The sequence below is a fragment of the Ruegeria sp. YTSA105 genome (assembly GCF_059610225.1).
Window position 1 is genome coordinate 57,672 of the sequence record NZ_JBXWNE010000006.1, and the last position, 55,670, is coordinate 113,341.

Genomic DNA, 55,670 nt, shown 5'->3' on the forward strand with positions numbered 1-55,670 from the left:
GTTGCCCGCCACCGCGCAGTGCACAAGGCGCTTGGAGATATCGTGCCGCGGATCCATGCTCTGGCATTGGATATCGGTGTTTAGGAAGGCTTTTGTAGCGCCGCCCGGAACGGTCGCACCCCTGCAGCGAAGACAATTTGCGTGTTTTGCCGTGATCGTTCAGAGATTGGTACAGGGTCGCGGGTTGGATAGGTGAAAGCCGGCCGGTAATTTTTCGGTGTTTTGGTGATTTCGACCGGTTTCTTGCACTGATTGCAACAAATCAGGAAATTCAGCCTGAATGTGAAAACATTCCATGCATAACAGTTGCTCGAACGCGGGCCCTAATCTACCCTCCTTTGACGGGATGTTTTTCAGGTATTTGGTTTTGAGAGTTCTTTTTGTGCAGGCTGGATTTGGGCCTGGGGGGGCAGAGAAAGTAATCGCGATGCTTTCAGGGCATTTTGCCCGGCGCGGTTGTGCTGTCCACGTCACCGGTTTTCAGATGCCGACCGATGGTCCCTATTTCCCGATGCATCTCGATGTTGAACTCAGCGTTGCAGAAAAGGCGACGGGACAGGCGTCACGTATTACGCATATCCGCTCTGTCATAAAGAAATTCCGACCGGACGTTGTAATCTCATTCCTGACCAAGGTGAATGTTCAGACTCTTCTGGCAAGCGTTGGAACCGGGATTCCCGTTATCATTTCTGAACGCAACAATCCGCTGCGACAGGACGCACATCCCCTTTGGGCACCGCTTCAGGGGATTGCGGGGATAAAGGCAGCAAAGGTTGTCGGGCTGACACATCGCGGATTGGCGGATCTTCCCTTCACTTTGCGCAAGAAGGGGATGGTTATTCCGAACCCGATCCTCCCCTTTGAGCGAGTTGAATCCTCTGGCACGAGGCGGGGTGTGCAACTGGTCGCGGTTGGCCGCCTCGTTCGGCAAAAGGGGTTCGACATGTTGCTGCAGGCGATGCAGCGTATTCATTCCCAAGCTCCAGATACCAGGCTGATTATCTATGGTGAGGGCAGCGAGCGGGAAAATCTGCAGAAACTGCGCGATGATCTGGGGCTACAGTCGGTTGCTCGGCTGCCGGGCAATACGATCGAGGTCGGGGAATGGGCGCAGCGCGCGGACATTCTGGTAGCGACCTCGCGGTTCGAAGGGTTTCACAATGTCGTCGCTGAGGCGGCGGTCAGCGGGATACCAGTCGTGTCTTTCGATTGCGATTACGGTCCGTCAGAGTTCATTCAAAACGGACGGAACGGATATCTGGTTCCCGTCAACGATGTCAGTGGTTTGGAACAGGCAGTGCTGAAGCTGATCCATGAACCCGACCTCAGGGCGCAGATGTCCAAGGTGTCACCTACGCTAAAGGCCGATCTGTCCCCAGATCAGGTCTTTGCCCAATGGGACACGCTAATTCGCGACGTCACGAGCTGAGATTCAAAACGCTACTCCTGACAGCCGTTTTTTTTTACAGACCCGGTTAGGGCAATCAGGTTTTTTGACCTTCAGTCTCTGCAGTTTCGTCTTCCGATTTTTCTGTTTCAGCACCTTTCAGCGACAAAGGCGGCTCTTTGGCCTGTTCCGCAATGGGGGCCGGGGCCTGAACGGTATCGGGACCAGGAACAGGTTGAGCAAGAGCAACGCCATCCTTCGTTTCGGTCGGGCCAGGTGTCGGGGCAACAGGCACATCAATTTCACGGCGAAATATCAGCACATTGCGCCAGTTCACGGTGCTGCCAGTCAGGCCGGAGCGTTCCTCGCTGGGCAACAACTCGGCGCGTTGATATTCCCAGCCATCCTGCCCCATCTGGTTTAGCACTTGTTCAATAGAAGCAGCGAAACGTCCCTCGGCTGACTTTTCACCCTTGGTCTTGGCAGACTTTTGGGGGGAAGGGACAACTTTGTATTCGTAGCGGGGCATCGGAATTCCTACCTGTAAGTTCTGGGTAATCTAGCAGGTTGATCACAATGGGAAAGTCATCATAGCGCGGCGGGCGAATTCCGGCACATCTGCTGGTGCGGGCCTGGTGCCACAAATGACAAGCGGCGGGACTTTGCGCAAAGGCTAAAGTCCCGCCGCCGAAATCAGTAAAACCGAAAGATCTACGATCCCAGTTTCTTGGCAATCAGCTCGTTGACGGCCTTGGGATTTGCCTTGCCACCAGTCGCCTTCATCACCTGACCAACGAACCAGCCGGCCAGTTTCGGGTTTACCTTGGCCTTCTCGACCTGTGCCGGATTGGCGGCTATGATCTCGTCCAAAGCGGCCTCGATCGCGCCGGTGTCCGTCACCTGCTTCATGCCGCGGTCTTCGACGATCTGCGCCGGATCTCCGCCTTCGGTATAGACGATTTCGAACAGGTCCTTGGCGATCTTGCCCGAGATTGCGTCCGAGGAAATCAGGTCGATGATGCCGCCAAGCTGTGCAGGTGAAACCGGCGAGTCGGTGATCTCGTGATCTTCCTTTTTCAGGCGGCCAAACAGTTCGTTAATGACCCAGTTTGCAGCCAGTTTGCCATTGCGACCCTGCGCGACCTCTTCGAAATAGGCAGCCGATTCAACATCAGCAGTCAGCACCGATGCGTCATAGTCCGTCAGTCCGAACGTGCTGATAAAACGCGCTTTTTTATCGTCAGGCAGCTCGGGAAGGTTGGCGGCGATGTCGTCAACCCAGGCTTGCTCGATCTCTAGCGGCAGCAGGTCAGGGTCAGGGAAGTAGCGATAGTCATGCGCTTCTTCCTTGGACCGCATCGAACGCGTCTCGCCCTTGTCCGGGTCATACAGGCGGGTTTCCTGATCGACCTTGCCACCACCTTCGACGATCGCGATCTGGCGGCGGGCCTCGACCTCAATGGCTTGCTGGATGAAGCGCATCGAGTTCATGTTCTTGATCTCACAACGGGTGCCCAGATGCGAGAAATCCTGTGTTTCCTGATACTTTTCATAGGCCCCCGGCAAACAGATCGAGACGTTCACGTCTGCCCGCAAATTGCCGTTCTGCATGTTGCCATCACAGGTGCCCAGATAGCGCAGGATCTGACGCAACTTGGCGATATAGGCGGCGGCCTCTTCCGGGCCGCGAATGTCGGGGCGGCTGACGATCTCCATCAGGCAAACACCGGTTCGGTTCAGGTCGACGAAGGACATATGCGGGTCCATGTCGTGGATCGACTTTCCCGCGTCCTGTTCCATGTGGATGCGTTCGATCCGCACCATGCGCGCTGTGCCGTCGCCCATCTCGACCAAAACTTCACCTTCGCCGACAATAGGCTGATAAAGCTGGGAAATCTGATAACCCTGCGGAAGGTCGGGGTAGAAATAATTCTTGCGGTCAAAAGCCGATTTCAGGTTGATATCGGCTTTCAGGCCCAACCCAGTGCGCACGGCCTGTTCGACGCAATATTCGTTGATCACCGGCAGCATCCCCGGCATTGCCGCGTCCACAAAGGCCACGTTCGAGTTCGGCTCGGCCCCGAATTGGGTCGATGCGCCCGAGAACAGCTTGGCATTGGATGAGACCTGCGCATGCACCTCCATCCCGATTACCAGTTCCCAATCGTGCTTGGCCCCGGCAATGGTTTTGGGCTTAGGCATTTCATATGTCAGGTCGAGCATGGCGCGCCTCATTTCCGCAGAAGTCTAAGCCTGCGTATTAGGCCCGGCGCGCCAAAGGGGCAAGGGGGAATCAGTGTCCGGACAGGTGCAACCCTGTCGGAGTAAAGGTCACATCCATGCCGCTGCGCAGTTCCTCGCGAAACAGGTCGCCGATTGCCCGCAACGCATCGCGGTGCCCGCGGGCTGCAAACCGTTCGGGCGAGTTGATGCGGACCGAGTTATTGAACCCTTGTGCCGCATGGGCCCAGATCAGCGGATGCAGTTCGGTCAGGTGATCACGGATCAGCCAGTTGGCCGCGTCGTGGATCTGAGCGCGCACCGCGTCGGCCTTTTCATTCCCTCCAAGGCCGTTCTGGATGGTTATCGCACAATAGGCAGCCAGCATATTGACCATCTGCTGGTCGGGGCGGTTGCGCAGAATATCGTGCAAACCCTGAAGGAAATACTCGATATCCAGCCGTGCGCAGGCTTCGTCGTCCAGGGCGATGGCATCAAACTGGACCCACGTGTAGCCACCGGCGCCCCAAAGGTCATGGGTACGGGCTGCATTGCGCAGGGCCTGAACCTCAAGCTCTTCATAGCTGCCGAACCAGCGTGGCAGCAGATGAGTGCCCATTGCACGCATATGGCGTTGGTTATGCGGGTCCAACGTAATCAACTGTTCATACTGATCAGCCACGCGCAGATTGGACTTGCGCTGACCTGCCAGCAGAGCACAGCCAACAGCCGCAACCAGCGCATTGTTGGGCGCGGCTTCGCGGCATTTTGGCAGGATATCGGCCGCGCGGTCGAAATGGGCGGTGCAGCGAGACCGGTGCAAGGGGGGAAGAACTGCGTTTGTCGCAGTGCCGCGCCACGCCCAGGCCAGGTCAATATGCGCCATAGCCACAACAAGGGCGATCATCGGATCATCCTCATGCGCCCGCATTTCATCCTCTAGCTCAGAAATTCCGCCAAGAAGATCATAGTCTGACAATGCCCGATAATCGGACAGAGCGTGTTCGACCGCCAGCACCACATCGGACCGAGCGCCGAATGCTAGCAAATCCGCGATTGGCATCCCATCGGGCGCAGTTTCGCGTGCGTCATCGGCAGCACGCATCTTTGCAGAAAGGTCTGCCCACCGATCCTGACGGGCCAGATCGCGGCCAAGTTCGATGACGTCCTGACCGATCAGTTCATCGGCCGAGACATTTGCGACGGGGATATTTACCGAACCCTGATCTGGCAGAGCAGCGGCCAGCACTGCATCGGCCGCGTCGAAATCTGACGCAATTTTCAAGGATGGATGTGGAACGCGGGCCTTTTGGGCCATCAGAAACCGGAACATGCTTACACTCGAAACAAAAAAAATCGTAACCTAGCTTTAGAGACTGGCCTCTATTTGGCTCAAATTCAAGCTACAACCGTCTTATTGTCGCTTTGTTCCGGTCAATGCGCCCTGAGGCTCGGGATCGTTTCAAAATGGGCCGAAATGATGCCGTTCAACCTTTAGACCAGCCTCTTTCAGGCGGGACTCGAGTTCCTTATGCGGAGGGGTCGACTCATCGGGCAGGCGAATCCGCTTTTCCGAGGTCAGCACCAGCGACATGCGCACCGAGAAATCCCAGCGTGTATCCAGACGCACATGGTCGATTTCGCTCAATCTTACGCCAGCCTCGCGCCGCCCCGAGAACCACCGCAGCCCATCCTGATCCAGCCGGAGCCCCGAACGGGTGTTTTGTGCAAAGTCCCATAATGCGGGCAGGGTGAACAGGGCCAGCAGGCCAATCAGCCACCAGACGGCATCAAAGGCGATGACCAACACAGCCAGCGCGGCATAGACCGACAGTAGAATTGCGATGACCTGCGGTGACCTGTTATGCCGTGTATAGGAATAGGGGGTCATGCGTTCAGGATGCGCGTCACCATTTCGGTCGTGTCCCGTGAAAGGTCTGGCGTTTCGGCGATGCGGGTCAGCTGGTTGCGGATAAGGGCCTGGCGATCTGCGTCATACCGCTTCCACGTCTGGAATGCCGAACACATCCGCGCCGTGGTCTGCGGATTGACCGGATCCAGTTTGATCAGCCAGTCCGCCAGCAGAGAATAACCAGCTCCATCAGCACGGTGGAAACCGGCGTGATTCGTCGCCAATGCCCCTAGAACAGCCCGGAAACGGTTCGGGTTCTTCCAGTTGAAATCCGGATGCCCGGTCAGGTGGCTTACGATATCTGCAGTCTCTGCCGGGGCTGACATCGCCACCTGCAGGCCGAACCATTTGTCCATCACCAGCCGGTCATCTTGCCACCGGTCATAAAACGCGTTCAGTTCCTGTTCCCCTTTGCCCGCACGCAACAGGCAGGACAAAGCCGAAAGCTGAAGGGTCATGTTATCGGCGCGCTGATAATCCTCGGCCGCTTTTGCACCCCCGTCCAGCCGTGAGGTCAACGCCAGTGCGGCCCCACCCAGAGCCCGCTGGCCAGCTTGTTCTGCGTCCGGGCTAAAGGGGGCTTCGATGCTGGTTTCGCTGTGCAGGCGGGGCAGCAAATCCTGAACGTGCTGGGCCGTTACCTGCCGCAGCGTTTCAACAGCGGTCCAAATGGCCATCGGGTCGGGCGTGACACCCTGTTCATGCATCATCGCAGCAAGTTCAGATTGGGACGGCAACCCCAGCATCAAGGCACGATAAGACGGGTCAAGATCGCTGTCGCGCAATACGGCGAGGATGCCATCGAGGTAATCCGTTTCCGGTGCCGCATCCGTCAAGATCATCTTGATCAGCGTGTCTTCGGCTAAAGATCGCCCTGCTTGCCAGCGGTTGAACGGGTCGCTGTCATGAGCCAGCAAAAAAGCTCGCTCAGCGCTGCTCTGGTCATGTTCCAGAATCACGGGGGCCGAGAAATCGCGCAGGATTGAGGCCGTGGGTTTGGGCGGATTGGCACCGGACACGCGTTCCGGTCCTTCGCAACCCTGCAAGCGCCAGCCTTCTACTGTGTATTCGAAAGCAAAGCTTTGGATTTCCTGCGTGAACTCCAGAATGGTTGTGGGCATGGTTTCATCCCCGTTCGCGCCGATCAGCCCGACCGCAACGGGGATAACCTGCGGCAGTTTATCTGACTGTCCGGGGGTCGGGTCGGTGCGCTGTTTCAGCGTCAAGGTGTAGATGCCATCAGTCCAATCTTCGGTCACCGATACGCGCGGGGTGCCAGACTGGCTGTACCAGCGTTTGAACTGGGTCAGGTCGCGATCTGTGGTGTCTTCAAACACCTTGATCCAGTCCTCGATGGTGCAGGCCTGACCATCGTGCCGATCAAAATACAGCTCCAGCGCCTGCGCATAGGCCTCGTCACCTACCAGACGTTTCAGCATGCCGATCACCTCGGCGCCTTTTTCGTAGACCGTCGCGGTGTAGAAGTTGTTGATCTCCTGAAAGCTCTCTGGCCTCACCGGATGTGAAAGCGGGCCGTTATCCTCGGCGAACTGGCGCGCCCGCAGGTCGATGGCATCGTGGATACGTTTGACCGGGGCCGAGCGCATGTCCGAGGTGAACTGCGCATCGCGGTACACCGTCAGACCCTCTTTCAAGCACAGCTGAAACCAGTCGCGGCAGGTGATGCGGTTGCCAGTCCAGTTGTGGAAATACTCATGCGCGATGATCGCCTCGATCCGTTCGAAATTCATATCGGTGGATGTCTCAGGGCTGGCCAGCACGGCGGACGAGTTGAAAATGTTCAGACCCTTGTTTTCCATCGCCCCCATGTTGAAATCATCGACGGCGACGATGTTAAAGACATCCAGGTCGTATTCGCGGCCATAGACGTCCTCGTCCCATTTCATCGACTTCTTCAGCGCCTCCATACCGAAGGCGCACTTTCCCTCATCGCCCGGGCGCACCCACAGGTTCAGTTCTACCTCGCGGCCCGATTTGGTTGTGAACTGACCGGGATGTGTAATCAGGTCGCCTGCGACAAGGGCGAACAGATAGGCGGGTTTGGGCCAGGGGTCATTCCATTCGGCCCAGCCATCCCCCTTGCCGGTCGGGTTGCCGTTCGACAGCAGAACCGGCAACGCGCCATTAATGCGTACGGTGAAGATCGACATCACGTCGGGCCGGTCGGGATAGAAGGTGATCTTGCGAAACCCCTCGGCCTCGCATTGGGTACAATACATGCCGTTCGACATGTAGAGCCCCTCAAGCGCAGTGTTGTTGCCTGGGTCGATTTCGACCTCGGCTTCCCAGACAAATGCCGCGTCGGGGACAACCGCTGTCAGGCCGGTCTCTGTAACGTCTGGAGTGATCTCAACCCCGTCAACAGTAACACGGATCAGTTTCAGTTGCTCACCGTGCAGGAAAAATTGACGGTCTAAGGCATCAGGATTGGGCCGGAAAGCGATGCGCGAAGTCACTCGGGTCGCATTTGGGGCCAGATCAAAGGTCAGATGTACGCTGTCCACCAGATAACCAAACGGTGTGTAGTCTTTCAGATAGATCGTCGTGGGGGCTGCGTCGCGCATCGGTGGCCTCGAATGGGTTGATATCAGGCGCGACGTTATGGGTTGCTGCGATGGGCTGCAAGCGGTGCAAGTAAGCTTGCTCAATAGGCGATAAGCATCTGTCGATGTCGAAGTGGCCTGACGACCAAAGACCCAAACTGACCAAGACATGTTGCCTATCGGAAATATCCGCCCTAATTGGGGCCTGTATACAACGGCGTACATACGAGGGAATGTGGCATGAGCAGCAGACAGGTGCGGAGCGGACTCAAGGTCGACGGGATTCTGACCGAATTCATAGAAGGGCATGCTCTGTCTGGAACAGGCGTTGCGGCTGACACCTTCTGGAACGGGCTTGCGCAGATGGTTCACGAGTTGGGCCCAAAGAACCGTACACTTTTGGCAAAGCGGGCCGATATCCAGGGGCGCGTCGATGCCTGGCATCTGGAAAACAATGGCCAGCCGCATAATGCTGCCGCCTATCAGGATTTCCTGCGCGAGATCGGTTATTTGGTGGCTGAAGGCGGGGATTTTCAGATCGAAACTGACAATGTCGATCCCGAGGTCGCGTTGATTCCCGGTCCTCAGCTGGTGGTTCCTATTACCAATGCGCGTTTTGCACTGAACGCTGCGAATGCGCGCTGGGGCAGCTTGTATGACGCGCTTTATGGCACCGACGCGATGGGCGATCTTCCCGTCGGTGGTGGTTATGATGATGCGCGCGGAGCACGCGTGATTGCTTGGGCCAAAGCGTTTCTGGACGATGCCGCCCCGCTGGCCAGCGGATCGTGGGCTGAAATGTCAGAACTGCGCGTTGAAAATGGGGTTCTGGTGCCCGCGCTGGCAGATCCAGCGCAGTTTGTGGGTTTTGGCGGTGCCGCTGAAAACCCGGACTTTGTTCTGCTGAAGAACAACGGTCTGCATGTCAAAGTCGTGATTGACGCTTCCAGCACCATTGGCGCCACCGACCCGGCCGGTATTGCTGACGTGCATCTTGAATCGGCGCTGTCGACGATCATGGACTGCGAAGATTCAGTCGCCTGTGTGGATGCCGAGGACAAGGTGGTTGCCTATGGCAACTGGCTGGGCCTGATGAAGGGTGATCTGACCGAAGAGGTCAGCAAAGGCGGCACGACTTTTACACGCAAACTGGCCGATGACCTGACCTTTACCGCGGCGGACGGTGGCGCTGGTGTTCTTAAGGGCCGGTCGTTGATGCTGGTCCGCAATGTGGGGCACCTGATGACCAACCCCGCCGTTCTGGATGCCGAAGGGCGCGAGATCGGCGAAGGTCTGATGGACGCGCTGTGCACCACTCTGATTGCGATGCACGACCTGCAGCGCGATGGCGGCAACTCGGTCACTGGTTCAGTCTACGTGGTAAAGCCCAAGATGCACGGCCCCGAAGAGGTCGCCTTTGCCGTCGAAATTTTCGATATGGTTGAAGACATCCTCGGCCTGCCGCGCAACACCGTAAAGCTCGGTATTATGGATGAAGAGCGCCGCACCTCGGCGAACCTCAAGGAATGTATCCGCGCCGCCAAATCGCGCGTGGCCTTCATCAACACCGGCTTTCTGGACCGGACCGGGGATGAGATCCACACCTCGATGGAGGCAGGACCAATGCTGCCCAAGGGAGACATAAAGAACACGCCGTGGATTGCGTCTTATGAAGATCGCAATGTTGATATCGGTCTGGCATGTGGCTTGAAGGGCAAGGCACAGATTGGCAAAGGCATGTGGGCGATGCCCGACCGTATGGGTGACATGCTGGACGCCAAGATCGGTCACCCGAAATCGGGTGCAACTTGCGCCTGGGTGCCGTCGCCGACTGCCGCGACACTGCACGCAACACATTATCATAAGGTCAACGTCCTAGAGCGCCAGGACGAATTGGCTGCCGGTGGCGCACGTGGTACGCTGGATGATCTGCTGACCGTGCCTTTGCTGGGCGGCCGCAACCTCAGCGATGATGAGATTGCGCGTGAGATCGAAAACAACGCGCAAGGCATCCTGGGCTATGTGGTTCGCTGGGTCGATCAAGGCGTTGGCTGTTCGAAAGTGCCGGACATCAATGATGTTGGCCTGATGGAAGACCGTGCCACGTGCCGGATTTCGTCTCAGGCCTTGGCCAACTGGCTGCATCATGGCACTGTCGATGAGGCGCAAGTCATGGCCGCGATGCGGAAAATGGCCGTGGTGGTCGATCGGCAGAATGATAGCGATCCGGCGTATCGCCCAATGGCTCCCGGTTTCGACGGGATCGCCTTCCAGGCGGCCTGTGATTTGGTTTTCAAAGGCCGTGTTCAGCCTTCGGGTTATACCGAACCTGTCCTGCACGCCCGCCGACTGGAGATGAAAGCCAGCCTTTAACCCAACAGAAATGACTGGATCGAATATGGTAATTTCTTTGCGCAAAGCCCGTACCCTTATCCGCAAAGCCCTTGAAAAAGGGCGCGAGTTGGGGCTGAAACCCCTCTCGGTCATCGTTCTTGATGCTGGTGGCCACGTCATCGCGTTTGAGCGTGAAGACGGTGCTGCCCCTGGTCGTTTTGCGATTGCGCAGGGCAAGGCCTATGGCTCGGTCATGCTGGGGATGGCGGGCACAGCCCAGATGCAACGCGCCGAGGCGCAGGCCTATTTCATGGCCGCCGTAAACGGTGTTTATGGCGGTCAGGTCGTGCCGGTTCCGGGTGGCGTTCTGCTACGTGACCGAAAAGGTGCCGTAATCGGCGCAGTCGGTGTGACCGGCGACACGTCGGATAACGACGCCATCGCTGCCATGGCCGGGATCGAAGCGGCCGGGCTGACTGGCGAAGTTTGACCTTTGGTGAACTCGGAGAGCCGGCAAAGGCTCTCCGATCTTTACGAGGCACAAGCGGCGCGCAAAGCGAATAGGGCCTATTCGGCGGTGGTCCGATCAGGCCCCTTGTTGTGCAGGGGTGAACAGAGACTTGCGCTGACACACAGGCTATGTGCTATTGCGCGCCTGTGACCCTGTCGATACCTTTCCCGGAACGTACGGAAAGAACTAGGAAAGAATAATGGCTCGACCTGTCGTCGGTATCATCGGCAATTCATATTTGATGAACGATCAATATCCGACTCATGCCGGCGGCACGATGAACTCGGACGCCGTGGCCAATGTCTCGGGTTGCTTGCCGATGCTGATCCCTGCCGACCCGCGGTATGTCTGTGTCGAGGAACTGCTTGAGGTCTGTGATGGTTTCCTGCTGACAGGGGGGCGTCCCAATGTTCACCCCGAGGAATATGGCGAACCTGCGACCGACGCGCATGGCGATTTCGACCGGGCGCGCGATGCGATCACGTTACCCTTGGTGCGGGCCTGTGTCGAAAGAGGGCAGCCCTTTTTCGGCATCTGCCGCGGCTTTCAGGAGGTCAACGTGGCCATGGGCGGAACGCTTTATCCAGAAATCCGCGATCTGCCGGGGCGCATGAACCATCGGATGCCCCCCGACGGCACCTTGGAAGAGAAATTTGCCCTACGCCATGTGGTCAACCTGACCGAGGGGGGCGTGTTTCATCGGTTGATGGGCGCTGCCGAGGTGATGACCAACACGCTGCACGGGCAGGGGATCAAAACGGTTGGACATCGCATTGTGATTGACGGCGCTGCACCAGACGGCACGCCCGAGGCGATTTATGTGCAGGACGCGCCCGGTTTCACGCTGTCGGTGCAATGGCACCCGGAATGGGACGCGGTCAATGACCCTGTCTCGCGGCCGCTCTTTGAGGCGTTTGGCGATGCGGCACGCGACTGGTCCGCAGGAGTGCGATCGGGATTGGTCAAACAAACCGCCTGAGTCCCTGCGCCGGCCCTGATTGAAGGGACCGGTGCTTTGCTATCAAACCAGCAGATCGAATTGGTTGATCAACGGCAAGCTGCGGGCGCGCTTGCCGGTAAGGTCGAATAGGGCGTTGCCAAGCGCTGGCATCGACGGAGGCGTTCCCGGCTCGCCCACACCACCCAGATGGTGGTTGGTTTCCAGAATACGAACCTCGGTCACCGGGGCGTTATGCATTCGCAGCGCGTCATAGTCGGGGAAGTTAAATTGCTCGACCTCACCGTTGGCGAAGGTGATCTCACCCATCACGGCTGCTGACAGGCCATAGATCATGCCACCGAACATCTGCGCTTCGACCGTTCCCGGATCCAAAGCAAGACCCACATCACAGGCAATCCACGCTTTTGCGATGCGAATGGTGCCGTGCTCATCGACCACCTCGATCACCTGCGCTACCGGGGTGCCAAAGCTGTAGGTCATTGCTACGCCACGACCAACACCGGCAGGCGTATCACCCGTCCAACCTGACATTTCTTTGACGGCTTGCAGGACAGCTGCCGAAGGCGCGTGCTCGGTTTGGGCCAGCTCATGACGGAACTCCAGCGGGTCGCGACCGGCGGCCAGGGCCAGCTCGTCCATGAATGTCTCGTGGAAGAACCCGTTATGGCTATTGCCGACCGAACGCCAGAACCCGACAGGTACATCCAGATCGGCGATGTGGCCGCTGACGCGATAGTTGGGCACGGCATAGGGCTGGTTAAAAAGACCTTCGACCAGGACCTTGTCGGGGCCAGCGCCGGGCAGGCCCGATATGCGTTCCACGGCCTGTTGCGTGCAGGATTGCGATGCAACTCTGGCGTCGATCAGAACCGCCTTGCCGTCTTTGACCGCGCCACGCATCCGTGCCAGTGCACCGGGTCGGTAGAAGTCATGGCGCATGTCCTCCTCGCGGCTCCAGGTGGTCTGGACCGGAGTATTGGGCAGGGCCATGGCAACTTTGGTGGCAATTTCGATGAAATCCAGCTCTCCACGACGACCGAACCCGCCCCCAAGATAGGTGGTGTGAATCTCGACCGCTTCTTTATCCAGATTCGCCGTGTTTGCAGCGCGGGTCAGAAGGAAGGTCGGCGCCTGGTTGCCACACCACAGCTCGAGCCTGGAACCGGTGAACAGCGCGGTGGCGTTCATCGGTTCCATCGTGGAATGTGCCAGATAGGGTACCTGATATTCAGCGGTAATTTCGGTGGCCCCGTCGGGCAGGGTGTCTACATCCCCATCATCGCGCATGGTCGAATTTGGCGAGTCGTCAAACGCCTCGGCAATCTTGGCGAAAATACCGTCGGTATCCGGCGGGTAGGGGGCGTCGGCCCAATCGACCTCTATGGCCTCAACCGCTTGAATGGCCAGCCAGGTGTTATTGGCAATAATCGCTACGCCGTTGCCCAGATCGACCACCTTCTCTACGCCGGGCATGGATTCCGCAGCGCTGGCGTCAAAGCCGTTCATCGCACCGCCTAGTTTCGGGTTCATCCGAACCGAGGCGAATTTCAGACCCTCGGGGCGCACGTCGATGCCGAACTCAGCCGTGCCCGTGGATTTTCCAACCATGTCGACTCGTGGCAGGTTCTGTCCCAGCAAACGCCAATCTGAGGGATCGCGCAGCTCGACCTGCATGGGCTCGATCTGTCCGGCGGCCTCAGCCAGTTCGGTATAGGGAATGCGCGTCCCGTCCGGCGCGATCACGGCGCCGTTTTCGGTCTTCAACTGGTCACGCTCCACGCCCAGACGATCAGCAGCGGCTTGTTTCAGTGTTTCGCGGGCGGTGGCCCCTGCCTCGCGCATACGTTCGAACCCGTCGCGCATCGAGGTCGATCCGCCGGTGACCTGCAGGCTGACAACCTTGCCCAGAACGCCTAGCGATTGTGCCAGATTGTGCTGGAAGTTCGAGATGTCATATCCCTTGTTCGGCAGGCTCTCACCCAAAATGGCCGAGTTGTAATAGGCGGCTGCCGCAGGCCCGTGAAGGACCCGGATATCGTCCAATTCGACGTCCAGCTCTTCGGCAATCAGGGCTACCCAAGTGGTCATTACGCCCTGTCCCATCTCGGCACGTGGCGCGAACAGGGTTACGCCCTGCTGATCAATCAGGATGAACGGGCTAAGCGCGGTTTCCCCATCGCCAGGCTTCAGCGGGTTGGCTGCCGGGCGGCTGACATAATAGGCGCCAAACGCGACGCCGCCAACAATGGCGGCTGAGCCGATAAGAAACGTGCGGCGAAGAATTTTTCCTACGGAGGCCATCGCTTATGCCTCCTTCAGTCTGGAGGCTGCGTCATGGATCGCGGCACGGATACGGGGATAGGTGCCGCAGCGGCACAGGTTGCCCTGCATCGCATCGTCTATGTCCTGATCCGTGGGGCTGGGGTTCTCGGCCAATAGCGCGGCGGCTTGCATGACCTGACCCGATTGGCAATAGCCGCATTGCGCAACCTGATGGTCAACCCAGGCCTGCTGTATCTTGGCCATCGCGTCCGGGCTGCCCAGACCTTCGATTGTGGTGACGTCACCCCAGACATCGGACAAGGCAACCTGGCAAGAGCGCACGGCTTCGCCGTCTATATGAACGGTACAGGCGCCGCATGCCGCAACCCCGCAGCCAAACTTGGTGCCGGTCAGTCCGATCTCGTCGCGCAGAACCCATAAAAGGGGGACATCCTCGGGTAGATCGACCTCATATGACGTCCCATTTATCTTTAAGCTGGCCGTCATGGCTGCGTCTCCCTCTTGGCATTTAGTGACGTTCTGACATAAATGGGTGTGAGTGTCAGAGTGTCAACTGACAAATTGAGTGAAAAGTGTCAAAAGGTTCAGATGAGAGATTTCGTGCTAGACGCAAAGTGCCTTGCCATACTGGATTCGGCGCGTAAGGCATTCGCGGCTTACGGCTTTAAAAAGACGTCGATGGATGAAATCGCAAAGGGCGTGGGGATCTCGCGCCCGGCATTGTATCTGTATTTCGACAACAAAGAGGCGATCCTGCGCAGACTCACCGAGTTGCACTATGAGGAGAAGATCGAAGCCGTTACGAAAGCCTTGCAGGCAGACGGCTCGGTTTCGCAGATCATCGGCCAGGCAATCCACGTGCAGACCGATGGTATGGCTCAGATCATGTCCTCTCCACACGGGATGGAACTGTTAGATGCAGGAAAGTCGCTGGCCTCGGATATCATCACGCAGGGCGAGGCCCGGCTGCAATCTTTATATTCCGGGTGGCTACAGAAAGAAGCGTCGAATGATCGTGTCCGTTTGTTTGATGGCGCAAGAGAGACTGCGGAGACCATTGCCTCTGCGCTGCGGGGAAACAAAATCAGCGCGACGGATTTCCAAGAATTTGACCGGATGAACTCGAACCTTGCCGCCATGATTGGTGCCGCGTTGGAAATCAGGTAACCCGCTGTCTGACTTTGTATTCCGGTGCGTCCCATAACCGGTTGGTCATGATGTCGGCCAGAATGTCCACCGCGCCGTTTACATCCTGCTCATCGATATAAAGCGGGGTGAACCCAAAGCGCATGATGTCCGGGGCGCGGAAATCACCGATCACGCCGCGTGCGATCAAGGCCTGCATTGCGGCATAGCCATCAGCGAAACGGAATGAAACCTGACTGCCACGCTGCGCAGGGTCGCGGGGGCTGGCCAGTTTCAGGTCAGGGCAGGTGGCCTCGACGCCCGAAATAAACAGCTCGGTCAGTTCGATTGACTTGGCGCGCACGTCCTTGATGTTGGCCATGTCCCAGATGTCCATCGCCGCAGACAGCGCGGTCATCTGGATGATCGGAGGTGTGCCGACACGCATCCGCTCGATACCTTTCCCGGGGCGGTAATCCAGATCGAACGTGAACGGGGCTTCATGGCCCAGCCACCCGGATAATGCAGGGCGCACGCGATCCGCATGGCGGGGCGCCACATAGATGAACGCCGGCGCGCCAGGGCCTCCGTTCAGATACTTATAGCTGCAGCCAACGGCAAAATCCGCATTGCAGCTGGACAACTCAACCGGGATCGCCCCTGCGGAATGGGCCAAATCCCAAACGGTTATTGTGCCGTTCGCATGGGCCTGTTCCGTCAGCGCCTTCATGTCATGGATCCGGCCAGACCGGTAATCGACCTCGGTCAGCATCAGAACCGCGACGTCTTTGGTGATGTTTTCGGCAACATCTTCGGGTGCGACCACCCGTAATTCGTATTCCGATCCGAGTGAACGCAGCAGACCGTCGACCATATAAAGGTCCGAAGGGAAATTGCCGTTATCAGACAGCACAACCTTGCGGTCGGGGCAAAGCTCCAGCGCCGAGGCAACAGCCTGATAGACCTTGATCGACAGGGTATCGCCGGTCACGATGGCACCCGGTTCCGCACCGATCAACCGTCCGATACGGTCGCCAAGCCCGGTCGGAAGCCCCATCCACCCGGCCTTGTTCCAACCGGTGATCAGCATTTGACCCCATTCGTGTGTCATCATTCCACTCACCCGCTCGGCGGCAGCACGTGGCAATGGGCCAAGCGAGTTGCCGTCCAGATAAATGGTTCCATTCGGCAGATCGAACATGGCTTTGGTTGCAGCGAAATCAGTCATGGAGGTCCTGTGCAGAATTCTGACAAATGTCTGACTAAAGGGCTATCTGATCAATTCTGCCGTGTCTACGCGTTCGGCCGAAAATGCACAGATGCGACCAACTGTGGTTTTGCTTTCGTGGATGCAAAGCGGTACATACCCCGACAAATGCGACATCCATACCGCAGGATCAGAGGAACAAGCATGAAGCGCAAACTCGACATTCCGCCCGCTTGGTTGGTGGCCTTTGCTGTTCTCGCCTGGCTGCAGGCGACCTATGCGTCCTTCGGTCTGTCGCTGGCCAGCGGGTTTACCGACCTGCTCAGCGGCCTTCTGATCGGGGGCGGCGTCGTTCTTGTCGTGCTGGCGATTGCCGAGTTTCGTCGGCATCGAACGACCGTCCTGCCGCATGAAACTCCATCGAGTCTGGTTCAAACAGGTATCTTCAAGCGCAGCCGCAATCCGATCTACGTTGGCGATGTACTTATTCTGGCCGGCTTGATTCTGCGTTTTGACGCGGTGCTGTCCTTGGTGTTGATGCCTGTTTTTGTCTGGATTTTGGAACGCAGGTTTATTGTGCCGGAAGAAAACCGTATGCGCCGTGCCTTTCGCACGGATTTCGCCAGATATGAAAGGCAAACCCGCCGCTGGATCTGATGTGGACGGGATTTTACACGACGTAACAATGCTGCGCTTGCGAAATAATCTTGCGCAGTTAAAACTGGTTCTTCAGATAGAATGCCAACTATCCTTGCGAACTGACCGAAAATTAGGGGGACGCGCCGTTGAAGATTGGAACGCCAAAGGAAACATTTGACGGTGAGAACCGGGTCGCGATGACTCCGGATTCAGCCCGTCAACTGCAAAAGCTCGGGTATGAGTGCCTGATCGAGAAAGGGGCCGGCGCTGCGGCCGGGTTCTCGGACGCCACATATAAAGAGGCGGGTGTCGAGGTTATCGGAACCGCGGCGGCGCTGTGGAAAGCCGCCGACATCGTCGCCAAGGTACGTCAGCCAAATGAAACCGAGCTGAAGCGTCTTGCCAAGGGCAAGACATTGATCTCGTTCTTCAACCCCGCAGGGAATGAAAAGGGCATGGAGGCCGCCAAGTCCAAGGGCGCCAACGTGATCGCCATGGAAATGGTGCCGCGTATCAGTCGTGCCCAGAAGATGGACGCTCTGTCGTCGATGGCCAACATCGCGGGCTACCGCGCGGTGATCGAAGCGGGTAACAACTTTGGCCGGTTCTTCACCGGTCAGGTGACGGCTGCTGGTAAAGTACCGCCTGCCAAGGTTTTGATCGTAGGTGCCGGTGTGGCCGGTTTGGCCGCGATCGGGACATCGACCTCGCTGGGGGCAATCACCTATGCGTTCGACGTGCGCCCCGAAGTGGCTGAGCAGGTTGAATCCATGGGCGCCGAATTTGTCTATCTGGACTTCGAAGAAGACCAGCAGGACGGCGCGGCAACCGGCGGTTACGCCAGTGTTCAGTCCGATGAATTCCGCGAGGCACAGCTGGCCAAGTTCCGCGAACTTGCTCCGGAAATGGACATCGTGATCACCACCGCGTTGATCCCGAACCGCGAAGCGCCCGAGCTTTGGACCAAGGACATGGTCGAAGCGATGAAACCGGGTTCGGTGATCGTGGACCTTGCGGCGGAAAAAGGCGGCAACTGCAAGCTGACCGTTGCTGACGAGAAGATCGTGACCGATAATGGCGTGACCATCATCGGCTATACCGATTTCCCAAGCCGGATGGCGGCGCAGTCTTCGTCGCTTTACGCAACCAACATCCGTCACATGATGACAGACCTGACGCCTGAAAAGGACGGTCAGATCAACCATGACATGGAAGACGACGTGATCCGCGGCGCAACCGTGACGCATGAAGGTGAAATCACCTTCCCGCCACCGCCGCCGAAAGTTCAGGCGATTGCCGCTCAGAAAAAGCCTGAGGTCAGGGAGCTGACCCCGGAGGAGAAAAAGGCGCAGGAAGTTGCGGCCTTCAAGGCGCAAACCAAACAGCAGTTCACCTTGCTGGGTATCGGCGGTGCGCTAATGCTGTTGATCGGTCTGATTGCTCCGGCCAGCTTCATGCAGCACTTCATCGTCTTTGTGCTGGCGATCTTCGTGGGATTCCAGGTGATCTGGGGCGTCGCGCACAGCCTGCACACACCGCTTATGGCGATTACCAACGCGATCTCGTCGATCATCATCGTTGGCGCAGTGATGCAGATCGGATCCGGGTCGTTCCTGGTTATTCTGCTGGCGGCTCTGTCCGTATTCATGGCCGGGATCAACATCTTCGGTGGCTTCCTCGTAACTCGGCGCATGCTTGCCATGTTCCAGAAATCTTAAGGAGGCCGGGCACATGGATTATGGCTTCACCACTGCCGCCTACGTTGTTGCGGCTGTTCTGTTCATCCTCTCGCTTGGCGGCCTGTCGAACCAGGAAAGCGCCAAGCGCGCTGTCTGGTATGGCATCGTCGGTATGGCGCTGGCGGTTTTCGCTACGCTGGTCGGCCCCGGTTCGGGCTTGTGGCTGCTGTCATTGCTGCTGATCATAGGTGGTGGTCTGATCGGTCAATATGTGGCGCAGCGCGTCCAGATGACCGAGATGCCACAGCTTGTGGCTGCGATGCATTCGCTGGTTGGTTTGGCGGCTGTGTTCGTGGGTTTCAACGCGCATTTTGAAATCAAGAATGTCGCCGAAGTTTTTGCGGTTGTTGATGCCGCCAAAGACGTCGACCTTTCCGACCTGGGCGCGTTTGCCAAGCTGATCGCCAAGAAGACAGCGGCAGAGCTGGCAATCCTGCACGTGGAACTGTTCCTGGGCATCTTCATCGGCGCGATCACCTTTACCGGTTCGGTCGTGGCTTATGGCAAGCTGGCTGGCAAGGTTACATCGACGGCAACCAAACTGCCCGGTGGTCACGCGCTGAATGCGTCTGCGGCGGGGCTCTCGCTGATCTGTCTGGTTTGGTACACGTCCACGGGCGGATTCCTGCCTCTGTTCCTGATGACGCTGGCCGCCTTGTTTATTGGTTATCACCTGATCATGGGCATCGGCGGTGCCGACATGCCGGTGGTTGTGTCGATGCTGAACAGCTATTCAGGCTGGGCGGCTGCGGCCATCGGCTTTTCGCTGGGCAACGACCTGCTGATCGTGGTCGGTGCGCTGGTGGGCTCGTCCGGTGCGATCCTCTCCTACATCATGTGTAAGGCGATGAACCGGCACTTTGTCAGTGTGATCCTGGGTGGCTTTGGTGGTCCGCAAGGTGAGCAGATGGCTGTCGAAGGCGAGCAGATTGCAATCGAGGCCGACGGTGTTGCCGCAGCCCTGAACGACGCCGACAGCGTGGTGATCATTCCGGGCTATGGCATGGCCGTGGCGCAGGCACAGCAATCGGTGTCCGAACTGGTTCGCAAGCTGCGGGCGCAGGGCAAGAATGTGCGCTTTGCGATCCACCCGGTTGCCGGTCGTTTGCCGGGCCACATGAACGTTCTGCTGGCCGAGGCCAAGGTGCCGTATGACATCGTTCTGGAAATGGACGAGATCAACGAGGACTTCCCGGAAACGGATGTTGCCATCGTCATCGGTTCGAATGACATCGTGAACCCTGCAGCACAGGAAGACCCCAACAGCCCCATCGCCGGGATGCCGGTTCTGGAATGCTGGAAGGCCAAGCAGGTGTTCGTGTCCAAACGTGGTCAGGGTACGGGGTATTCGGGTATCGAAAACCCGCTGTTCTTCAAAGAGAACACCCGCATGTTCTATGGCGACGCCAAAGCAAGCTTGGACAAGCTGCTGCCGATGATCGATTGATCTAAAGCCTTAACCAAAATGCAAAGGGCGCCTTCGGGCGCCCTTTTCTTGTTTGTCATGTTGGGGGCTTTGCCTCCAAGCCCCCAATATTTTTTTGGCCAGATGAGGCGGGCAGAATGTGGTATCCTTGGGCTATTATAGAGAGACAAGGAGGTGCCCCATGGAAAAGGTCAACGGCATAGGTGGCATGTTTTTTCGCGCCAGAGATCCGGAAGCGTTGCGGGATTGGTACGAGACCCATCTTGGCGTTCATCATTACGATCCCGTCCCCTGGAAACAGCGCGAAGGCTATACGGTCTTTGCCCCGTTTGCGCAGGACACCGATTATTTTGGCCGCGCCGAGCAGCAGTGGATGATCAATTTTCGGGTTGATGATCTGTCTGCCATGACGACCCAGTTGCAAGCCGCAGGCATTGCCGTCGAGACCAATCCTGAATGGGATAGCGAGGTTGGAAAATTCGCACGTATTCACGACCCTGAGGGCAACCCAATCGAACTGTGGCAGCCAAATCAATGACATAAGGGGTTTGTATACCGTAGTATCCATGTAAGCTATTGAAATAAAAAGATAATTGATGTATTTTTGAACTGTCGTATAGTGCGCCGGACAACGCCGGAGCATTCAATGACGCCGATCGACGATCATCCATTGCGCTATTCGCTGGCCAACGAGCTGCATGCGCGCCCGTTTCCCGTGGCCTCGACGCCATGCACCGTTGCGTTTTTGGCCATCAAGAAACCCGTGGCGGCGGTTGCGCGGGACCGGAGCGAAGACATTGCCCATCTGGTCAATCTTCTGGACCGTCACGGTGCGCAGCACCCGCAGCCGGACGCGACGCATTACGCTGGTCAGATCGGGCGTCACTGGCTCAAGTGGGAGCAGCACACGGAATTTGTGACCTATACGGCGATCACCCGGAATGTCAGTGACCGGGCCTTCAACCCCGCTGATTTTGAGGCTTTCCCACCTGATTGGCTGATGGCCAGCCCGGGCCAGAGGATAACCTCGGCCATGGTTCGGGTGACCGAAAGACCAGATGATGAGGCGGTAAAAGCCGCGCTGGCCGAATGGTTCGAACCCGAAAGCCTTGCGGTTGCGCGCGTGCTGGATGATGCTGCGATTTGTGCCAGTGACTTTCGGATTGATCCGGCTGGGCATATGCGGTTCGCGCTCTTCGTGACCAAGGGAACAGGACAGCGCCGAACCGGACGCATCATCCAGCGCCTGTGCGAGATCGAAACCTACAAGGCCATGTCCATGTTGGGCTTTGCTCGCATCAAGCAACTGATGCCGAAAATCGGAGAGCTGGATGGAAAGCTGACCCGGCTTATGGGGCAGATGACAGATAACTCGGCGCATCCTGACGAACTACTGCCGGATCTGCTGTCTACATCCATCGAATTGGAAACGCTTTCTGCCCGATGCGCATTTCGCTTTGGGGCTACCGGGGCCTATGAAGCCATCGTGAACCAACGGATCGAAGTATTGCGCGAGGAAAGGTTCGAGGGCCGTCAGTCCTTTGCCGATTTCATGATGCGCAGGTATGAGCCCGCAATTCGTACTGTTAAAGCCACGGAAAGTCGGCTGCAGACCTTGTCCGACCGGGCGATCCGGGGGGGTGAGTTGCTGCGGACCCGGGTAGATGTGGAACGCAGCGCCCAGAATCAGGCATTGCTGGAAAGTATGGACCGCCGTGCTGATCTGGCCCTGAGGTTGCAGCACACAGTCGAGGGGCTTTCCGTGGTGGCGATTAGCTATTATGCGGTCTCACTGGCCAGCTATCTGTTGTACCCGTTGACCGCCACCGGGATCAGCAAGGGGATGCTGACCGCGGCGGCAACCTTGCCGGTTGTCCTGTGTGTCTGGCTGGGTATCAGGCATATACGAAAGCGGTTGGCCTAATCCGCGTTTGCTAAAACTTCCCCAGGCTGTAGAACTGACAGGGGCGGGCGCGGAGCAAAGGAAAATACGTGATCGGAATTATGGCCGCTTGGCGGGCCGTGGCGGCCATGTTCATTTTGAACGGCGCTTTGTTCGGGATCTGGGCCTCGCGTATTCCCGCAGTCAGGGATCACCTGGACCTGTCGCACGAAGCGCTTGGCTACGGCTTGCTGTTCATGGCGGCTGGGGCTGTGTGTTCGTTCCCGGTTACCGGACGTCTGACAGATCGGTTCGGGGCTGTGGTGATCACACGGATCATCGCCATTCTTTATACCGCATCCCTTATCTTGCTGGCCTTTGCCGGAAGCTTTTGGGCATTGGCGTTTTTCCTGTTCGTATTCGGGGCCTTCCACGGCTCAATGGATGTGGCGATGAACGCCTGGGCAGCAGAGGTTGAGCGCGCTTATGACAGGCCCGTTATGTCGTCTTTTCACGCGATGTGGAGCCTGGGGGCCGGTCTGGGAGCGCTGAGCGGATTTGGTGCGATACAGATGGGCCTGACGGTGACACAGCACTTTTTGCTGGCCGGTGGCATCGTAGTTGGGCTGACACTGGCTCTGTCCCGTGTGCAGTGGAATTCACGCCGCGTTGCGCCCTCGGGCGGGGCGATATTTGCACTTCCGTCGGGTGCGTTGATACTTGTCGGGTTTATTGCCCTGTGCGGGGCATTGGGTGAAGGGGCCGTCGCGGACTGGAGCGCGATTTTCCTGCGGGATGTGACCGGTGCACCCGAAAGCGTCGCGGCGCTGGGATATGCCGTCTTTTCGGTGACAATGGTCGCGTTCCGTCTGGTGGGTGGTGTCGTGATCGCGCGGTTCGGACCAACCGCGACGGCCCGTTTCGGAGGGGTATGCGCCGCTTTGGGGGTGCTGGCTGTGGTATCGGCCTATGATGCCGGGATTGCTCTGGTTGGGTTTGGACTGATGGGGCTTGGATATGCAGTGATCATGCCGCTTGCGTTCAGCAGGGCGGCAAATGATCCGCATGTCCCGCCTGGTCAAGCCATCGCCAGCGTGGCCACATTAGGGTATGGCGGGTTGTTGATTGGCCCGCCCCTTATTGGGTTTCTGGCAGAGATGCTTACATTGCGTCTTGCATTCATGGCCTTGCTGCCGCTGGCTGTTTTCATTGTCCTGTTGTCAGGCGCGTTGCGTCCCGGTGACAGCGACGAACGATGATTTTGGGAGATACACATGCCGATCAAAAACCGCTTCGCAGAACTGCAGAGTGAAATCACGGAATGGCGGCGTGATATCCACCAAAATCCAGAGATCCTGTTTGAAACCCATCGCACCAGTGCGCTGGTGGCGGAAAAGCTGAAAGAGTTCGGCTGCGATGAGGTGGTCACCGGAATTGGCCGAACGGGCGTGGTTGGTGTGATCAAGGGCAAGGCGGACACGGGCGGCAAGGTTATCGGTTTGCGTGCCGATATGGATGCGCTGCCGATCCGTGAGGCGACCGGATTGGACTATGCCTCGAATACCGATGGGGCGATGCACGCCTGCGGCCATGATGGTCATACTGCGATGTTGTTGGGGGCGGCGAAATACCTTTCGGAAACGCGGAATTTTGACGGGACAGTGGTGGTCATTTTCCAACCTGCCGAAGAAGGTGGCGGCGGTGGTCGTGAGATGTGTGAAGACGGGATGATGGATCGCTGGGGCATTCAGGAAGTCTACGGAATGCATAACTGGCCCGGCCGTCCGGTGGGCAGTTTCGCCATCCGTCCTGGCGCGTTTTTCGCAGCTACTGATCAGTTCGACATCGTTTTCGAAGGCAAAGGCGGCCACGCAGCCAAGCCGCATGAAACCGTGGATACAACCGTTATGGCGGCGCAGGCGGTTCTGGCGCTCCAGACCATCGCGGCGCGAAACGCTGACCCGGTGGATCAGGTGGTTGTTTCGGTGACCTCGTTCGAAACCTCTTCAACTGCATTCAACGTGATCCCTCAGACTGTAAAGCTGCGCGGTACGGTCCGTACAATGAGCCGGGACATGCGGGATATGGCCGAAAAGCGCGTGACCGAGATCTGCACCGGAGTGGCCGCCACATTCGGAGGAGCGGTTGAGGTGACCTATTACCGGGGCTACCCGGTGATGGTGAACAGTGATGATCAAACCGATTTCGCAGCGCGGGTGGCGCGGTCCGTCTCGGGCGATTGTGACCAGGCACCGCTGATCATGGGCGGCGAGGATTTCGCCTTTATGCTCGAAGAGCGTCCGGGCGCCTATATTTTGGTGGGTAATGGGGACACCGCAGCAGTTCACCATCCCGAATATAACTTCAACGATGAGGCTATCCCTGCAGGATGCAGCTGGTGGGCCGAAATCGTTGAACAAAGGATGCCAGCGGCGTGATCCCAAGGGGCAGGCAGATGCTCTGCCCCTAAACGCCGGTGGTCTTCAGATTTAGCCGGTCGCACAGGGTCTCGACAATGGAATCGAGCGCGGATTTCTGCGTGTTGACGCAGGATTTTGCAGCATCGCGCGCGGTGTCCAATGCGCCCTTATCGCTGAGCCAGGTCGTGACCGCGTTTGTCAGGTCTTGCGCAGAGTTCACCTCAATCGCGCCACCGGCCTCGATGAGCGGCGCAAAGGTTTCGGCAAAGTTGAAGTATCCGGGTCCGGTTATAACCGCAGCCCCGGCCTGAGCGGGTTCGAACGGGTTGTGGCCGCCGATCTCATGCAGTGAGCCGCCCAGAAAGACGATCGGACAAAGCGCGTACCATGTGCCAGTCTCGCCCAGAGTGTCGGCGACATAGACCTGCGTTTCGGTGTCGATCCGCCGCTCGGATGTTCGGAACACGGCGGGTTGACCGGCCTGTTTCAACAGCGCGGCCACATCCTGCCTGCGTTCGGGGTGGCGCGGGATCAACAGCAGCAGAAGGTCGGGCCAACGTTCCAGCAATTTTGCATGGGCAGCCAGAACTATTTCTTCTTCTCCGGCATGGGTCGAGCTGGCGATCCAGAGAGGGCGTCCGGCGATCTGGGTCTGAATATCTTCCAACACAGAATTATCGACCGGAAGCGGATCGGACATCGCTTTGAGGTTGGTTCCGGGTTGCACGCGGTCCGCCACAGCCCCCATGTCCACCAGATTAGCGGCGGTTTTGCCATTCTGGGTCAGGAACAGACTGAAATTGCCCAAAATGAATCGTGCGGTTTGTGGCCGTTTCTTCCAACCTTCGACGGATTTCTCTGACAGGCGCGCATTCAACAGGGCCAGAGAGATTCCCCGTCCAGCCGCGTCAACGATCAGGCGTGGCCAGATTTCGCTTTCGACAAATACTCCGGCTTCGGGGCGCCAGTGATCCAGAAATCGCCTGACCGGCCCTGCGGTGTCCAGCGGCGGATACTGGTGTCGCGTACGGGGTGGCATCCGTTTTTCGATCAGCGCCGCCGAAGTTGGGGTGCCCGAGGTCACCAGGAACTGGGCATCCGGCAGGCGTTCACCCAGCCGTTTGATCAGGCTGATGACCGACAGGGTTTCCCCCACACTTGCAGCGTGGAACCAGATCAATCGGCCCTTGGGGCGTGGTAGGCTGGCATGGCCGAGCCTTTCATGCTGGCGAATTGTCGGGACATCTGCCGCCAGGAGTTTCTTGCGCACGGTGCGCCAAGCCAAAGGTGCAGCAACGGCGGTCAGGCTGCAATACAAACGGTAAAGCAGCGTCGGCTGGCCAGAGGGGGCGGTCATGTCAGCCGCCCGTATGGCTCATATGGCGGCTCATCTTGCCGTCGACCGCCTGGCGGGAATAGTCGAAGTCGTGGCCTTTGGGCTTAAGATTTATCGCCGCGCGGATGGCCTGTTCCAGCGGCGCCTCGGTATCGAGATGATCTCGCAGGGGGGCACGCAGATCGGCCATATCCTCTTGCCCCAGACACATATACAGCTCACCCGTACAGGTCAGGCGGACGCGATTGCAGCTTTCGCAGAAATTATGCGACAGCGGTGTGATAAAGCCGATCTTCTGGCCCGTTTCTTCAAGCCGCGCATATCGCGCTGGTCCACCAGTGCGTTCTGCCAGATCGGAGACGGTATAGTGGCTTTCATATTCCTTGCGGACATCCTTGAGCGACCAGTACTGATCCAGACGGTTCTCGTTCCCGATATCGCCCATCGGCATCACCTCGATCCAGGTCAGATCCATGTCGCGCTCAGCGCACCATTGGGTGATTGTTGGAAGTTCGGCCTCGTTGAACCCCTTCAGGGCCACAGCGTTGATCTTGACCCGCAGGCCAGCCTTTTGGGCAGTATCAATTCCGTTCAGAACCTGTTTCAACCGGCCCCAACGGGTGATCTGGCTGAATTTCTCATCATCCAACGTGTCCAGCGACACATTCACCCGGCGCACGCCCGCCGCATAGAGATCGTCAGCAAAGCGATGCAGTTGTGAGCCATTGGTTGTCAGCGTCAGCTCTTTCAACGCGCCGCTGTCCAGATGCCGGGTCATGGCATTGAAGAATGACATGATGTTTCGGCGGACCAGCGGCTCGCCCCCGGTGATGCGCAGCTTTTCCACGCCCATCTTCACGAAGGTCGTGCACATACGGTCCAGCTCTTCCAGCGTCAGCAGATCCTTTTTCGGCAGGAACTTCATGTCTTCGGACATGCAGTAAACACAGCGAAAATCACAGCGATCCGTAACGGAGACGCGGAGATAGGTGATGGCACGTGCGAACGGGTCGATAAGCGGAGCTGTCATGAGTCATACGTAAAGCGGCGACTGGCCTGCGACAAGCCTGAACTGTGCTTTGTGCTGGCACAGTCCTGTGAGGGGGGCTAAGTTCAGGCCATGAAATACGCTCTGCTGACCATTTGTATCCTTGTTGCGGGCTGTGACACTGTCCGCTCGACAACTGATCGGGTTTTCGGTCGCGACAAACCCGCGGCTGAACCAGAGGTCGCCGCGGAAGCAGACGTTGCCGAATCCGTTCCGGTCCCCGCAACCGCCGCTGGTTGGGTTGGTGCCAAGACCACCATTGCCAGCTTAGGTGATCCGACAACGCCGGGACGCTGGATGGAAACGCCTTTGGTCGAGACAGAGTTCACGGGGCGCGTTGTCGTGTCTAGAACAGGGGCGCAGGCCTATATCACGCTGGTCCCGGCCCGTGGGCCCGAAAGCGGCGGCAGCAGGCTGTCGCTGGATGCGATGCGGGCGCTGCTTTTGCCTTATGACGAACTTGTCGAGCTGGAAGTTTATTCCAACTGACCTTTCAGATATTTGCCAGCTTCACGCCGGGCAAAGGGCTTCATGGCCGCACTATGGTCGCGCAGAAAGTTAACCACTCGGTCCGCGTCATGTTTCGACAGCTCGCGCAGCCACCATGCGATTGCTTTCTGGATGAACCAGTCACGGTCAGACACATAACCCGCTGCCCAGCCAAGAATACGGTCGCGCCGGTCCAGATCATCTGGCTTGGGGTGGTTCTGTTTGGTCCAGGGCAGGGTGGCAACCAGCGCGGCGCGCCGTGTCCACATGTGGTCTGACGCGGTCCAGAGTTCGACCTGATCCAACCGCTCCGGGTCGGCGGACAAGCGTTTCTGCATCGCCATACAGGCGTGATCCGCCGCCGCCCAGGCATCAAAATCAGGCAACCAGCTTTGCAGCAATGCCCAAGCAGCCTCATCGGGGCGGATACGGGCTTGGGTCAGCAACTTGGCTGCGGCAAGACGGCCCTCGTGGATATCGGTCTGCCAGAGGGCGTCAGCCAGATCCACCCGCGCAGCAACGTCCAGTTCCTGTCGCCATAGTTTGGTCAGGTCGTTCAGAACCGGATTTGCAACGCCCAGATAGAGGCGTTCGACCTTGTGATAAGCCGCCATCTGCACGGCGCGCTCTGGGTCGGCATGGGCGCGGATCTGGTCAAGATAGGTGACGGGCGTCATAGGTCCGCAGCGCGTGTTGGCTTGCCGTCGATCGTCTGATGGTTCCGCTCAACCCAATAATCTCGGATATCGTCATCGGACTTACCGTCGACCCATTTCTGCATCGTGTCCCGTTCGGACAGGTATTCCATGAACGGTACGGCATACCCGCAAGAGGTTTGAACCATGTCAATCGCAAGGTCATAGATCTGGCGGGCGCTGCGGTGGTCGGGAAACAGCCCGGCCAATGCGTCCCAGCCCTCGTCCCCGGCATGCAATGTACGCGCGGTGCCATAGGTCCGCAGGATCAGCGGGCGCGTGGTGAAGGAACACCACATGAGGGTCATGCGATTGACCTCCAGCAAATGCCCGGCGGTTTCATTGCCACTGCCGGTCAGGTTCATCCAGACAATCCGATTGGGCCCCAGTACCCGCAGCGAGTCCATCCCTTTGGGAGAGATATTGACCCGTCCTTCATGTCCGGCGGTGCCGACGAAGAACAGATGCTGATCCTCGATAAACTTGCAATGGGCGTCATCCAGCGCCGGAAATTGCTTGGACATGCGTCACTCCACCGTTACGGATTTCGCCAGATTGCGCGGCTGGTCCACATCCGTGCCCTTGGCCACCGCCGTATGATAGGCCAGCAACTGAGCGGGCACCGAATAGAGGATCGGCGCAAGGCTGGGGTGCACATGCGGCATGCGGATCGTGCTCCAGACCCCGTCTTCCGCCTCGGCGATGCCGTCATCATCGGACACCAGGATGACTTTACCCTTGCGTGCCATGACCTCTTGCATATTCGACACGGTTTTGTCGAACACCGTGTCTCGCGGGGCCAGAACCACCACGGGCATGTGTTTGTCGATCAGGGCAATGGGGCCGTGCTTTAGCTCACCCGAAGCATAACCTTCGGCATGGATATAGCTGATTTCCTTGAGTTTCAGCGCCCCTTCCATCGCCAGCGGGTACATCAGGCCGCGTCCCAGAAACAGAACATCGCGCGCCTCGGACAAGCGCTGGGCGGATTTCCTGATGGCCCGGTTCTGATCCAACGCGGTGTTCAGCACCGAAGGCAGCCCGCGCAACGCGGCGGCGTGATCGGCAAGTTCCTCGTCGCTCAACGTGCCACGGTCCGCGGCAGCCTTGAGCGCCAGCATCAGCAACACGCTCAGCTGACAGGTGAAGGCTTTGGTCGAGGCGACGCCTATCTCAACCCCGGCATGGATCGGCAGGGCGATGTCGCTTTCACGTGCGATCGAGCTTTCTGGAACATTGACGACTGAGACGACCTTGTCCGCTTTGCCGTCGCAATACCGCAGGGCGGCCAGCGTGTCGGCGGTTTCACCCGATTGGCTGACAAACAGCGCCATAGTGCGTTCCGGGATCGGAGGTTCACGATAGCGAAATTCGCTGGCGATATCGACTTCGACCGGTATTCTGGCAAGTTGCTCGAACCAGTATTTGGCGGTCAAACAGGCGTAGAAAGCGGTCCCGCAAGCGACCATCGTCAGACGGTCCAGCTTGGTGAAATCCAGATCCCCCGGCAGAACGACCTGATCCCCGGCAGAGGGCAGGTAGGACCGGATCGCCTCGGCAACCACAATCGGCTGTTCCGCGATTTCCTTGGCCATGAAATGCTTGTGCCCGGCCTTGTCGGCGCGGCTGTGATCCACTTTGATCTTGCGGGTTTCGCGATTGGCAAGCTCACCTGCTTCGTTGCGGATTTCCAGCGATGTGCGGGTCACAACCGCACGGTCACCTTCTTCCAGATAGGTGATGCGATCCGTCAGCGGCGCTAGCGCGATGGCGTCCGAGCCGACAAACATCTCTCCGTCCCCGTGCCCGATTGCCAGTGGCGAGCCTTTGCGCGCGGCCACGATCAGGTCATCTTCGCCGTCAAACAGAAAGGCCAGGGCAAATGCGCCGACCAGCCGGTCGATGGTTTTATAGGCGGCTTCAACCGGGGGCAGCCCTGATTTGAGGTAATGTTCAGCCATCAGGGCGACGGTTTCCGTATCGGTTTCGGTTTCGAACCCGATCCCGTGTTCCGCCAGCTCTGTCCGCAGCTCTCGATAGTTTTCAACGATGCCGTTGTGAACAACGGCAACCGGCCCGGCCCGGTGGGGATGCGCATTCGAAACTGTCGGCGCGCCATGGGTGGCCCAGCGGGTATGGCCGATACCGGATTTACCGGGAAGCGGGTCATGCACCAGCAGGTCGCTGAGGTTTACCAGCTTGCCTACAGCCCGACGCCGACCCAGGGATCCGCCATTGACCGTAGCAATGCCTGCACTGTCATACCCCCTGTATTCCAGCCGTTTTAGGGCCTCGACCAGGATGGGGGCAGCTTCGTGCTTGCCCAATACGCCTACAATCCCACACATCTGTCAGGCTCCTTTGTCGCGACGAGCCTTCTTCGCCGTCAACATGTCAAACAATTTACGCGCATAACCGGGCTTGTTGTCCTGCTTGGCGCGCGCAACGGCCAAAGCATCCGCTTCCACATCGCGCGTCACCACGGTTCCGGTGGCCGTCATCGCGCCGTCACCAATGGTGACAGGTGCCACCAACATGGTGTTCGATCCGACAAAGACGTTCTGGCCGATGGTTGTTTGGTGCTTCATTACGCCATCGTAATTGCAAGTGATCGTACCCGCGCCGATATTCGTCGCCGCCCCAACCGTTGCGTCCCCGATATAGCTGAGATGGTTGACCTTCACGCCTTCGGCGATCTCAGCATTCTTGATCTCGACAAAATTGCCGACGCGGGTGTTTTCTGCCAGCTCAGCGCCGGGGCGCAGGCGGGCATAGGGGCCGACGATGGCGCCGCGGCTGACATGGCAGCCCTCAAGATGAGAAAATGCCCGGATCGTCGCGCCGCTTTCCACCGTGACACCGGGGCCAAAGACCACATTGGGTTCTATCACTGTGTCGCGGCCAATGACGGTGTCGGCGGCCAGATAAACGGTTTCCGGCGCCATCAGCGTGACCCCCAGATCCAGCAGATCGGCGCGGGCACGGGCCTGAAAAACCGCATCCGCAGCGGCCAGGTCAACGCGCGAGTTCACACCCAACGTTTGTGCCTCGTCACAGGCGACTGCGGTGACATTCAGGCCACGGGATCGGGCGATTGCCACGACATCCGGCAGGTAGTATTCACCGGCGGCATTGTCATTGCCGACGTCGTCGATCAGCGAAAACAGCAATTCAGCGTCACAGGCCAAAAGGCCAGAATTACAAAGTGTTATATCGCGCTCATTATCCGAGGCGTCTTTGTATTCGACGATGCGTTCAAGGGCCTGTCCGTTCATGACCAACCGGCCATAGCGTGCAGGATCTGCGGCCTCAAAACCCAGAATAACCAGATCGTTCTTGGCCCGCGCTTCGATCATACGTTCCAACGTATCGGGTTGCAAAAAGGGCGTGTCCCCGTACAGAACAACCACGTCGCCGTTGAAACCCTGCAGCGCTTCGCGCGCCTGTGCGACAGCATGGGCGGTGCCCAGCTGTTCGGCCTGAATGGCGATTTGTGCGGTCTCGTCCTCGGCCAGGGTTGCTTTGGCAACGGCTTCGGACCCGTGCCCGGTGACAATGACGGTCCGCTCGGGCGACAGAACAGCACCAGCGCGCATGGCATGGACCAGCATAGGCGCCTGAGCAATCGGGTGCAGGACTTTCGGGATATCCGAATTCATCCTGGTGCCTTTACCGGCAGCAAGGATGACAAGGGCGATACTCATGAAATCGTTTTCTCTTTGTGTTTTGTTGCAGTCCGTTTTATCCGCTGAGGGTAAAGTCGCAAGCGGTTCAGCCATCAAACTAGATTGCCGTTTGCAACAAGACGTGGCGAAAACCCGCCGAGGCAGGAGGCGTAATGCGAACAGTCATCTTTGATCTGGACGGGACACTGGCGGATACTTCCGGGGATTTGCTGGAGGCCGCAAACCATTGTTTTCGCGATATGGGGCACGGCGATGTGCTGGTCCACGGGCAGGATGCTGGCATCGCTTTGCGTGGTGGGCGGATGATGCTGACCCACGGTTTGAAGCGGGTTGGGGCCTATGACGAGCAGGCTGTTCACGCTTATTACCCGATGCTTTTAGAGGCGTACTCGGAGGCGATTGACACCCATACCCGGTTTTATCCAGGCGCTCTGGACGCGGTTGGAAAGTTGAAAGAGGCCGGCTATGGCGTTGGTATCTGCACTAATAAACCCGAGGCTCTGGCACATCAGCTGCTGACCCAAATGGGTGCGCGCGACCGGTTCGGCTCACTCGTCGGTGCGGATACTTTGCCGGTTCGCAAACCCGATCCGGAGCCCCTGCGTGAAGCTGCCCGCCGGGCAGGTGGGCACCCGGATCTGTGCGTTCTGATCGGGGATTCCGACACCGACCGGAATACGGCGCGTGCTGCAGGTGTACCTTCGGTGCTTGTAACATTCGGGCCATCTGGCGACGACATGGCTGCGCTGAAACCCGAAGCGCTGTTACATCATTTTGATGACCTGCCGAAACTTGTTTTTGATTTGGTCGGAGCTGCAGCCTGACCCCTTGACCCCGGCCCATCGCGGCCTCAAGAGCGAAAAGATGACTGAGAAGTTTACTGGCAATTTCACCCAGCAGGAACCAATCCCGGATGAGGCGATCGAGGCGGCTCTGGCCGTTTTGCGTCATGGCCGGCTGCACAGATATAACGTGTCGCCCGGCGAACTGGCCGAGACCGCCCTGTTAGAACAGGAATTTGCCGCGCAGACCGGTGCAAAATACTGTCTGGCGGTCTCCTCGGGCGGCTATGCACTGGCGACAGCATTGCGCGCCATAGGGGTGCAGCCCGGAGATACGGTTCTGACCAACGCTTTCACCCTGGCACCGGTGCCGGGGGCGATTGCCTCGATCGGAGCCAAGCCGGTATTTGTCGGTGTGACCGAAGCGCTGACGATTGATCTGGATGATCTCGAAAGCAAACTGGATCAGTCTGATGTGCTGATGCTCAGCCATATGCGTGGGCATCTGTGCGACATGGATCGGTTGATGCAAATCTGCGATGCCGCCGGTGTGGCCGTGATCGAAGATTGCGCGCACACGATGGGCGCCGCATGGCGCGGGCAAAAATCCGGACGGCAGGGCGTTATCGGGTGTTATTCCTGCCAGACCTACAAGCACATAAATTCCGGTGAAGGCGGGTTGTTGATTACCGATGACGAGGAACTGGCTGCCAAGGCGACGGTCCTTTCAGGATCCTACATGCTGTATGAGCGCCACCTTGCAGCGCCGGGCCCGGAGGTGTTCGAGCGGATCAAGTACACCACGCCCAATGTCTCAGGGCGCATGGACAATTTGAGGGCCGCGATCCTTAGGCCGCAGCTTCGCAATCTGGAACAACAGATTGACCGGTGGAATGAGCGCTATGTCGAGATCGAAAAAGGGCTGCGCGGCACGCCGGGACTTACCATTGTCGAACGGCCCGAGGCGGAAACTTATGTGGGCTCGTCGATTCAGTTCTTGCTGCTGGACTGGTCACCCGAACGGATTGCTCTTGTGATGCAGCGCTGCGCGGCGCGTGGTGTGGATCTGAAATGGTTCGGCGGAGCAGAGCCCACCGGGTTTACTTCGCGCTATGACAGTTGGCGATATGTGGAAAGCGCGCCTCTGCCTGCGAGTGACCGCATTTTGACCGGGATCATGGATATGCGGGTGCCATTGACTTTTTCACTGGATGATTGCCGGTTGATCGCACGGATCATTCGCTCCGAGGTCGGCGCGGTGTTCCAATCCTGATCACATTTCCTGTGATTCGAGCGGGGATTTTTGGTTCTTCCGCAGCCGCTCGACCAGTCGTTTTTGCAGCCGATTTTCAGGGATCGGATAAGACGGCACTGTATTCTGGGCTTCCAGCAGATTTGGAAGGATCATTTGGATTTCTTCGCGGGCCTGCGCCGTAACGGATGCCAGCGACGTGTCGGTCAGCAACAGGCTTTCGCTCGGGGCGCCATTTGCAAAAACGATTTCGTGATTGTCGAACAGCAGGTGGTAATACACAACCTGATCAAGGCTGTTGTCTATCTCGATTCCCGGCAATTCCGACAGCTTGATGGCCGCGACCAGCACATCCGGCGATCCGAACATGCGCTGCGCCACCGCCGAAGAGATTTGCATTCTGTGCTGCCGGGAAACCAGAAGATCCTGTTTCGGCAAACCGTCCCCTAATGCGGATTTCGCGATTCGAACCGGTTTCAGGTTTGGATTGATTGCCAGATCGGTTGCCGAAAGATGCCGCTGTCCGATCCATCTGACAGGTTTCAGCCCCGATCGGGTCAGCACAAGATCACCTTCACGCAAGGTTTCAACGGGATGTTCCCCGAGTTCCGTCTCGATCAGGGTGCCCTGACAAAAACACACCAGTAACTCGATGTTATCGACAATGGCGCCAAGGCTATCATTAAGGCCAAGTTCGGTAAGGCGCAGGGTATAGTCACCGGCGGAAGGGAAATCGACCTGCATGGTGAATGTGGAAAAGCTGTTCGCAGTCGGCAGAACGGTCATCGAGGCGATAACGACGCCGTTGCTGTCCAGAATCTCGACTGTAAATCCTTCGCTGCCTGCATTTGAGTTAGATGCCGTCCTAAGTGCGGAATCCAGGCTAAGCTCGCCGGATTTGGGGTCATCCAGCGTAAACGTTTGCTCCATCACCGTGACTTGGCTTGCGTTGCCATCCATTTCGGCCACACGATTCGATGAACCATTCCCGAGATAGGCACCCTCAGTGTGGTCAGCTTCGATATCCGTACCAGACCAATTTGCGGAACCGCTATTAAAAGTACCATTTACGATGACATTGGTTGGGGCCATTCGCAGAATCCTTGAAGCAAAAAAACTTAACGGCTTAGGCGATCTAATCGTCGAGTATGGTGAATTTGTGACGCTCCGGATCGGCTCGCGGGTGAACCTTTTTCGGTCAGCGCTTGACCCGGGTTCATGGTCATGGCAGATTATTTGAACAATCGTTCATTTACTGGGAGAGTTCGATGTTCACGGCGGCCATGCAATTCGATCTGGGTGAAGATGTGAACGCACTGCGTGAAATGGTGCATCGCTGGGCGCAAGAGCGGGTGAAGCCGATGGCCGCGAAGGTCGATGCCTCGAACGCGTTTCCCAATGAACTTTGGCGCGAGATGGGTGAGTTGGGCCTGCTAGGAATTACAGTGCCCGAGGAATATGGTGGCGCGGCCATGTCCTATCTGGCTCATACCGTCGCGGTTGAAGAAGTGGCGCGGGCCTCTGCCTCAATCTCATTGTCATACGGGGCGCATTCAAACCTGTGCGTCAATCAGATCAAGCTGAACGGCAGCCCCGAGCAAAAGGCGAAATATCTGCCTCGGTTGATTTCCGGCGAACATGTGGGCGCGCTGGCCATGTCTGAGGCGTCCGCCGGATCAGACGTCGTTTCGATGAAGCTGAAGGCGGAAAAGCGCAATGATCACTACCGGCTGAACGGAAGCAAATACTGGATCACGAACGGGCCGGACGCGGATACTCTGGTCGTTTACGCCAAGACGGATCCTGATGCTGGATCCAAAGGGATCACCGCCTTTCTGGTCGAAAAAGAGATGACGGGCTTTTCGACCTCGCCCCATTTCGACAAGCTGGGCATGCGCGGATCAAACACGGCGGAATTGATTTTTGATGACGTCGAGGTGCCCTTTGAAAATGTTCTGGGCGAAGAGGGTAAGGGTGTCGCGGTTCTGATGTCAGGGCTGGATTACGAACGCGTTGTGCTCGCCGGGATCGGAACTGGAATCATGGCCGCCTGTCTGGACGAAGTCATGCCGTATTTGGCCGAGCGCAAGCAGTTCGGCAAACCGATTGGCAGCTTTCAGCTGATGCAAGGCAAGATTGCTGACATGTACACGGCCATGAATTCAGCCCGGGCTTATGTCTACGAGGTCGCCAAGGCCTGTGACCGCGGGGATGTGACCCGGCAAGATGCGGCAGCGTGCTGTCTGTATGCTTCGGAACAGGCCATGACGCAGGCCCATCAGGCAGTTCAGGCTATGGGCGGCGCGGGGTTCCTGTCGGATTCGCCGGTCAGCCGCATATTCCGCGACGCCAAGCTGATGGAAATCGGCGCCGGTACCAGCGAAATCCGCCGGATGCTGATCGGACGGGAACTGATGAACGAAATGCTCTGAGCAAAAAAACGCCCCGCCGACGAGGTAACGGCAGGGCGTTCTGTGTAAAGGATCAGAAGCGGTGAACGTAGGATACGCCGACCAGCCAAGGATCGATTTCAGCTGTGCCGATATCGGTGCCGTTCAGTTTGACGTCCGAGTCGATGTCGAACCAGCGTACGTTCAGACGAACAGCGCCTTTTTCGGTGACCATATAGTCCAGACCGGCCTGCAGTGCGAGGCCGACCGAGTTGTCGAGCTCGAGATCACCCAGAGCCGATTTTTCGTCGAAGAAGATGGTATAGTTGATGCCCGCGCCGACATAGGGTTTCCAGACCGAGTTGGTCGGGAAGTGATAGTTCAGCGACAATGTGGGCGGCAGGTGTTTGACGGTCCCTGCGTCGAGGCTGCCACCCAGTGTGACCTCATGGCTGAACGGTGTGGCGGCCAGCAGCTCGATACCCAGATTATCCCGAACGAAATACTCGGCAGTAAAGATCGGGCGTGTGTCGGAATCGACATCTGCATCCAGCCCGGCGAGGGATCCATTGTCGGATTTCGGGTCGAGATAGCCGACACCGACACCAACGGTCCAGTCGCCCTGATTTTGGGCGAAAACGGGCGCAGCAAACGCGACGAGCGCGGTCGAAAGGGTCAAAGCGGCGAGTTTCTTGGTCATTTTACGGCCTTTGGATTTGTTGATGACCGGGTTTTGCATGAAGCAAAGCCCGCCGACTCTGATCTGCATCAAATTCCCGTGACCGTCTTTGGTGGCTCGATTCAGGAAAAACCTAGAAAAACAAAGGGTTTCGGTAATGTGTCCCGCTGAAGGCATACCTGGTTTGCATCAGGGTGGGGGCTGGGACCTGCCGGACCGGTTGAACATGGCGCGGCAATGCTTGGAACAACCCCCAGAGCAGACGGCGATCATCGACCTGACCGGGGGTGAGGGCAAGGTCGTCTCGTTTGCACAACTCGGACGCTTGGCCGATGACATCGCATACGCCTTGCTCGATCGGGTGCGGCCTGGGGATCGCGTTGGAGTACTGCTCAGTCAGTCACCCAGCTGCGCGGCGGCGCATCTTGCGATCTGGAAGATCGGCGCGATTTCGGTGCCTTTGTTTAAATTGTTCAAACATGACGCGCTGGCCTCGCGTGTCGCGGATGCAGGGGCGCAACTGGTGTTGACAGACGCAGAGGGTGCTGCACTGCTGGGGGATCTTGCCGTACCGGTTCTGGTCGATCAGATAGCTCCGTCTGATGATCCGGTGCCCTTTGCGGATACCGGCCCCGAGGATCCGGCAGTTCTGATCTATACTTCCGGCACAACCGGCAGCGCCAAAGGCGCGCTGCATGGGCATCGGGTTTTGACCGGCCATTTGCCGGGGGTCTCGATCAGCCACAGCCATCTGCGCGAAGGTGACTGTCTGTGGACGCCCGCCGACTGGGCATGGATTGGCGGGTTGTTCGATGTGTTGATGCCAGGGCTGGCGCTGGGCATTCCGGTGGTCGCGGCCCGGCTCGAGAAATTCACCCCCGAGGCCTGTGCGGATGTGATCGCGCGCGGCGGGGTACGGAACGTGTTCTTTCCGCCTACCGCATTGCGGATGCTCAAGGCCACGGATCAGGCGATCCCCGGTCTGCGCTCGGTCGCTTCCGGAGGGGAGCCGCTAGGTGCCGAGATGTTGGAATGGGGGAAGCAGGCGTTCGGCCTGACGATCAACGAATTCTACGGCCAGACCGAATGCAACATGGTGGTGTCTTCCTGCGCTCAGGATTTTCCCGTGCGCCCGGGTTGCATCGGTAAACCGGTTCCGGGGCATGAAGTTGCAGTGATCGACCAGGATGGCCAGCCCACAGATCAAGAGGGCGACGTGGCCATCCGCCGAGGCTCGGCCTCGATGCTGCTGGAATACTGGAATCGACCTGAGGCCACGGCCGAGAAGTTCCGAGGCGACTGGCTGATCACTGGGGATCGCGGCGTGTGGGAGGGGGATTATCTGCGCTTCGTCGGTCGCGACGATGACGTGATCACCTCGGCCGGTTACCGCATCGGTCCGGCCGAGATCGAAGATTGCCTACTGACCCACCCGGCGGTGGCGACAGTGGGTGTGGTCGGCAAGCCCGATCCGTTGCGGACCGAAATCGTGAAGGCCTATGTCGTGTTGAAACCGGGAGCCACGGTTGCGGAGCGAGAGTTGCAGGATTGGGTCAAGGATCGTCTGGCGCAGTATTCCTACCCGCGCGAAGTGGCGTTTCTGGAGGAACTGCCGATGACTGTGACGGGGAAAGTGATCCGGAAGGAATTGAAGGCGCGGGCGGCGGGGGAAACTGAAACGCAGAAGAGGCCGAAATCATGAGTAAGATGTTTTGGCCGGGGTTGGTTGCACTGCTAATTTCCGCAGCGGCCCTTGAGGCGGACGAAAGCATGGGGCAAGCTTCGGAGCCGGTCATAGGTGTCGAAAATTGGTTGGATGGGTGTACGCAAATTAGCAAAACGACGGTGATGTCTGTTCCAAAAATGACGTTGGATATGGATTGTGTTGCATCTGCCTTGGATTATTGCACAAATAATCAGGAAAACTCCTACCAGGACATTTGCCACGAGATTTTAATTGAGCACATTCGTCTCAGAAGTGCAGAAATTTCGGGGTATTTACCAGCGAACCCAAACCTCAAGGGTTTCAAGCGCTCCTCTTATGCGAATGCGCGGCGACGAACTTCCGAAGATTTTCAAACGAAATGCGAAGCCGACATGTCTGAAAATGAATGCCTATTGTTAGATGCTACTATGAAGTGGCTGAACTTGCGATTGGCCGAACGGCTTTTGGAGGGTAAACACCAATGAAGCTCAATTCCAAAGCCATACCCACCTCTGAGGGTTTCAAAGCAAACCGCGCGGCTCATCTCGACGCGCTGGAGCAAATCTCTGCCGCTGCCGAAGCGGCCCGTCTGGGCGGAGGTGAGAAATCCCGCGCGCGGCATGAATCGCGGGGCAAGATGCTGCCGCGCCGTCGGGTGGCGAACCTGCTGGACCCGGGGTCCCCGTTTCTGGAAATCGGCGCGACGGCGGCGCATGGGATGTATGGTGATGCCGCGCCAAGTGCTGGTGTGATTGCGGGCATTGGCCGGGTGCAGGGGCGCGAGGTCATGGTGGTTTGCAACGACGCCACCGTGAAGGGCGGCACTTATTATCCGATGTCGGTCAAGAAACACCTGCGCGCGCAGGAGATTGCCGAGGAAAGCCAACTCCCCTGTATCTATCTGGTTGACAGCGGCGGGGCGAACCTGCCCAACCAGGACGAGGTCTTTCCCGACCGCGACCACTTTGGCCGCATCTTCTATAATCAGGCCCGAATGAGTGCCAAAGGAATCCCTCAGATCGCGGTGGTCATGGGTTCGTGTACGGCGGGCGGGGCCTATGTGCCCGCGATGTCGGATGTGACGATCATCGTCAAAGATCAGGGCACGATCTTTCTGGCCGGTCCGCCTTTGGTCAAGGCCGCGACCGGAGAGGTCGTCAGCGCCGAGGATTTGGGCGGTGGCGACGTCCATACCCGCCTGTCCGGCGTGGCCGATTACCTGGCTGAGGACGACGCCCACGCGCTGGCTTTGGCGCGGCAGGCGGTGGGATCTCTGAACCTGCGCAAACCGCAGACCGTGGATTGGGCCAGCCCCGAAGACCCGGCTTATGACCCCGAGGAAATTCTGGGCGTTGTTCCCGCCGACCTGCGCACGCCCTATGATATCCGCGAGGTGATCGCGCGGCTTGTCGATGGCTCGCGATTTGACGAATTCAAACCGCGCTTTGGTGAGACGCTTGTGACCGGGTTTGCCCATGTCAAAGGCTGCCCGGTTGGGATCATCGCCAACAACGGCGTGCTGTTTTCCGAGGCCGCCCAAAAGGGCGCGCATTTTGTTGAGCTGTGTTCGCAACGCAAAATCCCGCTGGTCTTCCTGCAAAATATCACCGGCTTTATGGTGGGCCGCAAATACGAAAACGAAGGCATTGCGCGGCACGGGGCAAAGATGGTGACAGCCGTTGCTACGACTTCGGTACCCAAGATCACCATGCTTGTCGGGGGCTCGTTCGGGGCCGGGAACTATGGCATGGCGGGGCGGGCCTATCAGCCCAGGTTCCTGTGGACTTGGCCGAACTCGCGTATTTCCGTAATGGGGGGCGAGCAAGCGGCGGGCGTGCTGGCCACCGTCAAACGAGACGGGATCGAGCGGCAGGGTGGCAGCTGGTCGGCTGAGGAAGAGATCGAATTCAAGCGCCCAACATTGGATATGTTCGAGGAACAATCTCACCCACTCTATGCCTCGGCGCGCCTATGGGATGATGGCATCATCGACCCGCGCAAAAGTCGCGATGTTCTGGCCTTGTCGCTGAGTGCCGCCCTGAATGCCCCGATTGAGGAGACACGTTTCGGCGTGTTCAGGATGTAAGATGAACGTTTCTTTGAATGATGTCATGGCCCGCTATCCGGGTGCTCAGACTTTCAAGTTTGGTGACAACGCAACGTTGAGCGCAGAACTTTTGGCCTTAGTGCGTGCAGGAAGGAAAACAGCGACCTGCGGTGCTTTGCGAGACTATCCCGAAGGCAGTGCGGATACTCCGGTCGTTGGGCGGCGCGATATCGCTTTGGACTGGGATGGTCGTCCCGCGCTGGTGATCGAAACGAATGAGGTAACGACCTGCCGATATTGCGATGTGACCGAGGATTTCGCGCTGGCCGAGGGCGAGAATGAGGCGCTTGAAGGATGGCGCGAAGATCACCGCCGGTATTTCGAGCGAAACGGCGGGTTTGATCCCGAAATGGAATTGCTCTGCGAGCGGTTCCGACTTGTCGAAGATCTCGGGGTTGAGGGATAAGCCATGTTCAATAAAATCCTGATTGCTAACCGAGGCGAGATTGCCTGTCGGGTGATGGAAACGGCTCAGAAAATGGGTGTGTCCTGTGTTGCAGTGTACTCGGACGCGGACGCCTCGGCCAAGCATGTGCAAATGGCGGATGAGGCGGTGCATATCGGTGGCGCGGCCCCGGCGGACAGCTATTTAAAGGGTGATGTGATCATTCAGGCAGCGCTGGATACGGGCGCGCAGGCGATTCATCCGGGCTATGGGTTTCTGTCTGAAAACCCCGGTTTCGTTGACGCGGTTGAGGCTGCGGGTCTGATCTTTATCGGGCCCTCGGCGGATGCGATCCGCAAGATGGGCCTCAAAGACGCGGCAAAAGTGTTGATGGAGCTGGCGGGCGTGCCCGTGGTTCCGGGTTATCACGGCGATAACCAAGACCCTGATCATCTGGCGGGCGCGGCCCAGACCATCGGATATCCAGTGCTGATCAAGGCCGTTGCGGGGGGCGGCGGCAAGGGGATGCGGCTGGTAGAGCACCCCGAAGACTTTACTGAGGCTCTAGACAGTGCGCGGGGAGAGGCGAAAACCGCCTTTGGCAACGATGCCGTTCTGGTCGAAAAATTCGTTTCCAAGCCCCGGCATATCGAGGTGCAGGTGTTCGGCGATGGCACCCAGGCGGTGCATCTGTTCGAACGCGATTGTTCGCTGCAGCGGCGGCACCAGAAGGTGATCGAAGAAGCTCCGGCGCCCGGAATGACGGTTGAAATGCGTGAGGCCATGGGGCAGGCGGGCGTGCGCGCCGCCGAGGCGATTGGCTACAAAGGCGCAGGTACGGTTGAGTTCATCGTTGATGCATCGGACGGGCTGCGCCCGGATCGGTTCTGGTTCATGGAGATGAACACGCGCTTGCAGGTGGAACACCCCGTGACCGAGGCGATTACCGGCGTTGATCTGGTCGAATGGCAGTTGCGAGTCGCATCGGGTGAGGCGTTGCCAAAAACGCAGGATGACCTGACGATCAACGGGCATGCGTTCGAAGCCCGGCTTTACGCCGAGGACGTGCCCAAAGGGTTTTTGCCCGCAACAGGTACGCTGACACATCTGCGCTTTCCTGCGGAATGCCGCGCCGATAGCGGAGTGCGGTCCGGCGATACAATCAGCCCCTGGTACGATCCGATGATTGCCAAGGTCGTGGTGCATGGCCCGACGCGTGCAGTAGCGCTGGAAAACCTGCACCGGGTTCTTCGGCGGACCGAGGTTGCCGGGACGGTCACGAATCTCTCGTTTCTTGGCGCGCTGACCCGGCACCCCGGATTTGTGGCGGGCGATGTCGATACCGGACTGATCGGTCGGGATATCGACGGGCTGGTCCGAACTTCTGATGCGCGCGCGGGCTTGATTGTTGCAGCAGCCATGACGGCGCTTGATCTGGTCGAGACCGGGCCCGACACGGGTTTCAGCCTGTGGGCGCCGCTGCACCGGGCCGTCCAGTTGAAGTACGATAGCGAGCTCATTGATCTAGACGTACAGGTCGAAGGACCTGACCGGCAGGTCTGGCAGATCAAGGACACAACGGTTCTGGCGCAACGGCGCAATGGAGGCTGGTACATTGATGACCGCCCGATGCCGCCCGTGGCACTGGCTGGTGCGACAATCACAGTATTCGATGACTATGGGCAAGTGTTTGAGCATGTCGATCCGCTGGATCGCGATGCAAGCGCCTTGGGCGATACCAATGTGGTCGAGGCGCCGATGCCCGGTCTGGTCAAGGCCATGTTCGCCACCGTAGGGCAAGCCGTTTCAGAAGGTGATCGACTGGCCATTCTGGAAGCGATGAAAATGGAACATTCCTTGCTGGCTGCCCGTGATGGCGTGATCGCCGAGGTGCTGGCCGAAACGGGCGCTCAGGTCGAGGCCGGCGCGGCGCTGGTCCGGCTGGAGGAGGAATGATCTGTCCCGCTGCGCCGCAACGTGGCACAGTCGGGACAACACGGCATAACGGGAGGCGAAAGCTATGGGTGAACGGGTCGACATTTTTGAAGTAGGGCCACGTGATGGGCTGCAGAACGAACAGCGGGAAATTCCTGTTGCCGAGAAGGTCGCTCTGATCGATTGCCTGAGCAAGGCGGGCTTCAATCGGATCGAAGTTGCCAGTTTTGTGTCTCCGAAATGGGTGCCCCAGATGGCTGGCAGTGCCGATGTTCTGGCCGGGATCCAGCGGGTTAGTAAGGTGCGCTATGCGGCGCTGACGCCAAATATGCGCGGGTACGAGGACGCCTTGTCTGCCAAAGCGGATGAGATTGCCGTATTCGCATCTGCCTCGGAAGGGTTCTCGAAGGCCAATCTCAACGCGACCATCGCCGAATCCATTGAGAGGTTCAAACCGATCCTAGAGGCTGCGCGCCATATTGACCTGCCAGTGCGCGGTTACGTGTCCTGCGTGACCGACTGCCCCTATGATGGTCCGACCCCACCCGAGAAGGTGGCCGAGATTGCGGACACACTATTTGCGCTGGGTTGCTATGAGGTATCGCTGGGAGATACGATCGGGCAGGGAACACCGGACACTATCGCCCATATGCTTCTGGCGGTGCGTGAGACGGTGCCTGTTACCCGCTTGGCGGGACATTTCCACGACACCAATGGTCGGGCCATCGACAATATCGACGCTGCATTGACGCTGGGCGTGCGGACATTTGACTCAGCAGTCGGGGGGCTGGGCGGTTGCCCCTACGCACCTGGCGCCGCAGGGAACGTGGCCACCGAAGCTGTGGTCGCGCATCTAGAGCGTCTTGGATACGAAACGGGGCTTGATCTGGGGATCGTGGAACAAGCGGCACAAATGGCACTGGCCATGAGGGCGGAGTAGGCGATGTTTGAAACGATCTCGGTCACGGTTGATCCACGTGGCGTTGCAACCCTGACGCTGAACCGCCTCGAAAAGCATAATGCGATGTCCGCGCAGATGATCCGGGAACTGACACAAGCGGCGGTGCAGTTGGGCGGCGATGGCACTGTGCGCGTCGTCGTTCTGACCGGAGCAGGCAAAAGCTTTTGTGCCGGTGGGGATCTGGGCTGGATGCAGGACCAGATGGCGGCGGATCCTGAGACACGCTTTGTCGAGGCGCGAAAGCTGGCCGAGATGTTGCAGGCGTTGAACGTGATGCCCAAACCGCTGATCGGAGCGTTACAGGGCAACGCCTTTGGTGGCGGCGTGGGCCTTGCCGCCGTCTGCGACGTGGCAATAGGTATCGAGACCCTGAAAATGGGCTTGACCGAGACGCGACTGGGCCTGATCCCGGCCACCATCGGCCCCTATGTTGTCGCTCGGATGGGGGCGGCACGTGCGCGGCGGGTCTTTATGTCGGCCCGATTGTTTGACGCGGCCGAGGCCGTCAATTTGGGCCTATTGGCCAAAACGGCCTCAGCAGAAGATCTGGCGGACGCTGTCGAGGCCGAGGTTAAACCTTATTTGTCATGTGCGCCTGGTGCGGTGGCCTCGGCCAAGGCCTTGGTCCATAGTCTGGGGCCGCGTGTTGACGATCCCGTTATCGACCAAACGATCCGGGCGCTTGTTGCGCGCTGGGAAACCGACGAGGCGCATGAGGGAATCAGCGCATTCTTCGACAAGCGAAAACCTGTATGGAATAGTTAGGTTTACGTTCTGTCGGTCTGTGCGTTTCACGGATCGAAGTTCGGCTGGAATGAAACGGAATATTAGGGTGCCATGCGGTTGTGTTTGGTTGACCCTCTGACCCCGCGCGGATAGAGAATGTCCAGTCAACACGCTAATTGACGGCGCTCCCCTACGGGGCACGCGCAGGAAAGGAGCTATTCGTGGAAGACCTGCTGCGGGAGTACCTCCCGATCCTGGTGTTTCTGGTCGTCGCTGCGGGCCTTGGAATCGTCTTGATTCTTGCCGCTGTGGTGCTGGCCGTCCGCAATCCCGACCCTGAAAAGGTCAGCGCTTATGAATGCGGCTTCAACGCCTTCGACGATGCGCGGATGAAATTCGACGTCCGATTCTATCTGGTCGCGATTCTTTTCATCATCTTCGATCTGGAAATTGCGTTCCTGTTCCCTTGGGCCGTGGCTTTCAAAGACATCAGCGATGTCGGATTCTGGTCCATGATGGTGTTCCTGGGCGTTCTGACCATCGGCTTTGCCTATGAATGGAAGAAGGGGGCCCTGGAATGGGAGTGATGACGGGTGCAAACACCGCCGGCGTCGACAAAGAAGTCGCCACCCAGGCCCTGAATGCCGAGCTGCAGGACAAAGGCTTTCTGCTGACCTCGACGGAGGACATCATCAACTGGGCCCGAACCGGGTCGTTGCACTGGATGACCTTCGGGCTGGCCTGTTGCGCAGTTGAGATGATGCACACCTCGATGCCGCGTTATGATGCAGAACGGTTTGGTATCGCGCCACGCGCGTCCCCACGTCAGTCGGATGTGATGATTGTGGCCGGAACGCTTACCAACAAAATGGCGCCTGCGCTGCGTAAGGTCTATGACCAGATGCCCGAGCCGCGCTATGTGATCTCGATGGGCTCCTGCGCCAATGGCGGCGGGTATTACCATTATTCCTATTCTGTTGTGCGCGGCTGTGACCGCATTGTGCCGGTCGATATCTACGTGCCTGGATGCCCTCCGACGGCTGAGGCGCTGTTGTATGGACTGATGCAGCTGCAGCGTAAAATCCGCCGCACCGGCACCATTGTACGCTGAGGAGGAGGCAATGAGCGAAGCACTCAAAGAACTCGGCGCGCAGCTGGAACTCAAACGGACCGATTGCGTTCTGTCCTGGGATGTCACCCATGATGAGTTGAACGTGGACGTGGCCCCGTCGAACCTTGTGGAATTTATCGAATTTCTGAAGGGCGATGCCAGTTGCAAGTTCTCGACCCTGGTGGACATCACAGCCGTTGACTATCCCGAGCGGGCCAAGCGGTTCGATGTGGTCTATCACTTCTTGTCGATGTACCAGAACCAGCGTATCCGGCTGCGCGTGTCGATCCGTGAGGATGACATGGTGCCGTCGATTGTCGACGTTCACCCCTCGGCCAACTGGTTCGAGCGCGAGGTGTTCGATATGTTCGGCATCCTTTTCTCGGGCCATCCTGATCTGCGGCGAATCCTGACCGACTATGGCTTTCGTGGCTATCCGCTGCGCAAGGATTTCCCGACCACCGGTTATACCGAAGTCCGTTATGACGAGGCGCAAAAGCGTGTGGTCTATGAGCCGGTCAATCTGGTGCAGGAATACCGTCAGTTTGATTTCATGTCTCCGTGGGAGGGTGCGAATTACATCCTGCCCGGCGATGAGAAACAGGAGAGCGAATAATGGGTGGCATTTGGTGGCTGATCCTATCTGCACTGACCATCATCCCGATGGTGAAGATTTTGCCGTTCTTCGGAATTAACAAATACTGGTGCCTGCTCTGTCTGATCCCCTTTGGCACGATCGCGTTGCTGTGGTGGGTCGGGCTGAAACTGCAAGAGCTGGAGCGCCGCTGAGATGATGATGCTGGGGGAACTGATCGTGCTGGGTGCGCTGGGGGTCCTTCTGGCGGGGGCTGCAGCCAAGGCGGCCGAGGCCGAAAAGGTCCGGGTTCGGGCTGATGCAAAAAAGAATAAGCGGGGGCGTTGATGGACGGCTCAAGATACGATGACGGCAGCACGGACGCGCTGAGCGGAGAACAGAAGATCCGCAATTTCAACATTAACTTTGGTCCGCAACACCCTGCGGCACACGGGGTTTTGCGGCTTGTACTTGAGCTGGACGGCGAGATTGTTGAGCGTTGCGACCCGCACATCGGTTTGCTGCACCGTGGCACCGAAAAGCTAATGGAAAGCCGGACGTATCTGCAGAACCTGCCGTATTTCGACCGTCTGGACTATGTGGCGCCGATGAACCAGGAACATGCCTGGTGTCTGGCCATCGAAAAGCTGACCGGGGTCGAGGTGCCGCGCCGCGGCTCATTGATCCGGGTACTGTATTCCGAGATCGGGCGCATTCTGAACCACTTGCTGAACGTGACCACCCAGGCGATGGATGTGGGCGCGTTGACCCCGCCGCTCTGGGGCTTTGAAGAGCGCGAAAAGCTGATGGTGTTCTATGAACGCGCCTGCGGTGCCCGCCTGCACGCGGCCTATTTCCGCCCCGGCGGCGTACATCAGGACCTGCCGCCGGAACTGCTGGACGATATCGAGGCGTGGAGCCACGAATTCCCCACCATTCTCGACGATATTGACGGTCTGCTGACCGAAAACCGCATCTTCAAACAGCGCAACGCCGATATTGGCGTGGTGACCGAGGATGACATCCAGAAATACGGTTTCTCGGGTGTCATGGTACGCGGATCGGGGCTGGCCTGGGATTTGCGCCGCGCGCAACCCTATGAATGCTATGACGAATTCGAGTTCCAGATTCCGGTCGGCAAGAACGGCGACTGCTATGACCGCTATCTCTGCCGCATGGAAGAGATGCGCCAGTCCTTGCTGATCATCCGTCAGGCCATCGCCAAAATCCGGGAATGCCCCGGAGACGTTCTGGCCCGTGGCAAGATCACCCCGCCCAAACGCTCGGACATGAAGACCTCGATGGAAAGCCTGATCCATCACTTCAAGCTGTACACCGAAGGCTTCCACGTGCCTGCGGGCGAGGTCTATGCCGCCGTCGAGGCCCCGAAGGGTGAGTTCGGCGTCTATCTGGTCGCCGATGGCACCAACAAGCCTTACAGGGCCAAACTGCGCGCGCCGGGCTTCCTGCACCTGCAAGCCATGGATCACATCGCCGGAGGCCACCAACTGGCCGACGTCGCCGCCATCATCGGCACCATGGATGTCGTATTTGGAGAGATTGACCGCTAATGCTCCGCCGTCTTCATCCCGAACAACCCGAAAGCTTCGCCTTTACCGCTGCCAACCGGCAATGGGCCGAAGCGCAGATCACCAAATACCCCGAAGGCCGTCAGGCCAGCGCAGTGATCCCTCTGCTGTGGCGCGCGCAAGAACAAGAGGGCTGGCTGAGCCGCCCGGCGATTGAATCCGTCGCTGACATGCTGGGCATGGCCTATATCCGCGTGCTCGAAGTCGCCTCGTTCTATTTCATGTTCCAGCTGCAGCCGGTTGGCTCGGTTGCGCATATTCAGGTGTGCGGCACCACATCCTGCATGATCTGCGGGGCCGAGGATTTGATCGCGGTCTGCAAGGACAAGATCGCCGCCAAGCCGCATGCGTTGTCCGCCGATGGCAAGCTCAGCTGGGAAGAGGTCGAATGCCTGGGCTCTTGCACCAACGCGCCGATGGCGCAGATCGGCAAGGACTATTACGAAGACCTGACCGCCGAGGGTTTTGGCAAGATCATCGACGATCTGGCCGCTGGCAAAGTGCCGACACCGGGCCCTCAGAACGGGCGCTATGCTGCAGAGCCTCTGAAGGGGCTGACCAGCCTGTCCGAATATGACAGTGGCCGAACCCAGTATAACGCCAGCGTTCAGTTGGCGCGTGATCAGGGGGATACCGTCAAGCGCATCGACGGGACCGAGGTTCCGATCCTGACGCCATGGCTGGGCAAGGATGGCAAGGCGGCGGCGACAAAGGCTGCTCCGAATCCTCCCAAGGCCCCCGCACCGGCCAAACCCGCGGTGAAACAAGCGGCTGAGGCGAAGGCGGTCAAAGAAGACCAGCCCGATACGCTTTCGGCTGCGCGGGACGGCAAGTCGGACGATCTGAAGCTGCTTAAAGGTGTCGGGCCTAAGCTTGAGAAGACGCTGAACGAGCTGGGCTTCTATCATTATGATCAGATCGCCAAATGGACGCCTGAGCAGGTTGCCTGGGTTGATGCGCGGCTGAAGTTCAAAGGCCGGATCGAGAGAGACGGCTGGATTGATCAGGCCACCAAGCTGGCGGCGGGTGAAGAAACCGAGTTCGCCAAGCGGGCCAAGGACGACGGTACATACGAAGACTAGGATGTGTGCCCGCTCTGGGCATTTAGGACAAGATGGACAAGGACAAGGAACAGGCCATGGCCCGCAAGGGTCGACATATCGGAGTGGTCATCGCCGTGACCATGCTGATCTGGCTTGCCATGACCATGTTCATTGGCCCCGCGATGGAACTGCCGGGACGCTATGCGCTGCTGTTTGATTTTGCCGCGCTGGCCGGGTTCATCTATGCGGGCGTCAACATTTTTCAACTCTGGCGCATGCGTCAGGACAGCTGAAGGTAACACATGATGCTGAAGGATCAGGACAGGATCTTTACCAACATCTACGGGATGCACGAGCGTACATTGCGCGGTGCACAGGCCCGGGGGCATTGGGACGGCACCGCTGGCCTGATCGGCAACGGGCGCGACTGGATCATCCAGACGATGAAGGATTCAGGGCTGCGCGGCCGGGGCGGCGCGGGTTTTCCAACCGGTCTGAAGTGGTCCTTCATGCCCAAGGAAAGTGACGGTCGCCCGTCCTATCTGGTGGTGAACGCGGATGAATCCGAGCCTGGCACCTGCAAAGACCGTGAAATCATGCGCCACGATCCGCATACGCTGATCGAAGGCTGCCTGATAGCCTCTTTCGCGATGAATGCACATACTTGCTATATCTACCTGCGCGGTGAATACATCCGCGAGCGTGAGGCGCTGCAGGCCGCGATTGACGAAGCCTATGACGCCGGTTTGTTGGGCAAGAATGCCGCTGGGTCAGGCTGGGATTTCGACTTGTTTCTGCATCACGGGGCGGGCGCCTATATCTGTGGTGAAGAAACTGCCCTGATCGAAAGCCTTGAGGGCAAAAAGGGCATGCCGCGGATGAAGCCACCGTTCCCGGCGGGCGCGGGCCTGTATGGGTGCCCAACCACGGTGAACAATGTGGAATCCATTGCGGTAGTGCCGACGATCTTGCGTCGTGGGGCCGACTGGTTCGCAGGCTTTGGCCGTCAGAACAATGCAGGCACCAAGCTGTTTGCGATCTCGGGCCATGTGAACAACCCCTGTGTGGTCGAAGAGGCAATGTCGATCCCGTTTGAACAGCTGATCGAAACCCATTGCGGCGGCATTCGCGGCGGCTGGGACAATTTGCTGGCGGTTATTCCGGGTGGTTCGTCGGTGCCCTGTGTGCGCGGTGAGAATATGCGCGACGCGATCATGGACTTTGACCACCTGCGCAACGATCTGGGCTCGGGCCTGGGTACGGCTGCGGTGATCGTGATGGATAAATCCACAGATATAATCAAAGCGATCTGGCGATTGTCGAAGTTTTACAAACATGAAAGCTGCGGTCAGTGCACGCCGTGTCGCGAAGGCACCGGATGGATGATGCGCGTCATGGACCGCCTTGTGCGCGGTGAGGCCGAGTTGGAAGAGATCGACATGCTGTTTGACGTGACCAAACAGGTGGAAGGCCATACGATCTGTGCCCTCGGTGATGCGGCAGCCTGGCCAATCCAGGGCCTGATCCGCAATTTCCGGGAAGAAATCGAAGACCGCATCAAGGCCCAGAAATCGGGCCGCACGGGTGCGATGGCAGCGGAGTGATTCAAATGGAAGTATTCTTGGACTATGGCCATGCACTTGCATCGGTGATGATCTTCACCCTCGTCGTCCTGTTCCTAGCCCCAATTTCGGCAATGGCCAAACAGGGTAAGGGGCTGGCGCCAGGCGCCACGCCCGAGCAAGATTATTCAGACAGGGCTTATCGCCTGAACCGTGCCTATCTGAACGGCACTGAAACGCTTCCTGCTTTTGCGGCGGTGACGATCGCGGCAATTTTGGTGGGGGTCAGCCCGTTTTGGGTAAACTTGCTCGCCTCGGTGGCACTGGTTTCGCGTCTGGCAATGCTGTTTGTTCATCTGCGTGGACTGGGTAAGCCGAACTCTGGCTTGCGCTCGGTTCTTTACGTGGTTGCCTGGCTTTGCATGTTCGTGATGGGGATCATGGCATTGGTGGCGGCGTTTTAATGATTGAACGAACTGTTGATCTTATGACCAGAACCAAGAATGTTTCTTTCATCGGCGCAGTTTTACTGTTGGCGGCGGTTTCGGCCTGCGGGCTGATTAAGCCTTCGGAAGATCGTATTCTATTCGATGGCAAGTCGTTCAGAGCCAAAGCAAAGCACATCAACAAAAAAGCGTCTCCTTCGGATTTCACCGTTGTGATCAAAGGAGTATCTGCCTCATTGGATGGTGCGCGCGAAGCTGGCCGTTATGAGGGCACCAAGTTTTGCATCGCGAATTTCGGATCCTCCAGGATCGACTGGAAGGTCGGGCCGGATACCGAACCACAAAACCTTCAGATCAACGATGACAGACTAACCTTTGCCGGAAGCTGCCGCCGTCCATGAAGCGGGTTTTTGCATATCACGCCGTGACAGGCCCATTGCTATTGCATAGCAATGCTGGCCTCCGTCGTCTTGGTCTTTCCAAGACGAAAGGATTTGTCATGTCTGGTATCAAAATGCTTGCCGTTGCAACGGCGCTGACACTGCCTGCGGTTGCTTTGGCTAAACCTCCCTTGCGCGAAGTCAAAGAGATCGACAACGAACTCTATTACATCGCTATCGCGAACGAAATTTCGGAATACTGCCCCTCCATCAGCGGGCGGCGTATGAAGGCGATTGGTGTGATGTGGGGCTTGCGGTCGAAGGCGAACCAGTTGGGCTATTCCGACAGTGAAATCCGCTCCTATGTCGATTCGGATGCAGAAAAAGACCGAATGCGCGCCAAGGGCGAGGCCTATCTGGCCCAAAATGGCGTGTCGTATGACCGGCCGAATTCCTTCTGTACGCTTGGTCGCGCGGAAATTGAAAGAAACAGCGCCATCGGCGTGTATTTGAGGGCGAATTGAGTATGGGTTTCAGAGCTTTGATGATGGGCTTTGCTGGTGTTTTGCTTTTGGTCTTAGCTGGATGCGAGTCAACATCCAGCCAAGCTTTGGACGCTGACACATCTCGCGCTCAGTTTCGTACACAGGTTCCGCAGAGCCTCTATGATGTGGCCTTTGCCAACGCTATGGCAGAGCAGATTGCAGGCGGTTGTCCGAATTTGTCGCTCAATCGTTCGCAGATCAGGCAAAGCATGAAAACGGTAGCTGACGACCTAGAAGCCAAGGGGTATCGGGAAAGTGATTTTGTCTATCTCGAAAGAAATTTGCCGCGGAAGCGGATACAGGACGACGCTATTCGCTATATCCAAGGAAACGGCATCGTGATTGGCGTTCCAGATACGATGTGCTCGGCAGGGCGAAGCGAAATCGCCAAAAAATCTGCTATCGGCACATTCCTGAAAGGGTAATTTAAATCATGTCTGACCTCCGCAAAGTTAACATCGACGGACAGGAAATCGAAGTCGATGGTGCGATGACCCTGATTCAGGCCTGCGAACAGGCCGGGGTCGAAGTGCCGCGCTTTTGCTATCACGAGCGTCTGTCGATTGCCGGGAACTGCCGGATGTGTCTGGTCGAAGTTGTTGGGGGGCCGCCTAAACCTGCGGCCTCTTGTGCCATGCAGGTGCGCGATCTTCGTCCGGGGCCGGAAGGGCAGGCACCGGTGGTCAAAACCAACTCGCCCATGGTCAAGAAGGCCCGCGAAGGAGTGATGGAGTTCTTGCTGATCAACCACCCGCTGGATTGCCCGATCTGCGATCAGGGTGGCGAGTGCGATCTGCAGGATCAGGCGATGGCTTATGGGATGTCGGGCACGCGGTTTAAGGAAGCCAAGCGCGCGGTCGATGATCTGGATCTGGGTCCGCTGGTTGGTACCGCGATGACCCGCTGCATCAGTTGCACCCGCTGCGTGCGCTTTACAACCGAAGTGGCCGGGATCACTCAGATGGGTCAAACCGGACGGGGCGAAGACGCCGAGATCACGTCATATCTGAACCAGACGCTGGATTCGAATCTGCAAGGTAATATCATCGACTTGTGCCCCGTCGGGGCGCTGACCTCGAAACCCTATGCTTTTACCGCGCGCCCTTGGGAACTGACCAAGACCGAAAGCATCGACGTGATGGATGCATTGGGTTCGAACATTCGTGTGGATACCAAAGGGCGCGAAGTCATGCGCTTTTTGCCGCGCAATCATGATGGCGTGAACGAAGAATGGATCAGCGATAAGACGCGGTTTGTGTGGGACGGCCTGCGTCGTCAGCGGCTGGACAAGCCATACTTGCGTGAAAACGGTAAGCTGCGCCCGGCGACGTGGCCCGAGGCGTTGACCAAAGCGGCCGAGGCGTTGAAAGGGGCTGAAAAGCCCGCCGGTATCGTGGGCGACTTGGCCCCGGTCGAGGCTACGTTTGCTCTGAAGCAGATGATTGAAGGGCAGGGCGGGGTTGTCGAATGCCGTACCGATGGCGCCAAGTTGCCAACGGGCAACCGCGCGGCCTATGCCGGGACCGCTGCGATCGAAGATATCGACAGCGCCGAGCGCATTCTGCTGATCGGAACCAACCCGCGTGATGAGGCGCCGGTGCTGAACGCGCGCATTCGCAAAGCCTGGGCGCATGGGGCCGAGATTGCTGTGGTCGGCCCAGCAGTCGATCTGACCTATGATTACCACCATGTCGGCGATGATCGTGCGGCATTGCAGCAGGTGGTGGATATGGGCGGAGATGATGAGGTCAAGGGCAAACGCTCGTTGGTCATCATTGGTCAGGGTGCATTGCAGGAAGCGGATGGCGCTGCGGTTTTGGCCGCTGCGCAAACCATTGCGGCGAATACCGAAAGCGGTTTGATTGTCCTGCACACAGCCGCCTCACGTGTTGGTTCTATGGATGTCGATGCCACCAACGAAGGTGGCATGGATACAATCAGCGCGGCGGATGTGATCTATAATCTCGGTGCCGATGAAGTTGAAATCGGCGACGGCGCCTTTGTCATCTATCAGGGCAGCCATGGCGATCGAGGTGCACACCGCGCCGACGTGATCCTGCCGGGCGCAGCCTATACCGAGGAAAACGGCTTGTTCGTGAACACCGAAGGCCGCCCGCAACTGGCGATGCGTGCCGGGTTTGCACCAGGTGAGGCTAAGGAAAACTGGGCGATCCTGCGCGCTTTGTCTGCCGAACTGGGTGCGACGCTGCCTTATGACTCACTGGCGCAACTGCGCACCGCGCTGATCGAGGCGGTGCCGCATCTGGCCCGTATCGACGAGGTGATCGAAAACGAGGTTCAGGCGCTGAAGCTCGGCCCTCTGGGCAAGGCGAGCTTCCGTCACACCGTCAAGGACTTCTACCTGAGCAACCCGATTGCACGGGCCTCGCAGTTGATGGCTGAGCTATCGGCGCAGACGCAGGCACGCAAAGGCGAAAAGATCGCGGCGGAATGAACCGAAACTCTGTCATATCGCATCTCGACCCTGTGCTGGTCGGACAGGGGCTCGCCCCTGTTTTGCCTATGAAACGGAATAAAAAGGGTGGCGTAGCGGCTGCAGATGCTGTTTACACCAACGCGCCGACCCAGACGCACTTTGCGCAGGCACATGGCCTTAGCATTTCGTGCGGAAAACGGAATACCCACGGTGTGAGGACCAATGGCTGAATTCTTTAACACCCCAGGCGGAATAGCCCTCATCATTCTGGCACAAGTGCTTGCCGTTGTGGCCTTTGTGATGATTTCGCTGTTGTTCCTTGTCTATGGAGACCGCAAGATCTGGGCGGCGGTTCAGATGCGCCGTGGCCCCAATGTGGTGGGCGTCTATGGCCTACTGCAAACGGTGGCCGACGCGCTGAAATATGTGGTTAAAGAGGTGGTTATCCCAGCGGGTGCAGACCGCACCGTCTTTATCCTCGCGCCGTTGACCTCATTTGTTCTGGCGATGATCGCCTGGGCCGTGATTCCGTTCAACGACGGCTGGGTGCTGTCGGATATAAATGTCGCCATCCTGTATGTCTTCGCCGTGTCCTCGTTGGAGGTTTATGGCGTGATCATGGGGGGGTGGGCGTCGAACTCAAAGTACCCTTTCCTTGGCTCATTGCGCTCTGCTGCTCAGATGATTTCCTACGAGGTCTCGATTGGTCTGATCATCATCGGTGTGATCCTGTCGACCGGGTCGATGAACTTCGGTGACATCGTGCATGCGCAAGACGGGCGCTTTGGGTTCTTCAGCTGGTACTGGTTGCCGCATTTCCCAATGGTCTTCCTGTTTTTCATCTCGGCGCTGGCCGAAACCAACCGCCCACCGTTTGACCTGCCAGAGGCGGAATCCGAACTGGTCGCGGGCTATCAGGTCGAATACTCGGCCACGCCTTTCCTGTTGTTCATGGCTGGCGAATATATCGCCATTTTCCTGATGTGCGCGCTGACCACGCTGCTGTTTTTCGGCGGCTGGCTGTCCCCGATCCCGGGCCTGCCCGACGGCGTGTTGTGGATGGTCGCGAAGATGGCGTTCTTCTTCTTCCTCTTCGCAATGGTCAAGGCGATCACGCCGCGCTACCGCTATGACCAGCTGATGCGGCTGGGTTGGAAAGTCTTCCTGCCCTTCTCGCTGGCTTGGGTAGTCTTCGTG

The 55,670-nt window shown here is 58.2% G+C and carries 55 protein-coding genes (2 of these 55 cut by a window edge); 39 read left to right on the forward strand and 16 right to left on the reverse strand.

Annotation, left to right across the window (positions count from 1 at the left end):
* A protein-coding gene (locus AC2FH2_RS09655; protein ID WP_142634975.1) for a BolA family protein crosses the window boundary here: on the forward strand, nt 1-84 show its 3' end. 171 nt of this gene lie to the left of the window's left edge; only the last 84 of its 255 coding nucleotides appear in the window; its start codon lies beyond the left edge, outside the window; the stop codon is at nt 82-84.
* 262 nt (nt 85-346) lie between these two features.
* Complete coding sequence (locus AC2FH2_RS09660; RefSeq protein ID WP_496822020.1) at nt 347-1,429, forward strand: glycosyltransferase family 4 protein; 1,083 nt, start codon at nt 347-349, stop codon at nt 1,427-1,429.
* A 55-nt stretch (nt 1,430-1,484) separates the two neighbouring features.
* On the opposite strand, the gene AC2FH2_RS09665 is transcribed toward AC2FH2_RS09660, so the two are convergent.
* The 5 genes from AC2FH2_RS09665 to pepN form a co-directional block, all read right to left on the reverse strand.
* Complete coding sequence (locus AC2FH2_RS09665; RefSeq protein ID WP_281972785.1) at nt 1,485-1,916, reverse strand: DUF4177 domain-containing protein; 432 nt, start codon at nt 1,914-1,916, stop codon at nt 1,485-1,487.
* A 182-nt stretch (nt 1,917-2,098) separates the two neighbouring features.
* Nucleotides 2,099-3,610, reverse strand: coding sequence for an Asp-tRNA(Asn)/Glu-tRNA(Gln) amidotransferase subunit GatB (gene gatB / locus AC2FH2_RS09670; RefSeq protein WP_271950243.1), 1,512 nt, complete (start codon nt 3,608-3,610; stop codon nt 2,099-2,101).
* A 70-nt stretch (nt 3,611-3,680) separates the two neighbouring features.
* The gene (locus tag AC2FH2_RS09675; RefSeq protein WP_246097153.1) at nt 3,681-4,892 is read right to left on the reverse strand and encodes a hypothetical protein; all 1,212 of its coding nucleotides are present in this window, start codon (nt 4,890-4,892) and stop codon (nt 3,681-3,683) included.
* A gap of 177 nt (nt 4,893-5,069) precedes the next feature.
* Nucleotides 5,070-5,498, reverse strand: a complete 429-nt coding sequence (locus AC2FH2_RS09680; protein WP_271950240.1) for a hypothetical protein — start codon at nt 5,496-5,498, stop codon at nt 5,070-5,072.
* Nucleotides 5,495-8,104, reverse strand: a complete 2,610-nt coding sequence (gene pepN / locus AC2FH2_RS09685) for an aminopeptidase N (protein ID WP_496823395.1) — start codon at nt 8,102-8,104, stop codon at nt 5,495-5,497. The genes AC2FH2_RS09680 and pepN overlap by 4 nt, the downstream gene beginning before the upstream one ends.
* Before the next feature lie 219 nt (nt 8,105-8,323).
* On the opposite strand from pepN, the gene AC2FH2_RS09690 reads away from it, so the two are divergent.
* The 3 genes from AC2FH2_RS09690 to AC2FH2_RS09700 all read left to right on the forward strand — a co-directional run bounded on the left by AC2FH2_RS09690 (nt 8,324) and on the right by AC2FH2_RS09700 (nt 11,907).
* The gene (locus AC2FH2_RS09690; protein ID WP_496823396.1) at nt 8,324-10,456 is read left to right on the forward strand and encodes a malate synthase G; all 2,133 of its coding nucleotides are present in this window, start codon (nt 8,324-8,326) and stop codon (nt 10,454-10,456) included.
* Between the two features lie 25 nt (nt 10,457-10,481).
* The gene (locus AC2FH2_RS09695; protein WP_271950308.1) at nt 10,482-10,907 is read left to right on the forward strand and encodes a GlcG/HbpS family heme-binding protein; all 426 of its coding nucleotides are present in this window, start codon (nt 10,482-10,484) and stop codon (nt 10,905-10,907) included.
* Between the two features lie 220 nt (nt 10,908-11,127).
* Entirely contained in the window at nt 11,128-11,907 is a 780-nt protein-coding gene (locus AC2FH2_RS09700; RefSeq protein ID WP_142634959.1) for a gamma-glutamyl-gamma-aminobutyrate hydrolase family protein, read from the forward strand.
* A gap of 42 nt (nt 11,908-11,949) precedes the next feature.
* Here AC2FH2_RS09700 and AC2FH2_RS09705 read toward each other — a convergent pair whose 3' ends face one another.
* Together AC2FH2_RS09705 and AC2FH2_RS09710 are read right to left on the reverse strand one after the other, a co-directional pair.
* Complete coding sequence (locus tag AC2FH2_RS09705) at nt 11,950-14,190, reverse strand: xanthine dehydrogenase family protein molybdopterin-binding subunit (RefSeq protein ID WP_496823397.1); 2,241 nt, start codon at nt 14,188-14,190, stop codon at nt 11,950-11,952.
* 3 nt (nt 14,191-14,193) lie between these two features.
* Nucleotides 14,194-14,658, reverse strand: coding sequence for a (2Fe-2S)-binding protein (locus AC2FH2_RS09710; RefSeq protein ID WP_496690871.1), 465 nt, complete (start codon nt 14,656-14,658; stop codon nt 14,194-14,196).
* A gap of 102 nt (nt 14,659-14,760) precedes the next feature.
* On the opposite strand from AC2FH2_RS09710, the gene AC2FH2_RS09715 reads away from it, so the two are divergent.
* Entirely contained in the window at nt 14,761-15,339 is a 579-nt protein-coding gene (locus AC2FH2_RS09715) for a TetR/AcrR family transcriptional regulator (protein ID WP_496823398.1), read from the forward strand.
* On the opposite strand, the gene kynU is transcribed toward AC2FH2_RS09715, so the two are convergent.
* On the reverse strand, nt 15,332-16,525 hold the full coding sequence (kynU, locus tag AC2FH2_RS09720; RefSeq protein WP_496823399.1) for a kynureninase: 1,194 nt from the start codon (nt 16,523-16,525) through the stop codon (nt 15,332-15,334). The two genes, AC2FH2_RS09715 and kynU, sit on opposite strands and share 8 nt — an antisense overlap.
* A 183-nt stretch (nt 16,526-16,708) precedes the next feature.
* Here kynU and AC2FH2_RS09725 point away from each other — a divergent pair, with 183 nt between their 5' ends.
* The 7 genes from AC2FH2_RS09725 (at nt 16,709) to AC2FH2_RS09755 (ending at nt 24,628) form a co-directional block, all read left to right on the forward strand.
* The gene (locus AC2FH2_RS09725; protein WP_496693938.1) at nt 16,709-17,161 is read left to right on the forward strand and encodes a methyltransferase family protein; all 453 of its coding nucleotides are present in this window, start codon (nt 16,709-16,711) and stop codon (nt 17,159-17,161) included.
* A gap of 128 nt (nt 17,162-17,289) precedes the next feature.
* On the forward strand, nt 17,290-18,861 hold the full coding sequence (locus tag AC2FH2_RS09730; RefSeq protein ID WP_142634946.1) for a Re/Si-specific NAD(P)(+) transhydrogenase subunit alpha: 1,572 nt from the start codon (nt 17,290-17,292) through the stop codon (nt 18,859-18,861).
* A 13-nt stretch (nt 18,862-18,874) separates the two neighbouring features.
* Nucleotides 18,875-20,329, forward strand: coding sequence for an NAD(P)(+) transhydrogenase (Re/Si-specific) subunit beta (locus AC2FH2_RS09735; protein ID WP_282021433.1), 1,455 nt, complete (start codon nt 18,875-18,877; stop codon nt 20,327-20,329).
* Nucleotides 20,330-20,489: 160 nt separating this feature from the next.
* Nucleotides 20,490-20,846 carry a VOC family protein gene (locus AC2FH2_RS09740; RefSeq protein ID WP_496689734.1) on the forward strand — a complete coding sequence of 119 codons (357 nt, stop codon included), beginning with the start codon at nt 20,490-20,492 and terminating at the stop codon, nt 20,844-20,846.
* Nucleotides 20,847-20,954: 108 nt separating this feature from the next.
* The gene (locus AC2FH2_RS09745; protein ID WP_142634941.1) at nt 20,955-22,232 is read left to right on the forward strand and encodes a DUF3422 family protein; all 1,278 of its coding nucleotides are present in this window, start codon (nt 20,955-20,957) and stop codon (nt 22,230-22,232) included.
* A gap of 68 nt (nt 22,233-22,300) precedes the next feature.
* Nucleotides 22,301-23,449, forward strand: a complete 1,149-nt coding sequence (locus AC2FH2_RS09750) for an MFS transporter (RefSeq protein WP_496693937.1) — start codon at nt 22,301-22,303, stop codon at nt 23,447-23,449.
* Nucleotides 23,450-23,464: 15 nt separating this feature from the next.
* Nucleotides 23,465-24,628, forward strand: a complete 1,164-nt coding sequence (locus AC2FH2_RS09755; protein WP_496823400.1) for a M20 aminoacylase family protein — start codon at nt 23,465-23,467, stop codon at nt 24,626-24,628.
* A 28-nt stretch (nt 24,629-24,656) separates the two neighbouring features.
* Here AC2FH2_RS09755 and AC2FH2_RS09760 read toward each other — a convergent pair whose 3' ends face one another.
* Nucleotides 24,657-25,967: a 3-deoxy-D-manno-octulosonic acid transferase gene (locus AC2FH2_RS09760; protein WP_496823401.1), complete on the reverse strand. Its 1,311-nt coding sequence runs from the start codon at nt 25,965-25,967 to the stop codon at nt 24,657-24,659.
* Nucleotide 25,968: 1 nt separating this feature from the next.
* Nucleotides 25,969-26,976: a GTP 3',8-cyclase MoaA gene (gene moaA, locus AC2FH2_RS09765; RefSeq protein WP_142634932.1), complete on the reverse strand. Its 1,008-nt coding sequence runs from the start codon at nt 26,974-26,976 to the stop codon at nt 25,969-25,971.
* Nucleotides 26,977-27,066: 90 nt separating this feature from the next.
* Between moaA and AC2FH2_RS09770 the strand changes: the two genes are divergently transcribed.
* Nucleotides 27,067-27,483 (forward strand): hypothetical protein, encoded by a 417-nt coding sequence (locus AC2FH2_RS09770; RefSeq protein WP_496689738.1) that lies wholly within the window; start codon nt 27,067-27,069, stop codon nt 27,481-27,483.
* Here the strand turns inward: AC2FH2_RS09770 and AC2FH2_RS09775 are convergent.
* Genes AC2FH2_RS09775 through glmU form a run of 4 tightly spaced genes read right to left on the reverse strand, consistent with a single transcriptional unit; the run spans nt 27,471 to nt 31,882 of the window.
* Nucleotides 27,471-28,160, reverse strand: coding sequence for a DNA alkylation repair protein (locus AC2FH2_RS09775; RefSeq protein WP_496689739.1), 690 nt, complete (start codon nt 28,158-28,160; stop codon nt 27,471-27,473). The two genes, AC2FH2_RS09770 and AC2FH2_RS09775, sit on opposite strands and share 13 nt — an antisense overlap.
* Complete coding sequence (locus AC2FH2_RS09780; RefSeq protein ID WP_496689740.1) at nt 28,157-28,702, reverse strand: pyridoxamine 5'-phosphate oxidase family protein; 546 nt, start codon at nt 28,700-28,702, stop codon at nt 28,157-28,159. The genes AC2FH2_RS09775 and AC2FH2_RS09780 overlap by 4 nt, the downstream gene beginning before the upstream one ends.
* A 3-nt stretch (nt 28,703-28,705) precedes the next feature.
* Complete coding sequence (gene glmS / locus AC2FH2_RS09785) at nt 28,706-30,526, reverse strand: glutamine--fructose-6-phosphate transaminase (isomerizing) (RefSeq protein WP_142634924.1); 1,821 nt, start codon at nt 30,524-30,526, stop codon at nt 28,706-28,708.
* 3 nt (nt 30,527-30,529) lie between these two features.
* Nucleotides 30,530-31,882 (reverse strand): bifunctional UDP-N-acetylglucosamine diphosphorylase/glucosamine-1-phosphate N-acetyltransferase GlmU, encoded by a 1,353-nt coding sequence (gene glmU, locus AC2FH2_RS09790; RefSeq protein ID WP_496823402.1) that lies wholly within the window; start codon nt 31,880-31,882, stop codon nt 30,530-30,532.
* Nucleotides 31,883-32,016: 134 nt separating this feature from the next.
* On the opposite strand from glmU, the gene AC2FH2_RS09795 reads away from it, so the two are divergent.
* Complete coding sequence (locus AC2FH2_RS09795; RefSeq protein ID WP_496713055.1) at nt 32,017-32,688, forward strand: HAD-IA family hydrolase; 672 nt, start codon at nt 32,017-32,019, stop codon at nt 32,686-32,688.
* 40 nt (nt 32,689-32,728) lie between these two features.
* Nucleotides 32,729-33,919 (forward strand): DegT/DnrJ/EryC1/StrS family aminotransferase, encoded by a 1,191-nt coding sequence (locus tag AC2FH2_RS09800; protein ID WP_271950215.1) that lies wholly within the window; start codon nt 32,729-32,731, stop codon nt 33,917-33,919.
* On the opposite strand, the gene AC2FH2_RS09805 is transcribed toward AC2FH2_RS09800, so the two are convergent.
* Nucleotides 33,920-34,990 (reverse strand): Hint domain-containing protein, encoded by a 1,071-nt coding sequence (locus AC2FH2_RS09805; protein ID WP_496689743.1) that lies wholly within the window; start codon nt 34,988-34,990, stop codon nt 33,920-33,922.
* Nucleotides 34,991-35,166: 176 nt separating this feature from the next.
* Between AC2FH2_RS09805 and AC2FH2_RS09810 the strand changes: the two genes are divergently transcribed.
* Entirely contained in the window at nt 35,167-36,330 is a 1,164-nt protein-coding gene (locus tag AC2FH2_RS09810) for an isovaleryl-CoA dehydrogenase (protein WP_271950212.1), read from the forward strand.
* 52 nt (nt 36,331-36,382) lie between these two features.
* Here AC2FH2_RS09810 and AC2FH2_RS09815 read toward each other — a convergent pair whose 3' ends face one another.
* Nucleotides 36,383-36,988, reverse strand: a complete 606-nt coding sequence (locus tag AC2FH2_RS09815) for an OmpW/AlkL family protein (protein ID WP_271950306.1) — start codon at nt 36,986-36,988, stop codon at nt 36,383-36,385.
* 136 nt (nt 36,989-37,124) lie between these two features.
* Between AC2FH2_RS09815 and AC2FH2_RS09820 the strand changes: the two genes are divergently transcribed.
* The 22 genes from AC2FH2_RS09820 to nuoH all read left to right on the forward strand — a co-directional run.
* Nucleotides 37,125-38,669: an AMP-binding protein gene (locus AC2FH2_RS09820; RefSeq protein ID WP_496823403.1), complete on the forward strand. Its 1,545-nt coding sequence runs from the start codon at nt 37,125-37,127 to the stop codon at nt 38,667-38,669.
* Nucleotides 38,666-39,157: a hypothetical protein gene (locus AC2FH2_RS09825; protein WP_496823404.1), complete on the forward strand. Its 492-nt coding sequence runs from the start codon at nt 38,666-38,668 to the stop codon at nt 39,155-39,157. Before AC2FH2_RS09820 ends, AC2FH2_RS09825 begins: the two co-directional genes overlap by 4 nt.
* Complete coding sequence (locus tag AC2FH2_RS09830) at nt 39,154-40,758, forward strand: carboxyl transferase domain-containing protein (RefSeq protein ID WP_496689746.1); 1,605 nt, start codon at nt 39,154-39,156, stop codon at nt 40,756-40,758. The genes AC2FH2_RS09825 and AC2FH2_RS09830 overlap by 4 nt, the downstream gene beginning before the upstream one ends.
* 1 nt (nt 40,759) lies before the next feature.
* Entirely contained in the window at nt 40,760-41,185 is a 426-nt protein-coding gene (locus tag AC2FH2_RS09835) for an ASCH domain-containing protein (RefSeq protein WP_142634907.1), read from the forward strand.
* Between the two features lie 3 nt (nt 41,186-41,188).
* A complete protein-coding gene (locus tag AC2FH2_RS09840) occupies nt 41,189-43,120 on the forward strand; it encodes an acetyl/propionyl/methylcrotonyl-CoA carboxylase subunit alpha (RefSeq protein WP_496823405.1) in 1,932 nt (643 codons plus the stop codon).
* 64 nt (nt 43,121-43,184) lie between these two features.
* Nucleotides 43,185-44,039, forward strand: a complete 855-nt coding sequence (locus AC2FH2_RS09845) for a hydroxymethylglutaryl-CoA lyase (protein WP_496823406.1) — start codon at nt 43,185-43,187, stop codon at nt 44,037-44,039.
* Between the two features lie 3 nt (nt 44,040-44,042).
* Complete coding sequence (locus tag AC2FH2_RS09850) at nt 44,043-44,825, forward strand: crotonase/enoyl-CoA hydratase family protein (RefSeq protein WP_496823407.1); 783 nt, start codon at nt 44,043-44,045, stop codon at nt 44,823-44,825.
* A gap of 182 nt (nt 44,826-45,007) precedes the next feature.
* Nucleotides 45,008-45,373, forward strand: coding sequence for an NADH-quinone oxidoreductase subunit A (locus tag AC2FH2_RS09855; protein WP_496690852.1), 366 nt, complete (start codon nt 45,008-45,010; stop codon nt 45,371-45,373).
* Nucleotides 45,364-45,897, forward strand: coding sequence for a NuoB/complex I 20 kDa subunit family protein (locus AC2FH2_RS09860; RefSeq protein ID WP_037307875.1), 534 nt, complete (start codon nt 45,364-45,366; stop codon nt 45,895-45,897). The genes AC2FH2_RS09855 and AC2FH2_RS09860 overlap by 10 nt, the downstream gene beginning before the upstream one ends.
* 10 nt (nt 45,898-45,907) lie before the next feature.
* Entirely contained in the window at nt 45,908-46,513 is a 606-nt protein-coding gene (locus AC2FH2_RS09865) for an NADH-quinone oxidoreductase subunit C (protein WP_271950203.1), read from the forward strand.
* The gene (locus tag AC2FH2_RS09870; RefSeq protein WP_170433422.1) at nt 46,513-46,686 is read left to right on the forward strand and encodes a hypothetical protein; all 174 of its coding nucleotides are present in this window, start codon (nt 46,513-46,515) and stop codon (nt 46,684-46,686) included. Before AC2FH2_RS09865 ends, AC2FH2_RS09870 begins: the two co-directional genes overlap by 1 nt.
* A gap of 1 nt (nt 46,687) precedes the next feature.
* Nucleotides 46,688-46,819, forward strand: a complete 132-nt coding sequence (locus AC2FH2_RS09875; RefSeq protein ID WP_271950199.1) for a hypothetical protein — start codon at nt 46,688-46,690, stop codon at nt 46,817-46,819.
* A complete protein-coding gene (locus AC2FH2_RS09880) occupies nt 46,819-48,042 on the forward strand; it encodes an NADH-quinone oxidoreductase subunit D (RefSeq protein WP_271950197.1) in 1,224 nt (407 codons plus the stop codon). The genes AC2FH2_RS09875 and AC2FH2_RS09880 overlap by 1 nt, the downstream gene beginning before the upstream one ends.
* Nucleotides 48,042-49,142 (forward strand): NADH-quinone oxidoreductase subunit NuoE, encoded by a 1,101-nt coding sequence (gene nuoE, locus AC2FH2_RS09885; protein ID WP_281994872.1) that lies wholly within the window; start codon nt 48,042-48,044, stop codon nt 49,140-49,142. The genes AC2FH2_RS09880 and nuoE overlap by 1 nt, the downstream gene beginning before the upstream one ends.
* A gap of 32 nt (nt 49,143-49,174) precedes the next feature.
* Nucleotides 49,175-49,396, forward strand: a complete 222-nt coding sequence (locus tag AC2FH2_RS09890; protein WP_271950193.1) for a DUF5337 domain-containing protein — start codon at nt 49,175-49,177, stop codon at nt 49,394-49,396.
* 12 nt (nt 49,397-49,408) lie between these two features.
* Nucleotides 49,409-50,707: an NADH-quinone oxidoreductase subunit NuoF gene (gene nuoF / locus AC2FH2_RS09895; protein WP_142635179.1), complete on the forward strand. Its 1,299-nt coding sequence runs from the start codon at nt 49,409-49,411 to the stop codon at nt 50,705-50,707.
* 5 nt (nt 50,708-50,712) lie between these two features.
* Nucleotides 50,713-51,129 carry an MAPEG family protein gene (locus AC2FH2_RS09900; protein ID WP_496823408.1) on the forward strand — a complete coding sequence of 139 codons (417 nt, stop codon included), beginning with the start codon at nt 50,713-50,715 and terminating at the stop codon, nt 51,127-51,129.
* Between the two features lie 23 nt (nt 51,130-51,152).
* A complete protein-coding gene (locus tag AC2FH2_RS09905; protein WP_496823409.1) occupies nt 51,153-51,512 on the forward strand; it encodes a hypothetical protein in 360 nt (119 codons plus the stop codon).
* Between the two features lie 98 nt (nt 51,513-51,610).
* Nucleotides 51,611-52,015, forward strand: a complete 405-nt coding sequence (locus AC2FH2_RS09910) for a DUF5333 domain-containing protein (RefSeq protein WP_271950189.1) — start codon at nt 51,611-51,613, stop codon at nt 52,013-52,015.
* Between the two features lie 2 nt (nt 52,016-52,017).
* Nucleotides 52,018-52,461 carry a DUF5333 family protein gene (locus tag AC2FH2_RS09915; RefSeq protein ID WP_496749729.1) on the forward strand — a complete coding sequence of 148 codons (444 nt, stop codon included), beginning with the start codon at nt 52,018-52,020 and terminating at the stop codon, nt 52,459-52,461.
* Between the two features lie 8 nt (nt 52,462-52,469).
* Nucleotides 52,470-54,491 carry an NADH-quinone oxidoreductase subunit NuoG gene (gene nuoG, locus AC2FH2_RS09920; RefSeq protein WP_496689755.1) on the forward strand — a complete coding sequence of 674 codons (2,022 nt, stop codon included), beginning with the start codon at nt 52,470-52,472 and terminating at the stop codon, nt 54,489-54,491.
* Nucleotides 54,492-54,695: 204 nt separating this feature from the next.
* On the forward strand, nt 54,696-55,670 hold the 5' portion of the coding sequence (nuoH, locus tag AC2FH2_RS09925; protein ID WP_496690845.1) for an NADH-quinone oxidoreductase subunit NuoH. 63 nt of this gene lie beyond the right edge of the window; 975 of the gene's 1,038 nt are visible here — the first part of the coding sequence; the start codon lies at nt 54,696-54,698; the stop codon falls past the right edge of the window.

What these genes read in the sequence shown, in the direction of transcription:
- glmS (WP_142634924.1), bottom strand. Translation starts at nt 30,526, where the DNA reads ATGTGTGGGATTGTAGGCGTATTGGGCAAGCACGAAGCTGCCCCCATC.
- AC2FH2_RS09870 (WP_170433422.1), top strand. Translation starts at nt 46,513, where the DNA reads ATGGGTGGCATTTGGTGGCTGATCCTATCTGCACTGACCATCATCCCG.
- AC2FH2_RS09875 (WP_271950199.1), top strand. Translation starts at nt 46,688, where the DNA reads ATGATGATGCTGGGGGAACTGATCGTGCTGGGTGCGCTGGGGGTCCTT.
- AC2FH2_RS09905 (WP_496823409.1), top strand. Translation starts at nt 51,153, where the DNA reads ATGACCAGAACCAAGAATGTTTCTTTCATCGGCGCAGTTTTACTGTTG.
- AC2FH2_RS09900 (WP_496823408.1), top strand. Translation starts at nt 50,713, where the DNA reads ATGGAAGTATTCTTGGACTATGGCCATGCACTTGCATCGGTGATGATC.
- AC2FH2_RS09755 (WP_496823400.1), top strand. Translation starts at nt 23,465, where the DNA reads ATGCCGATCAAAAACCGCTTCGCAGAACTGCAGAGTGAAATCACGGAA.
- moaA (WP_142634932.1), bottom strand. Translation starts at nt 26,976, where the DNA reads ATGACAGCTCCGCTTATCGACCCGTTCGCACGTGCCATCACCTATCTC.
- AC2FH2_RS09805 (WP_496689743.1), bottom strand. Translation starts at nt 34,990, where the DNA reads ATGGCCCCAACCAATGTCATCGTAAATGGTACTTTTAATAGCGGTTCC.
- AC2FH2_RS09725 (WP_496693938.1), top strand. Translation starts at nt 16,709, where the DNA reads ATGAAGCGCAAACTCGACATTCCGCCCGCTTGGTTGGTGGCCTTTGCT.
- AC2FH2_RS09690 (WP_496823396.1), top strand. Translation starts at nt 8,324, where the DNA reads ATGAGCAGCAGACAGGTGCGGAGCGGACTCAAGGTCGACGGGATTCTG.
- AC2FH2_RS09820 (WP_496823403.1), top strand. Translation starts at nt 37,125, where the DNA reads ATGTGTCCCGCTGAAGGCATACCTGGTTTGCATCAGGGTGGGGGCTGG.
- AC2FH2_RS09700 (WP_142634959.1), top strand. Translation starts at nt 11,128, where the DNA reads ATGGCTCGACCTGTCGTCGGTATCATCGGCAATTCATATTTGATGAAC.
- AC2FH2_RS09825 (WP_496823404.1), top strand. Translation starts at nt 38,666, where the DNA reads ATGAGTAAGATGTTTTGGCCGGGGTTGGTTGCACTGCTAATTTCCGCA.
- glmU (WP_496823402.1), bottom strand. Translation starts at nt 31,882, where the DNA reads ATGAGTATCGCCCTTGTCATCCTTGCTGCCGGTAAAGGCACCAGGATG.
- AC2FH2_RS09775 (WP_496689739.1), bottom strand. Translation starts at nt 28,160, where the DNA reads ATGACGCCCGTCACCTATCTTGACCAGATCCGCGCCCATGCCGACCCA.
- AC2FH2_RS09835 (WP_142634907.1), top strand. Translation starts at nt 40,760, where the DNA reads ATGAACGTTTCTTTGAATGATGTCATGGCCCGCTATCCGGGTGCTCAG.
- AC2FH2_RS09830 (WP_496689746.1), top strand. Translation starts at nt 39,154, where the DNA reads ATGAAGCTCAATTCCAAAGCCATACCCACCTCTGAGGGTTTCAAAGCA.
- AC2FH2_RS09840 (WP_496823405.1), top strand. Translation starts at nt 41,189, where the DNA reads ATGTTCAATAAAATCCTGATTGCTAACCGAGGCGAGATTGCCTGTCGG.
- gatB (WP_271950243.1), bottom strand. Translation starts at nt 3,610, where the DNA reads ATGCTCGACCTGACATATGAAATGCCTAAGCCCAAAACCATTGCCGGG.
- AC2FH2_RS09910 (WP_271950189.1), top strand. Translation starts at nt 51,611, where the DNA reads ATGTCTGGTATCAAAATGCTTGCCGTTGCAACGGCGCTGACACTGCCT.
- AC2FH2_RS09815 (WP_271950306.1), bottom strand. Translation starts at nt 36,988, where the DNA reads ATGACCAAGAAACTCGCCGCTTTGACCCTTTCGACCGCGCTCGTCGCG.
- AC2FH2_RS09845 (WP_496823406.1), top strand. Translation starts at nt 43,185, where the DNA reads ATGGGTGAACGGGTCGACATTTTTGAAGTAGGGCCACGTGATGGGCTG.
- AC2FH2_RS09665 (WP_281972785.1), bottom strand. Translation starts at nt 1,916, where the DNA reads ATGCCCCGCTACGAATACAAAGTTGTCCCTTCCCCCCAAAAGTCTGCC.
- AC2FH2_RS09780 (WP_496689740.1), bottom strand. Translation starts at nt 28,702, where the DNA reads ATGTCCAAGCAATTTCCGGCGCTGGATGACGCCCATTGCAAGTTTATC.
- AC2FH2_RS09850 (WP_496823407.1), top strand. Translation starts at nt 44,043, where the DNA reads ATGTTTGAAACGATCTCGGTCACGGTTGATCCACGTGGCGTTGCAACC.
- AC2FH2_RS09660 (WP_496822020.1), top strand. Translation starts at nt 347, where the DNA reads ATGTTTTTCAGGTATTTGGTTTTGAGAGTTCTTTTTGTGCAGGCTGGA.
- nuoG (WP_496689755.1), top strand. Translation starts at nt 52,470, where the DNA reads ATGTCTGACCTCCGCAAAGTTAACATCGACGGACAGGAAATCGAAGTC.
- AC2FH2_RS09705 (WP_496823397.1), bottom strand. Translation starts at nt 14,190, where the DNA reads ATGGCCTCCGTAGGAAAAATTCTTCGCCGCACGTTTCTTATCGGCTCA.
- AC2FH2_RS09880 (WP_271950197.1), top strand. Translation starts at nt 46,819, where the DNA reads ATGGACGGCTCAAGATACGATGACGGCAGCACGGACGCGCTGAGCGGA.
- AC2FH2_RS09865 (WP_271950203.1), top strand. Translation starts at nt 45,908, where the DNA reads ATGAGCGAAGCACTCAAAGAACTCGGCGCGCAGCTGGAACTCAAACGG.
- pepN (WP_496823395.1), bottom strand. Translation starts at nt 8,104, where the DNA reads ATGCGCGACGCAGCCCCCACGACGATCTATCTGAAAGACTACACACCG.
- AC2FH2_RS09680 (WP_271950240.1), bottom strand. Translation starts at nt 5,498, where the DNA reads ATGACCCCCTATTCCTATACACGGCATAACAGGTCACCGCAGGTCATC.
- AC2FH2_RS09710 (WP_496690871.1), bottom strand. Translation starts at nt 14,658, where the DNA reads ATGACGGCCAGCTTAAAGATAAATGGGACGTCATATGAGGTCGATCTA.
- AC2FH2_RS09795 (WP_496713055.1), top strand. Translation starts at nt 32,017, where the DNA reads ATGCGAACAGTCATCTTTGATCTGGACGGGACACTGGCGGATACTTCC.
- AC2FH2_RS09735 (WP_282021433.1), top strand. Translation starts at nt 18,875, where the DNA reads ATGGATTATGGCTTCACCACTGCCGCCTACGTTGTTGCGGCTGTTCTG.
- AC2FH2_RS09860 (WP_037307875.1), top strand. Translation starts at nt 45,364, where the DNA reads ATGGGAGTGATGACGGGTGCAAACACCGCCGGCGTCGACAAAGAAGTC.
- AC2FH2_RS09760 (WP_496823401.1), bottom strand. Translation starts at nt 25,967, where the DNA reads ATGACCGCCCCCTCTGGCCAGCCGACGCTGCTTTACCGTTTGTATTGC.
- AC2FH2_RS09810 (WP_271950212.1), top strand. Translation starts at nt 35,167, where the DNA reads ATGTTCACGGCGGCCATGCAATTCGATCTGGGTGAAGATGTGAACGCA.
- AC2FH2_RS09695 (WP_271950308.1), top strand. Translation starts at nt 10,482, where the DNA reads ATGGTAATTTCTTTGCGCAAAGCCCGTACCCTTATCCGCAAAGCCCTT.
- AC2FH2_RS09715 (WP_496823398.1), top strand. Translation starts at nt 14,761, where the DNA reads ATGAGAGATTTCGTGCTAGACGCAAAGTGCCTTGCCATACTGGATTCG.
- AC2FH2_RS09770 (WP_496689738.1), top strand. Translation starts at nt 27,067, where the DNA reads ATGAAATACGCTCTGCTGACCATTTGTATCCTTGTTGCGGGCTGTGAC.
- AC2FH2_RS09745 (WP_142634941.1), top strand. Translation starts at nt 20,955, where the DNA reads ATGACGCCGATCGACGATCATCCATTGCGCTATTCGCTGGCCAACGAG.
- kynU (WP_496823399.1), bottom strand. Translation starts at nt 16,525, where the DNA reads ATGACTGATTTCGCTGCAACCAAAGCCATGTTCGATCTGCCGAATGGA.
- AC2FH2_RS09800 (WP_271950215.1), top strand. Translation starts at nt 32,729, where the DNA reads ATGACTGAGAAGTTTACTGGCAATTTCACCCAGCAGGAACCAATCCCG.
- AC2FH2_RS09915 (WP_496749729.1), top strand. Translation starts at nt 52,018, where the DNA reads ATGGGTTTCAGAGCTTTGATGATGGGCTTTGCTGGTGTTTTGCTTTTG.
- AC2FH2_RS09740 (WP_496689734.1), top strand. Translation starts at nt 20,490, where the DNA reads ATGGAAAAGGTCAACGGCATAGGTGGCATGTTTTTTCGCGCCAGAGAT.
- nuoF (WP_142635179.1), top strand. Translation starts at nt 49,409, where the DNA reads ATGCTGAAGGATCAGGACAGGATCTTTACCAACATCTACGGGATGCAC.
- nuoE (WP_281994872.1), top strand. Translation starts at nt 48,042, where the DNA reads ATGCTCCGCCGTCTTCATCCCGAACAACCCGAAAGCTTCGCCTTTACC.
- AC2FH2_RS09890 (WP_271950193.1), top strand. Translation starts at nt 49,175, where the DNA reads ATGGACAAGGACAAGGAACAGGCCATGGCCCGCAAGGGTCGACATATC.